Raw genomic sequence first — 51,394 nt, 5'->3', positions numbered from 1 at the left:
CGGTTCGTCACCCGGGCGGCCGCCCGAAGAAGGGAGACAAGCCGCCCGCGCACTGGCGCAAGACACCTGCCCGGTATCTGTCGCTCGCCCAGTCGGCTGAGCTGCTCGGGCTGGCGCCGATCAGCGCCCGGATCGCCAGGTCGCAGGGACGCTACTGTACGCCGGACATCGAGCTGGGGGAGGGCAAGGGGGGAACCGAGCCGGGGTTCCTGCCCTCCACGATCCGCACCTGGGGGCGGCAGACCGGCAGGCTGCTTCCCTCGGGGGAGAGGCCCGGCCGCTCATGAGCGGCGCCAAGGACGCCACGACGCGTCTGCCCGAGATCGTGATCGGCGAGCCCCGGGTGCTGGACGCGCAGGCTCAGGCAGAGTTGCGCGCCCCGTTCCCGGCCGAGCTGGTCGGCATGCGGCCGCTCTTCACGTGCGAGGTGTGCCGCAAGGCTCCCGGCCGGTGCTGCAACGAGCACCCGCGCCGCCAGTGCTCGCAATGCGGCGGCTATCTGTCGGTGGCGCACATGCACCTGGACTTCGTCGGGCACGCCCACGTCACCGACCGCCTGTTGCAGGTCGATCCGGGGTGGGAGTGGGAGCCGCTGGCCTACGACGAGCGGGGTCTGCCCGCCCTGGATCAGTTCGGCGGCATGTGGATCAGGCTGACGATCTGCGGCAAGACCCGCATCGGGTATGGGGCCGCTGACGGCAAGACCGGACCGAACGCGATCAAGGAAACGATCGGGGACGCGATCAAGGTCACCGCGATGCGGTTCGGCGTCGGTCTGGATCTGTGGCAGGGCGAACCGGCTCCGGGGCGGATGCTCGGTCAGGAGCACCCGGTCGGCGAGGAGGCGCAGAAAGCGCTCTCGACGGCGTTCGACTGCCGGGCGACCATGTCGCCGGTCGATGCTCTGGACGCGGTGCGCGACATCTGGACGGCGCACAAGGTGTTTCTGGACGACATCGCGACCCCGAACGGGCACACGCTGCGCGCGCGGTTGACGCAGCTTCTGGCCGAGCTGGACCAGGTTGTCCGGCGTCAGCAATCGATGTCTGGGCAGGGGTAGAGGGCCCGCAGGCGCGGCGTGTGCGCGGGATTATCGGCATACGGGTGGCGGTATCGGCTGCTCGGCGTGCCTTCCTTTGCGATAACCGCCCTGAGGGTGCAGACTGCGAGACGCGCGTGTCGGTGATCGCCTCCCGAGGGTGGTCATCGGGGCGAGCTGTCGATGCTTTGCGCAGCTGATCTTGAATACGCGAAAGCCCGCCATGGATTGGGTCCCCGGCGGGCTATCGCTGACTTAGTTCGCGTGCGCCAGAGTACCCGACGTCTCGGCCAGAGACAAAAGGGGACGCGGGCGCACGCACGAGAATGAGGGAGTTTCCTCGCCGTGCGATCTTCTGCTGCCGCCGCGTACGCGGCCCCGCCCCTGGCAGCACCCCCGGGCGCGCCTGCCAGATCAGGGCCCGAGCGCCGCCCGAGAGCCGGGGTCTCCTTCATGCTCACCGGATCGGTGCCCATCCCGATCACTCTCCTGCAATCCGAGCTGCCCGACCTGGCCGTGCGGGTGTACGCCGTGGTGGCGTCCTACAGCCGCAACCCGGCCGGGTGCTTCGCCACGGCCGAGTACATCGGCGACGTGCTGTCGGTGGAGCGCGAGAGCGCCCAGCGCATGCTGTCAGCCCTCACCCGGCGCGGGTTCATCATCGAGGAGACCCGGCGCGGCAAACTCGTCGGCCGTCGCGCCCGGGAGCTGGGGCCGCGCGAGCACATGGTGATGGTCGCCCGGCGGGCGATCCGCGAGGTGCTGTCGTCTCGCGAGTTCCGGCTGCTGGCCTACCTGACCTACTGCGGCAACGTCGGCCGGTATGTCACCGACGCCGACCAGACGCGCGTGCTGCGCAAGGGGGACGGCACGTGCGTCTCGGTCGACACCGTGCAGCGCGCCCGCGCGTCCCTGCGTAAGGCGGGGTGGATCACGGTGGGGGAGCGCACCGCGCGGGGGACGGCCTACCGGGGGACGGGCACGCCCCGGCCCGAGCCCGTCGCCGCGATGCAGGCACTCGCCTCGATCATCACCACACCCGATCCCGCGCCCGAGGTTGTGGACGAAGCTGTGGACGAGCGGCCCGAACACGTCGCGAACCCGCAACCAGATCACACATCCCCCCGCAACTCGGTCACATCGCCCCCCCGCAACCAGATCACTCCAGATAGAGCAACTCTTGATCATGTAAATGTTGATCAGGTAAGGGACTATCCCGCCGTAGGCGATCTGCGGCAACGTAGGGGGCTGGTGCCCGAGGCGCGCCCTTCGGGCACGGGTCAGCAAGATCGGCGAGATATCCGGTCCGGCGTGCGGATGAGCAGTCTGCAGGCCAAGCACCTTGACCGGATGTGGAAGTGGCTGGAGAGCTTGATGCGGATCTGCCGAGACGACATCGCCTTGCACGCCCAAGCCCGCATCGCCAAGCGGTTTCTCTTCCAGCTGGAACACCGCACCCCCGAGGAGCTGCGCCAGCGCATCAAGCGCCGCTGGCTGGCCATCTACAGCTTGCAGGAGATCGATGGCCCGGTCGGCGTGATCATGGCGTTGATCGCGGGCACGGACTGCTCGGACGTGCGGTGCGAGGATGGGACGCTGTTGCTGCCCGACGGCGGCTCCAAGCGGTGCCCGCGCTGTGACGAGCGAGGCGGCGATTTCCTGCGCTCTCGGGGAGACGGCCACGACCCGAGCCCGGTAACGCGGCCAGGACGCGCTGAGCCTCGCCGGGACGTCGAGCTGCGCGCCCCGTCGCCGCCCCCTGCTCGTCAGCGTCTGGCCGAGATGTTTCCTGCCCCGACTTGTCCCGACACGTTCGCCCGTGGGCTCGCTGCCGTGCGCGCCGCGCTACCCTCTGGCTCAACCAGACTCGGCGTACACGCTCGGAGATCACATCGTGGAGATGATCAAGCGCAAGCAAGGGCCCGCACAGCGGGCTGAGCGCGTCCGGCTGCTGCAGCTCCTCGAAGCGGCCGAGCTGATCACCTACGAGCACATGACGCCAGGCCGAGACCCCGCCTATGTCATCACCGTGGCCGGAGTGCGCCGCACGCTGTCCTCCCGCGAGGTCGAGCCGTACGCGTACGGCATGGCCGACGCCTACCACAAGCTGGAGGGCAAACCGCTGGCCGGGCTGGAAGAGCCCGAGCAGTGAGCACGCCACACCGCCTCGCCGTACGGCTACCGCGCCCAACCGCCGGCGGCGCCGCCCGAACCGGGGTCGTCTCGTGATCGCCCTGTCTGGCGATCTGGTGCAGGTGCTGGAGCTGGCCGCCACAGGTCACCTCTACACCAACGGTTGTCCTGACCCGGATCTGAACGTGCTGCTGTGCGCGTTCCTGCTGCGCCGCGAGCGGCCCACCGGCAAGCATGGCCATCAGCGCCTGGTGCTCACGCGTGCGGGCCGGGAAGCGCTCGCCAGCGCCCGTGCCCCTGTGTAACCGCTCGTCGGCGCTCCGACCTGGCATAACGCGCGAAAAACTACACTGTTACGGTTTGCGAGTTCGCGTAGATTCCGATAGTGTGAAACACGTCAGAACAACGCAAACGCACCAGACGAACACCAAGGGGACACCAAATGGCACACGGCATCACCTCCACCGACAGCATGTTCACCGTCCGCGAGCCCGCCTGGCACGGACTGGCCAAGGTCCTCGACACCGCGCCCGGCAGCTGGGACGAAGCACGCCGCGAAGCCGGGCTCGACTGGGACCCGATTCAGCAGCCCGTCTACGCCAAGCGCGTGCAGATCAACGCCGACACCAACGAGCCCGAAGAGGTGTTCGTGCCCGCCGCCGGATGGAACGAGATCGTCCGCTCCGACAACTATGACCGCCTGGCGATCAGCATGGACAGCCTGGCCCTGATCACCAACACCGACATGGGCGTCATCGCCGATTCGATCCTCGTCGACGACAAATACACGATCTCCACCATGGGATCGCTAGCCGGGGGGCAGCGCGTGTGGGCGCTGTTCGAGCTCGGCGACCCCATCGAGCTCAAGGGCGACCCGTCGCTGACGCGCCGCTACATGGCGCTGATGAACTCCCACGACGGGCACGGCTCCTGCCGGGCGATCGCCACCAACGTGCGCATCGTCTGCCAGAACACCTGGCACGCCTCCGAGGTGCGCGCCGACGCCGACGAGGCCGTCTACACCTTCCGCCACACCAAGAACTGGAAGTCCCGCGTCGAGCAGATCGCCGCCGAAGCCCGCCAGGCCATCGCCGGAGCCCAGAAGCAGATCGAGCTGTACCGCGAGACCGCCGAGCACATGATCCTGGCCAAGGTCACCAAGGCCCAGGAGGGGAAGTTCCTGACCGACTTCATTTACCCCTCGGCCAACGACCACGAGCTGAGCAAGATCGCCACGACGAACGTGCGCGTCGCCCGCGAAAAGCTGGCAGAGGTGTACAACTCCGTCACCTGCGAAGGCATCCGGGGCACCGCGTACGGGCTCATGCAGGCGGGCGGCGAGTACGCCGACCACATCCGCCCGTTCCGCAACGTCGACTCCTACGCCGGGCGCAGCCTGGAGAAGACCCAGGAACTCAAGAAGCGCGCCAAGAACATGGCCATGGCCGCCGCCGCCAAGCAGCTGTAACCGGGGGACGAGGGGGGCGCGAACGCCGCGCCCCCCTCCCAAAAACTACACTCTATAAGTTTGCGAAATACTGAGAATCTCCGATATGATACGAGTACAGAAAAACGCGAGGGGGAAATCACATGACCACCATCAAGCTCGGCGACTACGTCTCCGCCGTCGTCTCCGACCCCACCATGCCCGACGCCGTCACCACCATCGACGGCATCGTCACCCACCTGTTCGACCTCGACGACAACCCCCACGCCACCGTCACCGACACCCGCGGCAAGCCCCGCCAGTTCATCGCCGACATCCAAGACGTCGAAGTCCACCAGCGACCCCCGCACCGGCTCGCCGACCAAGACCTGCAGATCCGCACCCGAGCGGCCGCCATCGGCCACCACCTGAGCACCGACGTCGACATCCACCACTCCGCACGCGCCAACGAAACCCGCGTGCAGGGCAGCTGCACCTGCGGCTTCTGGGACACCCCCGCATGGGACGAAGACAGCGTCACCGAGGCGTTCGAGGACCACCTGTACGCGCTGGCCAACCTCGACACCGCGCCCCGCCTGCCCCGCCTGTGCACCTGCACCTGGCACCAGCCCGCAACCGGCGGCCGCCCCCTCCGGCTGACCATGAACGTCGACTGCGTTCTCCACGCGCCCATCGACGACCAGCTGCTCGCCCACATCCAACTCGGCGCCGCCTGAACCCCCGCCGTTCCCGGCCGACCGCAACCACATCACAGGAGAACCCCATGCACGACGACCTTCAGCGCGGCGACCGCATCGCCCTGGTCCGCACTACCGACCCGCACACCCGCCTCAAGCCCGGCGAGCTGGGCACCATCACCCGCATCGACGCCCACCCGTTCCCGGACATCGCCATCCGCTGGGACTCCGGCTCAACTCTCAGCATGCTGCCCGACGAGGGCGACGAGATCGAGCTGGTCCACCGCGACGAGCGCCCCGAGATCGAGCAGACCCTGTACGGCCAGTACACCCGCGCCGACCTCACCGACCGCCCGTGACCCGGCTCGGCGACGAGTTCCGCATGCACGACGGCATCGAATGGACCGTGTACGAGCCGTCCGGCCGCGCCTGGTGCATCGTCTGGCAACCCGGCCGCCCCGACTCCCACGTGCGCGCCTGGCCATGGCCCGCCGGGCGCACCGCCTACCGCGCCGACGCCACCACCGAAGAACAGGCCCGCGCCAAGGCAGAGATCATGGCCGAGCTCATCGCCACTCTTCCGCCCCGCCGCCGCTGACCGCAACCAGCTCACAGGAGACCCCTCGTGCACACCGAACCAGCAACCGAACCCGTCGCCCCGGACGTGCCGTACGCCGATCTGTCGTTCATCGGCCCGCCCCGTCGCCCGCTGTGCTCGACCTGCAACCGGCCGCTGGCCACCGCCCGCTCCCACGAGCTCGAACCCTGCGCGTGCGACTACCCGTCGGATCTGCCCGCCGACCCGGTGGAGATATCCGTGAGCGTGGTCGCCGTCGAAGAGGTCGAGTACCTGTTCACCCTCACCCGGACCGTGCCCGGCTGGGCTGCCGCCGACGTCAACGTGTTGCACCGGATGCTCGACTGGTCCGAGGACTACACCGAGGACATGCACGAGCACGGCCACCCCTCGACCCGAGACCGGTACGTGAGCTCCGTCTGGCTCATCGACGAGCAGGAGAACCCCATCAGCGACTACAGCGACGCCCCGTGATGGCCCGCCTGTCCGACACCCCGCCCCAGCCCGACAGCTACGCCCCCGGCGACACAGTGTGGGCCGTCCCCCGCGAGTCGCCGACCACCGACCAGTCCGCCTACCTCGCCCGCGTCCTCGCCCAGCTCACCGGCGACGCCTACGTCGGCTACGTCGTCGAGTTCGACGACGAGCAGATGCCCGCCCACTGGCGGCGCCGCCGTACCTACGCATACGAAGAGTTGGAACTCCTCCCCGAGTAGCCGCAACCACCGCACACGTCGCCCGAAATGCGCCGCGCGCCGCCCGCCCGCCGCCGCATCCAGCGCACACCAGCAGGCCGCAACCACCGCACACATGCGCGCGCGCTCGCCCATTATTACCGCGGTAATAATGGGGCAGCCCGCACCTGTGACCCAGCTGCGGCCCCCGCCCATGACCGTGATCATGACGATTATTACCGCGGTAATAATCACCGCTCGCTCCTGTGATCCAGATGCGGCCCCTCACACGCCGCTCTGACCTGCACAAACACGATTCACGTGGAACACGGCGCCAGCCTCTGGCAGACTCAGCGCCGCTCCCCCTCGTTAGTACCGGGGCCCCACCAGGGCACTCGCGAACCCACGAAAGAAGGCCCACCCGTGTCTCAGCTCCTCCAAGCCGCCGCCACGCCTGCCGGGGTGTTCCAGGTCGAACGCCCGCGCGTGATCGCGTTCGTCAATCGCAAGGGCGGTGTCGGCAAGTCGACGACCACCATCAACGTGGCCGCCACTCTCGGGCACAACCTCACCAAGCACCTGACGCCCGAGCAGCGCGCCGAATATCAGTGCGAAGTCGTCGTGGTCTCCGTCGACCCGCAGGGCTCCTCCCTCGGCTGGGCCAAGCGCATCCAGAACAAGGAACTCCTGCCCTTCGACTACGTCGACGCCTCCCTCGAAGCCGGGCTCATCCAAGACCTCATCGAGGACGGGTACCGCTACATCCTCATCGACACCCCGGGCTGGACCCCGCCCGACGAGGACACCTGGGATGGCATGGACGACTCCAAGCAGGCGACCGTGCTACGCGCCGTCCTCGACATGGCCGACGAGATCATCGTCCCCATGGAGCCCGAGGCTCTGTGCTACGAGCCAACCATGTGGACCGTCGAGCGCACGATGCGCGCGCACCCCAAACCGTTCCGCATCCTGATCAACAACTGCGGCGCCTCCGAGAACGACGTCGATCTGAGAAACCTGCGCCGCTGGCTGGCCAAGCGCCCGCACTGGCCGGTCTTCCGCTCCACCATCCGTGGATACAAGCTCCACTCCCGCGCCCCCGAGCAAGGCGTGGTGTGCACCGAGTATCCCGAGAACACCATCGGCCTCAAGGCGCGCGGCGACTTCGCCGATCTCACTCTGGAGATCGCCATGGAGCCCGCCAGCCGCAGCATGGCGGCGGTGAGCAGCTGATGGGGCAGGAATATCAGCGCCGCCGAGGCCAGCGGCGAACGTTCGCCGACGACGATCCGACGCCGATCGCCCCCCACACCTACGCCCCGCCCACCGAACTGCCTCTCACCGATCTGACGGAAAACCCGCTCAATCCACGCAAGGTTTACCGGAAGATCGAAGAGCTCGCGGCGTCCATGACCGAGCGCGGCGTCTTGCAGCCACTGCTCATCACGCCGCGCTCGAAGTTCATCGAGACGCGCCTGCACCTGGACGACGTCGTGCCCCGCGTCGGCTACGTCATCATCGCCGGACATCGCCGTATCCAAGCTGCCCGGCTGGCCGGTCTGCACGAGGTCCCCGTGTACGTCCGCATGGACGCGACAGCCGCCCTTGAAGAGGCGCTGATTGAGAACATTCAGCGCGACGACCTGTCGGAGATCGACGAGGCCGAGACCCTCAAGACGCTGATGGACGCCAAGGGCTGGACTCAGAGCGATGTCGCCAAGTCCATCGGCAAGACCCAGTCGTTCGTGTCCCAGCGCATGGCGTTGCTCAAGCTCCCGGACGAGATGCAGCAGGACCTACGCGAAGGGAAGATCACCGTCCGGGAAGCGCGCAGCGTCGGCGCCAAGAAGCAGACCAAGCCGCGCTCGCCCGCGCCGGCCCCGCCGCCGGCCCCGCCGCCTGCCGTGCCCGAAGCGGCGTTCACCGACCAGCCTGGCGACGAGCAGCGCGCCGCGCCGGTCGTGACACTGGCTGACCGGCGGGCCGCCAAACCGGTGCAGGACACCCTGTTCACCGTCGGGTTGCCCGAGGAGCTGACGCGCGACCTGATCGAGCTCGCCGACCAGCTGCGCATCGAGCCGGAAGACGCGCTCGCCCAAGCAGCGCAGGCATGGGTGTCGACGCGCAAGAACACCTGATAGACCGCTAGAAAGGGGTAGGGACCGGCGACGCCCCGCCGGTCTCACCTCCGGCCGAGAGGACCCGCCTGTGGTCGCCACAAGGGCAGGCAGCTGGACCTATCGCATCACCTTCGCCTGGGACGGCCCCATGGACGCCGCGCGACGAGACATGCTCGACGAGGCGGGCACCCTCGTCGATGTCGAGCCCGGCGTGTACGCCTGGACGATGACCGTGACCGGCGATCTCGGCCCCGGCACCCTCGAAGAGCGGGCGGGCCGCGCCGAGTACGCGATCGGTGATCTGCTGTCGACGCTGCTCGCCACCCCCGACGACACGAGTCGCCCCATCGAACGCGCCATCGAGACGGTCTATCACGACCCGCCGACAGCTCTGCCGTATACCTTCGCCCACCTGTCCACGGAGCAGATCGAGGCCGTCGACCGGACATGACCCAGGACACCCCGCGACCGCTCCCCCACCGCGCCGCCCCGTGCGGCGCCTGCCCCTGGCGGGTCGACAACGAAGGGCGGCGCGTCTTCGACAACCTGGTCGACTACGCCGAGAACACCGTGCGCGACTCAGACGGGTACGGCCCGGCGTGGGGGTCGCCCATGTTCGGCTGCCACAAGTCGAGCTGTGACGAGCTGTGCGCGGGCTGGCTGGCCGTCGCAGGGCTCGACCACCCCACCGTACGGCTGGCCCTGATGTGGCAACTGCTGCCCGCCACGGTGCTCACCCCGAAACCGGGCTGGCCCGCCCTGCATCCCACCTACGCCGCGATGGAGGCCGCCAACACCGCCGCTCTCCGCCAATGCGGCCTCATCCCCGAGGAGACCTGACCCGCCGCCATGTCTGCCCCCCGAACGCACGCATCGCCCCTGGCCGTGCTGCTCGTCATCGCCTGTCTATCCGACGGTAAGCCGCGCCGCCTGGACCACCTGATCAACGACATCTACCCCGGCGAACGGGTCCGGCCGGAGATCCTGGACGAGCTGTTCTCCTACATCGATGCCGCCGTCAACGTGATGATCAAGGACCGGTTGCTCGTCGCCACCAAACCCGTTCACGGCGACACCTGGCTGACGCTCAACGATCAGCTGTCGCTGAACCACCTGCTGTCGCGCACCGACGTGGAAGGAACCCGCCCCCGTGAGCAGTAACAACTTCCCCTCCCGAGTCGTCGACGGCCAGGGCCGCGGCTGGTTCGCCACCCACCCCTACACCGACGAGGAGAAAGCACTCGGCGAACAGGTCGTCTACCGGCGGGGAGGCGCCAACGACGAGGTGATCAGCCTGGCTCAGCTCGGCGAGAAGTACGGCCCGTGGCGGCCCGTCGTGCCGATGCCGGAGGGCGACCACCATGCGATGGTCCAGGCGCTCACCAAGGCCGGGAAGAAGGCCGCCGGAACGCTCGCCGTCGCCGTGTTCAAGGTCGCCAAGCAGACCATGGTCGACAACGGGATGCGCCCCACCGAGCTGCTCATCGCCGGACGCCCCGGCTCGTGGGAAGCCGACGCGTTGCGTCACCTGGCCTGGTCGCTCGGCAGCGACATCAAGCTCACCCGTACCGACATGTGGGCCGGGCAGCTGTGCGAGGAGATCATCACCCGGTGGATCACCGACCCCGATGCCTTCGTCGAGGTCGCCGAAGGTCTCGCCTCGGTGTTCGGCGACGTGGTCGACGCCGCCGGGGGCTGGGACCAGGCGAGCGACCAGTGGCTACGCCGCGCGGACGCCTCGGAGTTCTACCGCCGGTATCTGTGCAGCCTGTCGGAGCACTACGGGCCGACCACGTTCTAACCGGCGAGGTACAAAGGAACCCTCAGACGATCAACCCTCGGGGGACGGTGGACCATGCTGGAGCACCCGGCAGGACGTAGCCTGCCCAAGGCGCGCGCGATCCGGCTCGCTCGTCTGCGTCGGATCGTGGTCGCGGCCAAGGTGTTCAGCTGCCTGCTGATGGCCTGCTCGGTCGCCCTGCTGCTGGGCTACTCCGAGACAGCAGGGGCGGCCGCGTTCGTCGCCACGTTCTTCATCATGACGGCCGTCACCGAGGTGGAGTCCGTCATCCGCCGCCTGGAATGGCGTCAGGCCCGCGACTTCTGGCGGCTGTCGGTCAACTAGATGCCGCCGTCGTCTTCGTAGTCGTCCCAGGACCGGCGGGGCCGCGGGGCGCGCGCGCCGGCCGACGCGGCGCGGTCGGCCTGCCGGTCCGACATGGCCTTGAGCACGTACACGATGATGGGCCCGATCAGCGCGATCAGCTCGGCCTTGTTCATGCTTGCCCCCCTCGTACGGTGCGGCGCGGGTCGTCCAGGATGCGCCAGGCGGCCAGCGCCTGCGCGGTCAGCGCGACAAGCACGGCGCCCAGGCCCGCCCGGAACGGGCCGGACATCGTGGTGAAGAACACCAGCCAGAACACCGTGAGGAACGCGAACAGCATCGACCCGACGAGCAGCCCCCGCTCTCGCATCCGGCCGAACGCGCGCGCCCCGAGCACGAGGAGCGCGCCGCCGAGTAGCGCGCACACCACCCATGTCATCGCCGAGCCCTGCTCGTAGCCGTCGACCTGGATGAAGCGCACGAACACTACGATGAACCCGGCCGCCGCGACCGCCAGCGTGGCGGCCACTACCCGCCCCGTATCCGCGAACATGATCGAACCCCCGCAAATCGTTGGAACGCCTGTTCTCACGATGACACGATCTGGGCGGAAAGCTGGGCAGCGCGCGTCTCGCCCCGCGATGATGGGCGGGTGAGCGACCCACGCCCGGCCCACTCTCGCCCGCCCTCGCTGAGCTTGGCGCGTGCGCGCCGCACGTTCTACGCCATGACCGGCGGGGCGCTGCTCGTCGTCATCGGCGCCGTGGTGCTCGCGGGCGGCGACGTCGTGCTCGGCCGCGTCCTGCTGGTGTTCGGTGGTCTGGGCGTGCTGCCCGTCTCCTGGACCATCATGCTGACCCGCAGCAACGACCGCGACGTCCGGATGATCGCCGCTCTGGCGTTGGTCACCGTCGCGTTCGGCGTCGCGTCGGTCATCGTCGGCACTCTGTGGGTGTTCTACGCCCTGGTGGCCTGGGTGTTCATCGCCGCGGCGATCGTGGCCTGGCGCGCCCGCTCCTGGATGCGCCCCCCGACCGACGACGATCAGCTGAGGTAGGAGCCGACGATCATGCCGAGGGTGTAGCCGATCGCCGATGCCACCAGAAGGACCGTGCGCAGCTCGCGCCGGTGCGTACGGAGCACCAGGCGCTGAAAATCGGCGTCAGCGAACCACGCGGCCCGCAGCGCCGTGTCACGCAGCTCGCTCACCCGAGCTCGCTGCCCGCCGTACGACCGCTCTTGATCAGCTCGTCGATGCGGCAGCACATGTCGATCGCCTTGGACAGATCCCACTCGCTGTCGCTCTCCAGCTCGACCCGCTCGCTCGGCCGCGCCAAGGTCGACACCTGGGACTCGACCACGATCCGGATCACTCATACTCCATGAAGTTGGCCAGATCGCCGACCATGTTCGAGGCGCGGCCCTTGTCGATGCCGTGGCTCGGCCCGATCAGGTAGCGGTAGTAGGCGGCGTCCAGATCAGCGGCGCTCACGACCTCCAGAACACCGAGCGCGTGCTCGTAGGCCTGCTTGACGTCCCACTGACCGACGCGCTTGCCGTCGATATGCACCGCGAGGAACGGCTCCAGCTCCTGGCTCACGCCGGGCTCCAGCATCAGCGGCCGCGTCGCCTTGTGATTCAGCGGCGCCCGGTCAGCGCGCAGCGCCGCCACGGCCTGGCCGCACATCTGCAGCGGGACGGTCAGCTTGCGATGCAGCTGCCGTATCACCGCAGCGTCATGCATGGCGCGGATGCGCGCCTCCAGCACCGCGCTGGCATAGCGCAACGCCTCGTTCGGGCCCAGCCCGATGGAGCGATCCTGACCGTAGCTGATCTTCACCCGGTAGGTGCTGGTCTTCTCATCCAGATCCGAGGTGATCCACACGTCGTCGGAGCCGGGCTTGTCACGATCGGGGGTGCTGTCGCTCACACCGCGCAGCCTATCGCCGCGCACCGTCACCGGGCGGCTACTCCGCCCGCGTGCCCGCGTGCCGTACGGCGACGAGCAGCCCGCGCAGCCGTACCGTCAATGGACATGACCATGGACATGTCTAACGACACGCGCCCCGCCGCGAGCCCCGGACCTGGCTCGTCGCCCGGTGAGGTGCTGCTGTGGGTGCGCCGCCTCGCGCCGGTCCAGCGACGCCGCATCAGAGACGACGCCGGGCTATCGAGAGCGACGCTCGGCCGGTGGCTCGGATGCACCGATGGAGCCGTGGTGGCCTGGGAGATCGGGCGTCGCACTCCGGCCGGGATGCTCGGCGAACGCTACGGGGCGCTGCTGCAGCGACTGCTCAGCGAAGAAGGTAGATGATGACTTCCCGCCGCAAGATCATCTACGTGGCGACGGTGTACCTGCGCGCTGTCCATGACGGGCGCGATCCGTTGTACGCGGTGTGTGAATGGTTCCGCGTCACCCGCGCCACAGCAGGGCAGTGGGTGTCCCGCAGCCGCGAGCTCGGCTACCTGCCCACTCCGCCGCTGTGCGGGCACTGGCCCCGTCTCACTCGCTGGGACGACGGCCCCATCTCCAGCGCCTGGATCGCCTGCGAGGCATGCATGAATCCCTGGCCATGCACCCAGGCTGACACCATCGCCTGGCTGGAGCGATTGCCCCGCATGCTGTAGAGCGCGCTGCACCAGGCCCGCTGGTCCGGACGCGGGGTGCTAAAACGGTCAAACGTATCTTTTACTACCCGAATACGGGTATTGTCGCTCAACCCGCTGTACGAGGAGAGAAGACACCCGATTGGACATGTCCCGCGTCTGGGAAGTCACCAAGGCCGTGGCCAAGATGATCAACTGGCAGACGCTGTTTTCTATCCGCGTGTGGCTGACCGCGCTGATTGCCGCCGGTCTGGTCGCGTTCCTGCTGTCGCTGCTGTGGGGCCCGCTCGGCTACACCTTCTGGCTGTGGCTCGCGCTCGTCATCTTCGGCGTCACGGTCAACCCGGAGTTCAAGACGCGTTGCCCGTACTGCGAAAAGCGAGTGAAGATGGGCGCCAAGGCGTGCCATCACTGCGGCCGTCTGGTCGCCTGACCAGCGCCTGGTTTCCCTCGGGGGAGTGGTAGATGTAACGGCCGCGCGCCTACAGCTCGTCGGCCGGCGGGTTGGGCTCCACGTAGGTGGCGGCCACCGCGCTGGGCTCGTACATGGCGCTGATCAGGCGGACGACGTTGTCGCGCAGCTCCTCGGCCAGCTGGGCGGGCAGATGGTTCCACTCCAGCGTCACCCGCACCCGGTGCGGGGTGGCCACCGGGCGAGCCTCGTGGAGGCGGGCGAACAAGCACGCGTCGGCGGCGCTGTCGGGGAAGAACATCTCACCGGCGGCATTGGCCATGGCGTTGGGCTGATCGTGCGCGTGCTCGCCGATGAGTTCCATGAGCGGCATCCTAAGCGCGAACCCGTCGCGCGCCGGGGAAACCTACTGGGGCTCGTGCCCGCTGGTGGCGTCCCGCTGGGCGGCCTCGTCGGCCCGCGCCTGTAGCTCTTCGAGTACGGCCTTGACGCACTCGACGGCGATGTCTTGTCGGTCGCGCAGCACGTCGAGGCGTTTGCCCGCGTTGTGGGCGTCGTCGAGCACCGGCACGACGGCGGCCGCCAGCTGCAGGAGCGCTTTCACCTGGTCGGGTACGTCGGCGTCGTCGACGGGCTGCTCGTCGCGGGGATCGCTGGGGGAGGTCATGGCAGGCAGCGTATCGAGGCTGTCCGAGCCTAGTGGCGCCGCCCGAGAAATCTACTTTGTAAAGGCGCGCGTTCCGCCCAACGAGTCCGGGTTAAGCAGCACCTGTGGTGCCGCTCTACCCGTACATACGGACACGGAACATGACAGTCCGGACATCGTTGCTTGGGGTGAGGCGCGCCCAGGGCCGGAGCCGGACCCGCTTGGGACGCCAGGTACCGAAGTGCAACGTGCGGGCAACCGCGCATGCGGGACGGTGAAGCGATGACGGGGAGGTCACGGTTATCGCCGCGCGCCCCGGAATGCGATAAGGACTCTTATAGTGGGGACAGCGAAGAAGATCAGAACCAGCGGATAATGAGCTGACCTGCACGAACGCACACCACGGCGGAACGAGGAGCCACCAACCGGGCTTCCACTCGCCGCCACCCCCAGAAGGACTACACACCGTGACCGCACAAGGCGCACTGTTCGGCCTCGACCAGGTCTCCGAGCTGCCGCCCGCCAAAGGCGACGACATCGCCCGGCGCACCGCCGCGTGGCTGGAGAAGTCCGTGCCGGAGAACACCCGGAAGGCCTACGCCCGCGGACTCGACCTGTTCGGCGAGTTCTGCGATAACCACGACCGGCCGTGCATTCCCTGCGACGCTGACACCCTGGCCGACTTCGTCACCTGGATGACCGAACGTGTAACCGAGCGTGGCACGCCCCCCGCCCCGGCCTCGATCGAACAGGCCATAGCGGCAGTAAAGAGTCAACATCGCACTCTTGGACACGACGCGCCGGACGGCTTCAAGGCCGCCGCCGTGCTGAAGGCTTATCGCAACCAGTGGGCCGCAGACGGCGGCCGCGTCCGCCAGGCCCCCGGCATCACCCGCGCCGAGCTGATGCAGGTCGTCACCCACATGAAGCCGGGCGAGACGCCGATGGATGCCCGCGACGTGGCCCTGTTCCTGCTGGAGTTCACCATGATGGGCCGCCGCGGCGAGCTGTCCGGGCTGGACCTGCACGACCTGCGCCTGGATGACGAAGGCATGATGATCTACATCGCGCAGTCCAAGACCGACCAGATGGCACGCGGCGACGTGTGCGCCATCCCCTACGCCGACGAGCCGCTGCTGTGCGCCGTCCGCGCGGTCAAGTTCTGGGTCCAGTGGCTCAACACCCAGGGCGTCACCACCGGCCCGGTGTTTCGGCCGATGTCCTCCGACGGCCGCAAGCTGGTGCGCCACGGCCGCTCCAAACAACGCGGACCCGGCCGCTTCACCGGCGCGGGCATCAACGAGATGGTCAAGCGCCGCGCTCGCGCCGCCGGGCTGAAAAAAGAGATCAGCTCGCACAGCCTGCGCCGCGGCGGCGCGTCCGCCTCCCGGGCGGCCGGGTACGACCTGGCCGCCATCTGCCGCCAGGGCCGGTGGAAGGACGGCTCCCCGATCGTGTTCAACTACCTCGAAGACGACGTCGACCGCTGGACCGGCAACGCCATGAAAGGCGTCCTCTAAGGTCGCGCCTGCAGGCGGCGGCCGCCGACCTGCTGGCATCCTGACCTGCATGAACTACCAGCTGTCGACCGAGCCGCTGTCCTACCCGCTGTGGGTGTACGACCTGGTCGGCGCGCTGGCCGACCACGAGAACGAGCACGCTGCCGTCGGGGACGGCGGTCACTGTTTCAAGAGCGAGCTCGACCAGGTGCCGGGCGAGGTCATCGTCCAGGCTACCGCCATCACCGCCTACAACCGCGCCCGCAGACTGCAGACCTACCAGGCCGACCAGGCGGCCGCGCGGGCGGGGGAGGTCTACACCGGGGCCTGCGCCGGGAGCTAAGGTGGGCGGCATGAGCGAGCAGCCCCCCAGCGTCGGCCAGCTGGCCGTCAACCCCGTCTCCTTCGGCGGCAAGCTGTGGGTGCCCGCCCACGTGCTGGGCGACTACATGCGGGCCATGGCTCTGGTGTTCGCCGAGGCGGGCCTGCACGAGATCGCGGCCGCCGTCGGCGAGCAGGCCGAACAGGTCGACATCCAGCTCATGTACAAGGCGCCGGCCGCGCCCGCCAACCCGGCCGCAACCGATCGGGTGCGGGACTGATCAGTCGGAGCGGACGTTTCCCTGCCCGCCGCATCTCCTGCAGCTCTCCCACACGGTGGTCGTGACCTGTTCGGTGGTGCCGTCCTTCTTCTTGATCGTGATCGTCTTGGAGACGTTCTTCCCGCACGAACCGTTGCACTTGGGGCAGATCATGGTCGGCACGAGGGGCTCCTTGTTCAGGCGTTGAGCAGGGTTCCTTGCCCGGTGCACCGGCGGCACTTCTGCCATACGCCGTCGACGTATTCGCCGCATCGCAGCTGGCACTTGGTGCACGCGTAGTGGGTCAGCCGGTCGAGCTCGGACTTAGCCGCGTCGTCGGTGCGCGCTCGGTGCGCCATGTGCACGGCGATCTCGATGTGCCCCAGCATCGTCTGTACCTCGCCGGGCAGCTCCTCGGCGGTGACGCCGTCCAGGAACAGTCCGTCGGCGGTCGCGGACACGGTCGACCCCTCGGGGGAGGGCATGACGATCGTCTGCCCGGATGCCAGGCGGTAGGCCAGGATCTGGGCGAGGGCGGTGGATTGAGCGACGTAGGCCATGACCGGCATCCTAGATCTGGGGTGTACGGCTGTCGCGGGCTCTGGTGGAACCTCGGCGGGGGCTCGGTCAACCCACCTGGCGGGGCAAGTCGACCGGCCTGGGTGGCACCGGTGGCTGGCCCCCGCCGAGGGCCTTGGGGTGGAGGTGGTGCGGGCCCCCTGCGCCCGTCGCTGCGCGGGGGGCCCGCTCGGATGCGAGCACGGGCACCAGGGGTTGGGACGAGCGCATTACGGGTGGTCATGGCTGCGCTCTTGCCCGGCTCGCCAAGCATCAGGGGAGCAGCCCTCGCAGGGCCCGGTGCAACCGGCCGTCGGTCTCGGACGGCTGCGACGGGATCACCGGCGGATCGGGGGCCTTCCCGACCGGCTCGGGGATGATCTTCTCGGCGGCTTCCCCCAGCTGCCGAACGATCGTTTCGGCGAGCTCGGTGCGCCGCCGTCCTTCCGCGGCCGCCGGCGAGGGCGGGTGACAGATCCGGCACTGGAAGCTGCCGCACGAGCGGAAGCAGTACTCCTGTCCGCAAAAGTGCGGCCCGGGGCAGGCGTGACGGAACACGGTCATGAGTTCTCACCCTTTGCGGGATCAGGCAAGCAGGCCACGTCCTCGGCGGTCGCCGACAGCATTAGCTGCCCGTCCTCGAACACCTCGTAGCGCGGCGGTGAGTACCGGATCTCTGTCACGTTCGGATAGCCCCGCGCCCGGACGCGCATGTGCCGAACCTCGATGACGCGCGCCTGGTTCATGTCGAACCCGCACAGCTTCAATAGCCGTTGTCGCGCGTCCTCGAAAGGATCATCCCCGAGCTCGTGTAGGTCCTGGTGAGGGGCTGACATGATTCCCACGGTAAAGATCCCCGGCGCCGGTGGGGAGTCCCAGCAGGGGGTATCACGTCAGGAAGTCAGGGGAAGAACGTACACATTGGCGAAGTGTGTGGAGATATGGGCCTCGTGTAGGTGCCCGGCCACGCCCTGATCGCCTTCGATTCCCATCGTGGCGTGGATGTGCACGACCCCGTTGGCGATGTCGCCGCACCCGTGCATTTCGGCCGGGTAGGCGTAGGTGGAGATGTTGTCCTTGGTGGCGTCGTCCTTCGGCATGGTGGAGATGGTGAACCGGTCGGCGCCGCCGATGAGGCTGACGATCGCGCCGTCGGTGATGTTGCGCGCGGCCAGTTCTGTGGTCAGGGTGGCCATCAGCTCGCCGTGCTTGATGTGGATCAGCTCCACTGGGGGTCTCCATTCAGGCTGAGCGCGATACTCCTGATGATCTCGCGCGAGGGCTCCGATCGTAGGGCTGCGATCAGTGCCTGCCGGGAGCTTTCCGAGTGATGCTGCGATAACAGGATGGCCGAGCACCAGCGCGCCCCGGCATCGCGCGGGTTGGACAGCTCCCGCACCAGGTCGGCCAGGCCGGTCCCGACGCGGGCCGAGACGGCGCGTAGGTACAGCTCGCGCGAGTCCCGGTCGCGGACGAGGGCCTGCACCACCAGGTCGGCGTGCTCTGGGTCGCGGGTCTTGGCCAAAATCCCGGCGGCGTTGACCCGGATGACCGCGGAGTTCGCGTCGTCCATCCACCGCATCAGTCGGGGCGAGGTGAACCGGTCGCCTGCCACCTGGTGCGCGATGTTGAGGTCGGTGACGTGGCTGGTCTGGACGGTGGCCAGCGGGCTTGAGTCGCCCCCCGCTATCGAGGTGAACAGCTCGGTGGCTACGTCGCGTATCTGAGCGGGCAGCATCGGGGTGAGACCGAATGCGGCGATATCCATCAGGAATGTACGGCGGTGCAATCTGGCGTCCTCCAGTACCTGCCATGGCACTTGCAACGCCATCGCCAGATGGGGAAGCCAATCGATCGGGGTTGTGCCGCCGCTTTCCCACCGGGATATGTGGTTTCGGGTGACAGTGTCCCGCCCTGAAAGCCTTTTGAGCTCTTTGGCTAGATCCGGCTGGGATAGGCGCATTGTCAACCGTAGTTCCCGCAGCAGCTGGCCGAGCTCCATGTCCGCATGTTAAGACGGCAATGCCGTCTCATTCGACACTTCGCGAACAACCGGGAACCCCTGTGCGCGCGGGGATTCGCTGAAAACGTCGCCCCGGCTGGATACGGTGTGCTCGTGACCACCCCCGACGCCTTCGACGCGCCCGGCGACACCCCGCTGGATCAGATCCGGTACAACATCACGACCAGCCTGCATGACGCTCTGTACGCGATGCAGGAGACCTACACCGGCCGGGTGAGCAAGCCCAACGAGTGGAACAAGCTGATCGCCGAGCTGACCGCGATCTCCTCCAACTTCGCGATCTTCTGCCAGCAGGTGGCCGACATGATGGCCACCGTGCACGCCAACCCGTCCACGATCGCGGACGCCGCCGCGGCGGCCGCCGACCCGATCGTGATGCTGGTCCCCGACCGGGTGCATCAGGACCTGGCCGACGACGACAGCGAGGACTACGCCGAGGAGATCCTGTCCACGATCGACGCCCCGCAGGGCAGCAACGTACTGGTGGAAGACCTCGACGGCGGCGCCCGCGTGATCATCACCTACCACGAGGACCCGGCCCGGCCCGAGCTGATCGCGTACGGCGGAGCCGACAACGAGATGGTTGAAGCCGACCTGACCCGCCGGGGATTGAAGCCGCGCGCCCCGATGTGGACGCCGTCGCCGGAGCTGGGCAGCAAGTTCTACAGCATCGGCGACTGGCTGTTCGACGGGTACGGCCGTCTCGTCCGGGAGCACCCGCCGACTCATCTCATCGACACCGAGAGCCTGAACTGACCATGGGACGCATCTCCGTCAACATGCTGAACTGCAGCAGCGGCTCCAAACATCTGGTGATGCAGATCCACGTCAAGCCGGACGACCCCGACGACCAGTGCGCGGCGATGACGCAGCTGGCGATGGGCGTGGATGAGTGGGAGGAGCTGGCCGAGGTGATCCAGCTGAAAGTCAAGATCGCCCGCGCGGTGACCGCCGTGGACGCCTTCGCACAGGCGACGGCGGGGGAGCAGCCTGACGATGGGCACGATCAGCGGTCATGAACGGCGACTGCCACTGCTTCTGCCAGGTCGCACACCCCTACGCTGAAGGGGTGTGCGACGGCGACGCCGTCGGCGAGCGGCCGGTGAACTCCGCGCTGCTCGGCGTCGTGCAGGTGCCGATGTGCGGGCCGTGCCGGGCGGCGTTGCCGATCCGCGGCGAGGTCCTGGCCGACGAGCAGGTCGAGCGGGTGGGGGAGCGGGGGGAGTTGCCGGGGTGAATGAGCTGATGGAGTTCTGCAAGTCGACGATCTTCCAGTGCAGCCCGGCCAGCGTGGTGCTGCTCGGGGAGATCGCCGCGACCATGTGCCAGGGCGCGATGCTGGAGCAGATGGCCGAAGACGGGTACGAGCCCGCCGGGCAGGCGCGCGCGGTGACCACGTACTACCGGGTCAAGCTCGACGGCGAGGTCGTGCCGTGCCTGTCGGGTGAGGCCCAGGCCGGGGAGGTCGTCGTCTACGGGCTGGGGCGACGCCTGTCAGATGTCGAACCCCCAGCAGATGACCTTCCAGGTGAGCATCGTCTCCATGATGAGCACGCTGGACACGAAGCCCCAGGCGAGCACTTTGACCGCTCGTAGAATGGAACGTTCCACCGCCTTTTCCCCCACATTTTCGGGGTTCACGGGTGTGGAGCGTTCCATTTCCGCGCACGCGGGCGAGGCGGGTCGGGCGGGGCACCCGTCGGTGAGCACGTTGCCGAGCTGCGCGGCGGTGGGCAGGTTGACCGGGCGGCGGTCAGGAGCGTTCATCACAGCAGTCCCTCAAGGTAGGTCAGTCGTTCGGATGTTCCCAGGCGGCGGCGAAGGTGTCGCGGCCGACGCGCCCGTCAGCGGCGATCCCGATCTTGCGCTGCAGGTCCATCGCCGCGTCTCTGGCTGAGCGGCCGAACACCGGCGAGTCGGTCAGGTCCGAATAGCCGCGCTCGATCATCTGCAGCTTCCACGCCTTGACGTCCGGCCCGCTCATGCGCGGCTTGGTCAGCGTCAGGATGCGGCCCGGCCACTTCGGGGCCGCCTTGGGCTTGGAGTGCTTACCGCGGCCTTTGCGGGCGGGCCGGTCCAGCACCTGGCCGGGCCAGGCCGGGTAGCCGAACCCGTTGATGCGCGGGTTGGAGCCCTGGATGCGTTTGGTGTAGCAGCCGTCGCCGTTGGGGTTGATGCGGCCGTGGGAGTCCTGGCCGGAGGTGTTGCCGCCGATGGTCTGGAAGTCCCCGTTCGGATACACGCGGGTGACGATCTCCACGTGCACGATCTTGGGGCGGCCGAAGAACACCAGCGCCCCCACCCGGGGGGTGGAGCCCCAGGCGCCGCGCTGTTTGAACCAGTCGGCGGCCGCGATGGTGGACGCGGTGCGCGGGATGAGCTTCTTGCTGCCGGAGATGTCGCCGACGACCCAGCAGAACGCCATGCACCAGGGGTAGCCGTACCCGTCGTAGGGGTAGCCGGGGATGGGCCCGTACCGGCGGGTGATCTGCGTCAGGTTCGACCCGACGGGCACCTCCTTGGTGCCTAGCCAGGACAGGGCCTCCTTGAGGTAGGCGACCAGCTCGGGGGAGGCCCCCGTGGTGTCGAGCACCGTATCCGGGTCGGTCTTGCGGCGCTTCCCGGCCTGGCGGGGGGCGGGGACCTTGGCGGCGCGCGTCAGGAGCTTGGGCACCCGGTCACCGGCCTACAGGCTGCGCGGTCACCGTCACCGTGACGGTCGGGCGGGGTGATGCCAGGAACGCCTTGAGCTTCTGGCGGCATTTGGAGCACCCCTTGACGTGCGGCGGCGGCGAGCTGCTCGGCGTCGGGGTTGGCGCCGGCGCGGTCGGCGCCGCCGGGGCGGGGTCGTCGTCGGCCAGGTCGTTGACGTGGGCGTTGACCTGGTCGACCTGCTTGTCGACGGCGTCGATCTGGTCGTCGACCTTGTCCAGGGAGGTGTCGACGTCGGCGACGTGCTTGTCCACGGCGCTCACCTGGTCTTGGACGTCGGCCACGTTGGCGGTGGTGATGCCGAAGCCGCCCGCGAGCACCAGCGACAGGACGCCGCCGACGATGCCGATCAGGGTGTTGGACGAGGCCGGGGCGGGCCGGGCTGCCCGGCGTGCGGGTGGCGGGCCGTCGTCGTCGTCATCGTCGTACGGGATGTCAGCGTCGTAGCGAGTCATGGCCCCCATCGTTGTTCCCAGCATCTCCCAGGGTTGGGAGCAACACGCCCGCCAGTGCGCATACGTGTTCGACCTGACCGTTAATCTCCGAACTCATGGGGGAGCACAACATCTTGCCCGAGCTTGTCGACCTGGCGGTCGACGTCGCCGAGCTGACCAACCACCCGGGTAACTACCGGCGCGGCAACATCGACGTCATCGCCGAGTCGCTGCGCGTCAACGGCCAGTACCGGCCGCTGGTGGTGCAGAAATCGACCGGTCACATCGTGGCGGGCAACCACACCTACCGGGCGGCGCTGCGACTGGGCTGGCCGGTGGTGGCCGCCACGCTGCTGGATCTGGAAGAGGAGGACGCGCTGCGCATTCTGGCCGTCGACAACGCCTCTTCCGACCAGGCGGAGAACGACGAGGCGGAGCTGGCGCAGCTGCTGTCACGCATCGCCGAGGAGCAGGGCAGCTTGCAGGGGACCGGGTGGACGGACGAGGGGCTGGCCGACCTGCTCGACAAGATGAGCGAGAAGCTCGACGTCGAGGAGGGCGACGCCCCGGTGGACGTACACGAGGTGGTGTGGGGGGTGGTGATCACATGCCGGGACGAGGACCAGCAGCTGGAGCTGCTGCGCCGTCTGGACGACGAGGGCCTAGCGGTGCGGGCGCTGATGTGAAGCAGGGTGTGAAGCAGAAGGTGAAGCAGGACGAGCACCGGGTGCGGGTCGCCGTCGAAACGCCGGTGATCAGCTCGCCCCGGCTGATGCAGGTCGCCGCCATGTTCGACGTGCCCATTGCCGAGAAGTCGCGCCTGGAGTGGGATCTGCGGCTCCCGCTCACCGAGCAGGACTGGAACGTCGGCCTGATCGTGGGCCCGTCCGGGTCGGGCAAGACCAGCATCGCCCGCCACCTGTGGCCTGAGCAGGTGGCCGCCGCCCCGGCCTGGTCGGCCGGGGCGGCCATCGTGGATGACTTCCCCGCCCAGGCGTCGGTGCGGGAGGTGACCGGGCTGCTGTGCGCGGTCGGCCTGTCCTCCCCCCCGGCGTGGCTACGCCCGCACCACACGCTGTCCAACGGGGAGCAGTTCCGCGCCGACATGGCCCGGCTGCTGGCCGACACCGACGCCGAGCAGATCACCGTGGTGGACGAGTTCACCAGCGTGGTGGACCGGCAGGTCGCCCAGGTGGCCTCGCACGCCCTGCAGAAGACCATCCGGCGGGGCGGACGCCAGTTCGTGGCGGTCAGCTGCCACTACGACATCGCCGAGTGGCTGCAACCGGACTGGGTGCTCGACATGGCCTCCGGCGTGTTCACCTGGAGGACGGTTCAACCCCACCCTAGGCTCGAACTCTGCATCGCCCCGGTGGACCGATCCGCCTGGCACATGTTTGGCCGCCATCACTATCTGAGCGGCGACATCCACCCCGGCGCCGCCTGTTTTGGGGGGTGGATCAACGGGCGTCTGGTGGCGTTCGCCGCCTACCTGCACTTCCCGCACCCGAAAACCAAAACGATCAAGATGGGGCACCGGCTGGTGGTGCTGCCCGACTTTCAAGGGCTCGGCATCGGCGGACGCATCGACGACTGGCTGGGCCAGCATCTGTACGAGCGGGGTTACCGCTATCGCAACGTCGTCTCCCACCCGGCGATGATCGCCTACTACTCCGGTTCGCCCCGCTGGCGATCCACCACACCGCCCGCGCGACGGCTGGCCACCACGTCCAAACGGACCGGCCTGCGCGAGGCGCACCTGAACCCTCGCAGGTTGTCGACCAGGTCATTTGAGTACGCGCCGCCCATATCGAAGCAGGGGGAAGAAGCATGAGCAGTCCGGAGTTCGTCGACCTCGAACCGGCGGGGGAGCCGCTGTCGTGCTGGGTCGGCGCGAAAATCCACGGCATCACCGTCACCGACGCCTCGGTGGAGTACCACGGGTCCATCACCGTCGCCCACCGGCTGCTCAAAGCCGCGGGCATCCGCCCCTACGAGCGCGTGCACGTGGTGAACCTGTCGACCGGGGCGCGGTGGGACACCTACGTGCTGCCCGGCGAGGAGGGCGTGTTCACCCTGAACGGGGGAGGGGCGCGCCTGGGCGTCAAGGGCGACAAATGCGTGATCATGACGTGGCGGTGGGCCACCGAGATGCAGCCCGCCGGGGTGGTGTTCTGCACCCCAGACAACCGGGTCGACGCCGTGGGCGGGTACGCGTCGTGAACGTGCTGGAGATCGGCACCTACGTGGTGCCCGCCTACGCCGGGATGCTTTTGGCCGAGCAGGGCCACCACGTCGTCAAATGGTGCTCCCCGTCCCGGCCCGACCCCATCCAGGCCCTGTATCGCGGTCAGGAGCTGTGGGCGTGGATCAACGAGGGCAAGTCCCTGCGGTTCAAGCACGCCGCCGAGCTGGGCGACGATGACGGGCTGGAGGTGTGCGACTTCGACGTGGTGATCGACAACGTGCGCCCGGCCACGTGGAACCGGTGGAACATCAGCCCCGCCCAGCTGGCCGACCGGCACCGGCTCACCTGGGTGTCGATGCGCGACGACTTCGACGGCCGCTCCTTCGACGCGATCGCCCAGGCGCGGGCGTGGGGCGATCATGTCGGGTACGTGCCCGCCTACGTGGGCGACACCACCGGCGGGCTGTGGATGGCGTTCAAGGCGCTGTCGCTGCTGGAGCACAACGAGCGCGGCCACCATGTGCTGCGGCAGGCGGCGTGCCTGGCCAAGCTCGTCGAAGGCGAACTCGTCGTCAAGCCGCCGTCCGGGAAACGCGGCGGGGGGGCGCCGCCGTGGGATGTGCCCGGCAGCTACGGCAAAGACCCCGACGGCAAAGACGGGGTGGCGGTGCTGTACCGGGACGGGTGGGTGCGCGAGCCGTACCGTGACGACGAGTGGCGGCGCGAGAACCTGCGCCACGTCGGCGGCCGATACGTCATCTAGACCCGGGTCTAGAACAAGGGCAGCGTCTCCTCGCTGGCGGCGCCAGCGACCTCGAGATCCAGCAGTCGAGGGTCGCAGGAGAACAGTCCGGGCATGCCGCGCAGGTCGATCGGGCGGGCCAGACGCACGGGGTTGGCTGTCACCCAGTGGTAGGCGTACGGCTCCGCCCACCGAGACGGGGAGTCGCGCACGACGTCGACCAGATCGACGTAGCCCAAGACCACCCCGTAGTGCATGGGCAGGTCGAGCAGCTCATACGACAGGTGGGCGTCCTCGTCGTGGGTCTTGGCCGCGTGGATGTACAACCGGCCCCGGTGGCTGGTCGACCAGCCCCGGTTCTCGATGTCTTTACGGTTCGCGTCGTCGGCGAGCAGAGCCGAGGCCCAGGGCTGGCGGACAGACAAAATGGCTGGTGAGGGCACGTTTGATCATATCGAGGGGATGTCTCGGGACTATGACGACACCGAATCAGATCCTGTTGGGCACCGACCGGGAGCTGTGGGAGCGCCAGTCGGGGGAGTCCGAGCGGCAGTACTCCCGGTTCGCCATGTATCGGGACCTGGGTCGGGCGCGCACTGTGAAACAGTGTGCGGAACTCGTGAACCTGGCGCACGGTACGGCGCACAACGCCGCCCACCGGTTCCGCTGGCGTGAGCGGGCCGAGGCGTGGGACCGCCAGCAAGACAAGATCTTCTTGGCGCAGCTGGCGGCCAAACGGCGTGAGCTCATGGACACCGAAGCGAAGATCGCCAACGGGGTTTTGCGGCACGTGATCGGCCGCCTGTCCAGGCTCACCTCGCAGGACGTGGACGAGATGGACCTGTGGCAGGTCGCCCGCTCCGGCGACACCGCCCTGAAGTGGCTGAGAGACGCCTACGGGGTGGCCGGGGGCACCACTCTGGCCGCCGCCGTGGTGGACGACGTGGCCGCCGCTCAACCCAACACCGACGCCTCCGTGGGCGAGGTGGACGAGATGCTGGAGCTGGCCCGCCTGCACGAGGAGAACGCCGCGTTCCTGCGCCGCCTGGCTGTGCCTGAGGCGTGATGGAGGCCTCCATCGTCTCCGCGCAGCTGGCCGCCGCCCGGCAGGTCAACGCTCGGTTGCGCGCGCGCCTGGACGCGGCGGCGCTGAATGACCCGGCGCTGCTCGGCCGCCATCTGGACCACACGTTCGTGCTGCGCGAGCACGTGGAGATGATCGGGCGCACGATCGCCGAGGCTGACCGAGAAGGCGGCATCAAACGCCTGATCTTCACGGTGCCGCCGCAGTCGGGCAAGTCCACCACGGCGGCCACCTGGGCGCCGTTCTGGTGGCTGATCAAACACCCCCGCCACCGGGTGGCCGTCGCCTCGTATGCGGGGGAGCTGGCCGAAGGGCGCGGCAAAGACGTGCTCGCCCTGGTCGAAGCGCACGGACACCGCTACGGGCTGCAGCTGCACCCGCGCCGGCGCGCCTCGCACAACTGGCGGCTCACCTCCGGCGGCGGCATGCGATGCGTCGGCGTCGACGGCGGGTTGACCGGCGTCGACGTCGACCTGATGGTGATCGACGACCCGCACGCGGGCATCAAGGACGCCAACAGCGTCGCGAAACGCAAGCACGTGCGCGAGTTCTACACCGGCACGGTCATCCCGCGCATGCAACCCGGCGGGGTGATCATCATCATCCAGACCCGGTGGCACCCCTTCGACCTGACCGGGTGGCTGCTGAAGGAACAGGGCCTGGTCGAAGACGGCGGCATCTGGAAGCTGGTGCACATGCCCGCCATCGCGGTGCCGCCGAACCCGGCCCGGTGGGTGCCCGTCGACGCGCTCGGCCGCGCCCCGGGCGAGCCGCTGCCGCACCCGAAGATCGCGCACGGGGATCGGGCTGCGCTGCTCGCGCACTGGAACGGCAAACGCGTCGAAGGTGGGGCGCGCGAGTTCAACGCTCTGTATCAGGGCGACCCGCAACCGGCCGAGGGGGCGCTGCTGAGCTGGGACACCATCGCCGCCCGCCGCGATCACCTGTCGCAGGTCCCGGCCATGCGCAAGGCGGTGGCCGTCGACCCGTCCGGCGGCGGCCGCGACACCGCGGGGATCATCGCCGCTCATCTGGGCGAGGACCGCAAGCTGTACTACACCCACGACTGGTCGGGCGAGATGAGCTCGGATGAGTGGGGGCGCAAGGCGTGCCAGCTGGCGCACGAGATCGAGGCCGGCACGATCATCGTGGAGACCAACTACGGCGGCGACATGGCCACGCGCACGATCCGCACCTCGTGGGACGCGCTGCAGCGCGAGGGCTCCATCCCTCGGGGGGTGTTGCCGCCGTACATCAAGGTGGTGCGCGCCAAGCTCGGCAAGCTGCTGCGGGCCGAGCCGATCGCCCAGCAGTGGATCGAAGACAACATCCGCACCGGAGCGCCGTTGCCGGATCTGGAGTCGGAATGGGCCACCTGGCAGCCGGACGACTCCATGTCGCCGGGGCGGATCGACGCGTCGGTGTACCTGGCGTTCCACCTGCTGCCCATCCCGGGCGCGAGTACGGCGATCTCCACGGCGGCCGACGCGTCCAAGACGCAGGTAGTGCCGCCGACGACCGGGCTGGCCGGGCGCACGATCAGCCCGCCCAAGCGCGGCGGGGGTACGGCTGATCTGGGAATTGAGTGACCCGACAAACTCGTAATAACAGAGTATGATTGATGTATGAAGCGATTGGCTGTAAGTGTTCCCGACGAGATCGACAGCGAACTGCGCAAGCGGCACGGTGACAACGTCTCCCGATACGTCACCCGCGCCGTGCGCGCGGCGCTCGCCCGCGAAGAGCTGCGCCGCATCGACGCGCACCGCACCCCCGACCACGACATCGAGGAGTCCGAGTACATGGACTACCTCATGAAGGCTCAGGACGCCCTTGACGAGCAGGACAACGCCGCGTGAGCGAGCCGAACATCCCCCTGCGTCAGTGGCAGATCCGTCGCATCCCCGCCCGCAAGAACGACCTGATCGCGATCATCGTCGACGCTGACTGGATCATCGAACGCCGTCATCTCATCTACTGCGTGCTCGTGCGCAACCCCGATGAGCTGCCCTCCGACCTGACACTGCTGACCGTGCCCATCACCGAGCCGATCAAGGGCGTTGCCGCCGTGACCGACCTACGCGCGTACGGCAAGGACTACTTCGCCGAGTGGCTCGGTGACGTCGATGACGACGTCGCCGAGCAGATCCGGGCCACCATCCGAGCACGATTCGACCTCTGACGCTCGCACATCACGACCCGCAGGCACGCGCCTGCGGGTCGTTCGTGTGTTCGGCTGGATACCGTACGTGCATGGAGATCACCACCGAGGAGCACGCCGAGCAGCTGGACCGGCCTGCCAAGAGCGGCCTATGCCCGTGCGCTTCCGATCCCACCGCCAACTGCGAGCCGCGCGACATCGCCCTCGAAGAGAGCGCCGAGCCGGTGCTGCCGGTGGAGAACCGGCCAGGGCCGGAAACCGGGCCGCCGCCGCTGAGCGCGGACGACCCGAACTGGTACTGCTGGTCGCTCACCACCCGTGACGAGCTGGAGCCCGTCGCCGTGGTGCAGTGGGGCAGCATGCGCGAGCAGTACGCGCCGCTGCAGCTGGAGCAGCTCGGCTTGCAGCTGCTGCGCGTCGCCGAGCAGGCCCGCCACACCGCGGCGATTCACCGGCTGCTCGCCGTCACCGGGGCTTCGCCGGGCGATGCTGACGAGTTCTCCAACGCCGTGGCCGAGCTGCGCCACGAGCTGATGATCGACCACGCCCAAGCGGTCACCGCGATGACGACCGGCCCGGCCGGTCCGCCCGACGTGGCCATCGACCCGAGCGCGTAAGTGCTCCACAACCCAAGGGAGAAGACATGGTGAGCACGGAACCGCTTGAAGGCGTCCTGGAGCGGCAGGCCCGCAGGCAGAAGCGTGCCGACAAGCGCGACGAGCTGCTCGCGCGCGCGGTGGTGGTGCGCTCGGGCGACACGCTGCTGCTGACGATGCCGTTCGTGCCGCAGGAGGAGGCCGACCTGGAGGAGATGCGGCGCTGGGTGGAGGGCGAGCTTGACGGGGTGCGGGTGCGGTTCATCGCCGGTGTGTCCTCGGCGGTCGTGCAACACGCTGACGACGCCGAGGTGTATCCAGGTGACGTGTTGCCGGTGGGGGAGCCGACGGTGATCGAGACCGGCGGCGGGAAGCACGCCGGGTGCGGGGCGTCCGGTTGCTCGGACGGGCAGAGCTGAGGCGGTATCGTCGCAGGTGAAGGCCCGTGGGTCCTTTGCCAGTCCCCTGGCGGTTTCACCCTTGGTGGTGCATCACACAAGCGCAGCCCGGTCTCATCTCTTGCTCTGTGAGGCCGGGCTGATGTGTGTCCGCCCACAGCTCCCCGACCCCGCGTGACGGTGGCGTTACCATCGGTAACATGCAGGGGATTTTCGCGTTTGTGCTGGTCACGCTCGCATCAGCGCGCCTGACCCGGCTGCTCGTCGCCGACACCGTCACCGAGCCCCTGCGCCGCGCGGTGTGGCGGCTGGTCGGCGGCGAAGTGCCCCCGGCGCTCCTGGAGCCCATCACGCATTTCGTCGCGCGCACCGCCTACACCTCCGTCTCCGCACGTCGGTGGCTGTGGAAGCTGATGAACTGCCCCTGGTGTTCCGGCTTCTGGATCAGCTTGGCCGTCTGGGCGCTCGTCTACGCCATCACCGGCGGCACCGTCACCAGCACGTCTGTCCCCTCCGGCCAGTGGCCACTCTGGCTGATCACCAGCACGCTCGCCACCAGCTACCTGGTCGGCGTGCTGGCCAACCGCGAGGAATGATCACGGCACCCGGGGGGCCGCTCTATGACCAAGCCGACGACGCACTTCGTCCCAGCGGGATGGCGCCGCCACAAGAATCGGGCCAGCCAGCCCGCGCTCATCGCCTCGGCCGCCGTGCTGTCGATCAGCCAGCTGAAGAAGGTCGCCCGCACCGCTGGCTGGCAAGAAGAAGCCTGGGTGCGCTACGACCAGGTGACCGAGCTGCGCTACGGCGCGGGCTGGCTGTCCAACGCCTGCTCCCGCACCCGCCTGTACGTCGGCCGGATCGACCCCAACGGCTCATCCGAGCCCATCCCGACCGACGACGGCGACGGCGCCCAGGTGCCGCTCGATGAGCTGTTCGACGGCCAGACCGGGCAGGGGGAGATGCTGCGCCGCCTGGCGATCCACATGAACATCCCCGGCGAGTCCTACCTGTGCGGGTTCGACTACACCGACCCGAACAACCGGCTGCAGGGCTCACGCCGCCGGTGGGTGTGCGCCAGCGCGGACGAGATCGACCACCGGCGCGGGGTGCCCGAGCTGCGCATGCCCGACAGCGACGAAAAGGTGAAGCTCGACCCGGAAAAGTCGACCATCATCCGGCTGTGGCGGCCGCACCCCCGCATCGGGTGGGAGGCCGACTCGCCGGTGCGAGGTCTGCGCGGCCCGCTCAAGCAGCTGCTCGACCTCGACGCCCACGTGAGCGCCACCGCCCAGTCCAGGCTGGCCGGGGCGGGCATCCTGTTCATCCCCGACAACGTCTCGCTCGCCGTGCCGACCGAGTCCGACAGCCCCAACCCGGTCGAGACCGACCCGTTCATGGCCGGGCTCATCGAAGCGATGATCACCCCGTTGAACAACCGCGACTCCGCCGCGGCGATCGTCCCGATGGTCGCCCGAGTCCCGGCCGATGCCATCGACTCCATCAAGCACGTCACCTTCAGCACCCCGTTCGACGAGCGGGTCGAGACGCTGCGCGAGGCGGCCATCCGGCGCATCGCCAACGGGCTGGACATCCCGCCCGAAGTGCTGCTCGGCATGGGCGATGTCAACCACTGGTCGGCGTGGGCGATCGAGGAGTCAGCGGTTAAGCTCCACGTCGAACCCCTGCTGGCGCTCATCGTCGACGCTCTGACGGTCCGATATCTGCGCCCCGCGTTGGAGGCGCTGAAGCACCCCGACCCGGGCGGGTACGCCATCTGGTTCGACACCTCCGACGTCGTCATGAAGGCCAACAAGGGGCCTGACTCGCTCACTCTGTACGGGCAGGGGCTCATCGGGGCCGACGCAGCCCGTCGGGAGAACGGGTTCTCCGACGAGGACGCCCCTGATGAGCAAGAAGCGCAGACCATGCTCGCCACGAGGATCGCGCTCGGCAACGCCCAGCTCGCCCCGTACCTGCTGCCCATGCTCGGCATCGACATCCCCGGCGGGTTCCAGGCTCCCACCACGATGACCCCGGACATCGGGCCGCACTCGCCCGCACCCGCCCAGGCCACCGGGCAGGGCCCGCAACCGGGCATCCCGCAGTCGGGCCCGAACGCCCAAGGGCAGCTCGCCGCGGCCGCCGTGCCGGCCGCGCCGGCGGCGGACCCGTGGCTGGTCGCGGTGTCGGAGATGGCCACGCTGCGCGCCCTGGAGCGGTCCGGCAAATGGCTGCTGCGCCGCAACCGCGCTTACCGGGGTAAGTACGCCCACATCGACTCCGATGAGCTGCATCTGCACATCAGCCCCCAATCGGGTGATCTGGACGACATGCTGTCGGGCGCGTACACCGAGTTCCACTCGGCGGTTCCCGGCCATGACCGGCTGCACCAGGTGGTCGACGACTACGTGCGGTTCCTGCTTTTGGCCGGGCGCGCGCACACCCGCCACGACCTGGTGCGGGTTTTGGCCGCGTCCGGCGTGCACGACACCCAGGTGGGTATCGGTGCCGCCTGACCGGCGGCGCCTGTCGGCCGCCATGTCCGCAGCCGTCGACCGGCTGCGCATGCGCTACGGGCTGCAGGACGCCGCCAACGAGCGGCGCCTGTACGCCGTGGTGGTCAAAGCGCTGCGCGCGTTCCTGGCCCGGGTGCGCCGGTCGGTGGTGTCGCTGTCGCCTGCGGGGGAGGCGCCGGACCTGGGCCAGTTCCCGCGCCCGCAGGTGTGGGACGCCCATCTGGACACGGTGGTGCTGCCCGAGCTCGGGCAGGTGTTCGACCAGGGCTGGGCGAGGGTGCCGACCGTCGACGAGGGGCGCGACAACCCGGAGCCGTACCGGGACGCCTACCTGCGCTCGATCCGCAACCGGCTGACCAACTACCCCGACCAGGTGTATGAGGAGCTGCGCGAGCAGCTCGCCCAGGGCCTGGCCGCCGGGGAGGACGTGCGCCAGCTGCGCGATCGGGTCAAGGCCACGCTCGTCGTCGAGGAGGCGGCCACCGACTGGGAAGCAACCCGCATCGCCCGCACCGAGGTGCACGCCGCCGTCAACGCCGGAACCTACGCCGCCGCCAAGGCGCACAACGAGCGCACCGAGGAGAGACAGCGCAAGCTGTGGATCTCCACGGCTGATGAGCGCACCCGGCCCACCCACCGGCGGGCCGACCGGCAGCAGGTCGACCTGATCGAGCCGTTCCACGTCGGCGGGGCGCTCCTGCAGTTCCCGGGCGACCCGCAGGGCCCGGCCGGGGAGGTCATCAACTGCCGCTGCTCGATGGTCACCTTCGGGCAGCTGGCCGCCGACATTCTGAACCAGCGCGCGGAGCGCGTGCTCTACCCGAAGGGGGCGTAACCCATGAGTGCACCTGTGGAAGAGCTCGACGAGCAGCTCGACGACGACGAGCAGGACGAGGCTCAGGAGCGGCCGTTGCCGGACCGGTGGCGCGGCGTCATCGCCCCGCTCAACACCGCCTCCGCTGACGGGCGGGTCATCGCCGCGCCCGCCTCGGGCAAGGTCCGCGTCCGGCCTCTGCCGATGCCGCTGCTGTACCAGCTCATGTCCGATGACGGGCACAAGCGGTCGGTCATCGTGGGCGACGTCGACCGGGTGTGGCGAGACGGCGACTACCTCATGGGCGCGGGCCGATTCGACCTGGGCGGCGAGCACGGCCGCGAAGCCGCCCGGCAGCTGCGCGACGGGTTCCACCGCTGGGTGTCGGTCCTCATCGATGACGAGACCCGCGAAATGGCATGCATCGACGCCGACGGCGGGTTCGCCATGGGGTGCGGCGAGGAGTGCGAACACACCGAGTACGCCTCCCTGGCCACCGACTGGCGCACCACCAGCGTCACGATGGTCGCCGAGCAGGCCTTCCCGGAGGCCACCATCAAGCCGGTGTGGCACGACGGCGACGAACCCCTCGGCGAGGTCCCCGTCGAGGAGCTCGTCGCGGCCGGGATCTCCGCCGAGCAGCGCAAGAAGGCCACCCAAGACGGCGACGCCATGCCGGGCGGCCGGTACCCGATCCGCAACGAGACCGACCTGGACAACGCCATCCGCGCGGTGGGACGCGCCGGAGGCCCGGAGGGCACCGCAGAGGACCGCGACGCGGTGCGCCGCCACATCATCAAGCGGGCCCGCGCGCTGGGCCTGTCCGACAAGATCCCCGACAGCTGGAACTCCGACGGCACCCTGAAGAGCGAACACGCGCTCGGCGGCCCCCTCGGCGACGGCGTCGAGGTCGACGACTGCCGCCCGTGCATGCCGCACGCGATCCTGGCGGCCGGAGCTCCTGGCGCGGCGCCGGCCGCCTGGTTCAACGACCCGGGCCTGTCTGGTCCGACCCCGCTGCAGGTCAGCGCGGACGGCCGCGTGTACGGGCACCTGGCGGTGTGGGACACCTGCCACACCTCCTACTCGGGCCGGTGCGTGACTGCGCCGCGCTCGTCGACCGGGTACGCCTACTTCCACACCGCGTCCGTTCAGGTCGACGACGGCGACGGCCAGCCGCGCCCGCTCGGGGTGGGGCTGCTCACCGTCGGCACCGGGCACGCCGACATCGGCGACGGCTACGCCAACGCGGTGGCCCACTACGACAACACCGGCACGCAGGCCGCCGCCGTACGAGCGGGAGAGGACGAGTTCGGCATCTGGGTGGCCGGAGCCGTACTGCCCGGGGTGGCCGACGAGGTGCGCGACGTGCTCGCCCGTTCGCCGCTGTCGGGCGACTGGCGGGCCATCGGCGGCGGCCAGGAGCTGGTGGCCGCCCTGTCGGTGAACGTGCCCGGCTTCCCCATCCCGCGCTACCGCTCCGACGCCGAAGGCTCCCCGTACGCGCTCGTCGCGGCCGGGGTGATCCGCCCGGCCGCGACCCCCACCATCGGGGAGCGAGGCGGCCCGTACGCCAGGGTCAGCTTCGACACCGCGAGTCTGGCCAAGATGGTGGTCGACGAGCTGGAGCGTCGCGAAGCCGAGCAGGAGCAGCGGGCCAGCGCCGCGGCCTTCTACGCCGCGCGGATGTCCGATCACACCGGGCGACGTCGCGCCCAGCAGGCGGCGGCGTTCAAGACAGCGATGATCGAGCACGAGGAGTTCACGCTGTCGGCCGCGTTCAACTGGGTGGAGGACCGAGGCGGGCTCCCGGCCTACATCAAGCGCATCGCCAAGCATGTGCCCGGCGATGAGTCCCAGAAGATCGCCACCGCGATCAACGCGGCGAAGAAGATGTGCTCGACCGGCGATCTGAACTGGCCCGGGTTGCAGCACGTCAACGCGGGCAGCCAGGCCGAAGCATGCGCGGCCGTGGCCCAGTGGGAAGCCATGAAGGGGAGCAAGTAGATGTGCGGATGCAACAAGGGCAAGGGAAGCCAGGTCGGCGCCGGGACGTCGGCGGGCTGGGGCGGCTCCTACGTCGGCACGCCGCCGCCGCAGCGCGAGCCCGTCGTGTGGCGGCACACCCGGCTCGACGGCACGTTCGTCGACTATCTGTCCGACACCGAAGCGTACGGGGCGCGTAGCGCCAACGGGGGCACCGTCGACAAGGTCCCGGCGGCGAAATGAGGGCGTCATGACGATGTCGTACACGCCGCTGTTCAAGCTGCCCTACCCCGACAGCGCCGAGGACAGCCAGACGTGGAAGTACTGGCAGCAGCTCGCCCAGGCGATCGAGCAGGCGTGGACTCCGCAGCTGATCAGCGCCCCGGTCGCGTCCTGGTCGACCGGGTGGGGGGCCAACGCCGACAACCCGTGTTACGCCTACACATGCGGGCCGTGGGCGTTCATCAGCCTGTACGCCACCAGGACGGGGGCCGACATCACCGCCGCGGCGTCGGGGTCGATCGCTGACTCGCCGATGTGCACGCTGATCGCGTCGCTGTTCCCCAAGAAGATCATCACGGTGCCGATGCGGACCTCCTACGTGCACGGGTCGGCGTACGTGGATGTGAACGGGACCGCGTCGCTGGCGTCGCTGGCCGGTACGGCGGTGCTGGCCACCGGCCAGAACGTGATGATCAACACGATGTGGCCGCTGATCGGCATGATCCCCGCCACGTAAGGAGGACCCCGGTCATGGCGAAGGTGACGCCGAACTTCAAGCTGCCCTACCCGGAAAGCTCGGATGAGTCCAAGACCTGGCAGTACTGGCAGTCGCTCGCCGAACGCCTGGACACGGTGCTGGCCGCCTATATGGGGCCGCGCGTGCAGCTGTCGTCCACGGCCAGCCAGTCGATTCCAACGAGCGGCGCTCAACTGCTGTTCGGCACGACCGACTACGAGCAGCCCGCGAGCGGGTGGCAGATCACCCCGGAGGCTCCCGGCACGGTCATGCATGCCCCGGTGGCCGGGATCTATCTGGCGTTCCTGATGGTGCAGTTCGCGTCCGTTACCACGCCGAGCGGGAACCGGGCGATCAGCGTCGACATGTGGGACAGCTCGCAGTCCGCCTACGTGGGCGGTATCTCCCAGTACAAGTCGCCCATCACGGCGGCGATGCGGGTGTCGGTGTGCGGCACGCTGCCCCTGACGGCCGGGCAGAAGGTGCGCCCCTACGCCTACTCGTCGCAGAGTACGGCGGTCAACGTCGCCTCGGGGACGTGGTCGATGACGTTGCTGTCAGCGTCGGTGGCTGCGGTGTTGTCGTCGGAGCTGGCGTCGGTGCAGTACGGCAGCGAGCAGCGCGACTGGTGATGGGGGGAGGGGTTGTGAGGGGTTTCGGGGTGACGTGGACGCGCGTACGCAACTAGCGCGCTAAGGGCGTCGCCGCTGGTCAAGGGGTTACGCTGGGCGCAGCGAATGACGGTGGCCGCTGGCGGTAGGGCCGGGCACCGGAATGGCTCTGCTGGCGGTAGCGGCCGGGAGCACACCAATCCGTTTTGTGACGTGTGCACCTGGGAGGGCCACGTGAACGACACCATTTCCAAGCTGCTTGCCGCCTGGACTGCCGAGCACGCCGACGAGGCCGCTCGTGACGCCGCTGTGCAGGCCGTCATCGCCGAGCACGCCAATCTCGAAGAGCTGCGCGACGCGGTTGTGGCGCACTTCGATGCGGTGCACGGCAAGGACGCCTACGCCGATGAGGACATGGCGGCGATGGCCGCCCTGGTCAAGGCCGCCGACCTGGTCGAGGACTCGCTGACCCGGGCTGCTGAGCGTGAGGCGCAGATCGGCGGGTTCGCCGACAAGATCGCCGGGCTGAAGGAGCGCACCGCCCAGGAGGCGGCTGAAGCGACCGAAACGGCCGAGGACATCCCCGCAGCCCCGGAGAGGGAGCAGGGCGCTCAGGAGAGCGTCGAGGACGTCGCAGCAGACAAGGAGCCCGAGCCCGTGGCCGCATCCGGCAAGCCCGCCCCCAAGGTCCCGCTCGGCGGCCGCCACGACAAGCCCGCCAGCTCCGCGCTGACTCGCGCCACGTTCTCCACCACGGCGGCCTCCGACGTGCCCGAGTACGGGGCCGGTCAGGTGCTGGCCGGTATCGGCGATCTGGCCACGGCTGCGACCAACCGGCTGCAGGCGCTGGCCCGGGGCGGCGTGCACGGCTCCTCGCGCGTCGGGATCGCGACGATTCACCGCGAGAGCCCCAACACGCTGGACACCTTCGACGGGTCCGACGTCAACACCATGGTGGAGAAGGTCACCAAGGAGTCCGGGCTGCCCGGCGGGAACCTGATCGCCGCCGGTGGCTGGTGCGCCCCCTCGGAGACCCTGTACGACATGTGCCCGGTCGCCGACGGCGACGCGGGCATGTGGGACGTGCCGGAGATCGTGGCCAAGCGGGGCGGCATCCGCTTCCCCAACGTGCCCGACTTCTCCGACATCTACTCCGCGGTCGGGTTCCATCTGACCGAGACGCAGGTCGCGGCCGGGACCAAGAAGTCGTGTTACGAGATCCCGTGCACCGACTACTCCGAGTGCCGCATGGACGTCGACGGCCTGTGCATCAAGTCGCCGATCCTCACCGAGCGGGCCTGGCCGGAGCTCATCACCTACTTCACCCAGCAGGCGCTGGCCGCGCACAAGCACAAGCTCAACGCCTACAAGCTGGCCACCGCCGCCGCGGCCGCCACCGCCGTGGTGGTGACCGCCGGCGCCAGCCCGGACAAGAACACCTACGGTCCGGGCGCGACGGCCGGTGTGCTCGGCCTGGTCGAGCTGCAGGTCGAGTACTACCGCTACAAGTACCGGATGGCGCAGAACGCGTCCCTGGAGGCGGTCTTCCCGCACTGGGTGCTCGGCATCCTGCGCAGCGACCTGGCCAAGCGCAACGGCGTCGACATGATCAACGTCTCCAACGCGCAGCTCATCTCCTACCTGTCGGCGCGCGGCGTGCGCCCGCAGTTCGTCTACGACTGGCAGGACGCGCTGGCCACCGGCACCGACACCGACTTCGGCGGCGCCACCAACCCGAAGGCGTGGCCCGCCACCGTGGATGTGCTGCTGTACCCGGCCGGAACGTACTTCCAGCTGACCGCCCCGGTGATCACCATCGATGGCCTGTATGACTCCACGCTGCTGGAGACCAACATGCACCTTGCTCTGTTCACCGAGGAAGGCGTCGCGGTCTGCAAGCGCTGCTACCAGGCCACCAAGCTCACCATCCCGCTGTGCCCCGACGGCACGACCGGCGCGCAGACGCAGATCACCTGCCCTGCCGCCTGACGAGCACAGCCCCGCAGACGGGGTGCGGGCCGGGCTGATCTCACGCTGATGGCACATCTTCCCCGATTCGATTCAGCGCCCCAGCCCGGCCCGCACCTCCACCAACGGGGGACAGGAAGGTGAGCACGTATGAGCACTCCGATTCTGGCGGCCAAGCAGCCGTTGGAGACGGTCACCCAACCCGGCGCGGGGGTGCGCCCCTACCGGGGCGGGCTGTTCGACGCGGCCACGATCGTCGAGGGCGACGGCCGATGGGCGATGGGCATCCAGTACATGTCTGCGCGCTGCGCGGACGCCGACTGGGTGCAGGGCTGGTGCCCCTCCGGGACCGGCGACCCGACCGATAAAACGTCGCACGTCAAGGGGGCCGACGACACCGGCGACGGGTGGGTGACGCAGCCGGACGCGTTCACGGTGTACGAGCTGTGGCAGTGCAACGAAGTCGGCTGGACGCTGCCCGAACGCATCGCGTTCAACGAGGACCGGCTGCGCGGCCAGGAGCAGCTGGAGGCCGAGCGGGCGTTCTGCACGATCAACCTGCAGCGCGGCAAGGCAGTCGGTAAGCCGTCGGGTGATACCGCGGTGAGTCTGCTGCACGCGATCGGCTCGCTGGAGGCCTACGCCTGTCAGGAGTATTCCAACCAGGCGGTCATTCACCTGCCCAGGTGGGTGTATCCGTACATGGAGGACAAGTACCTCGTGCACGGCGACTACATGCACAACGGGCAGCCCGAGGGCGGGACGGCGGGCGGCCTGCACACCCGGCTCGGCACCCGGCTGGCGTTCGGCGGCGGCTACTTCGGCAACGCCCCCGACGGGACGCCCGTCAGCGGCGATATCGAGTTCTGGGCGTATGTGACCGGCGAAGTCGTCATCCGGCGCGGCGCTATTCACAGCGCCAATGCGTTCGCTTATGAGACCAATATCCGGACCGTCCTTTCTGAGCGGACGTATCTGGCCACCACAGATTGCCTGCTCGGAGCCGTCGCGGTCGATCTGGACGCGTGACCACAAATAAGCGAGTTCTTCGGGGGGAGAACAACAATGGCTGGAATTGCGTGCCCCACATTCCTGCGGGGCCGTCGCATGCGCGTCACGCGGCTGGACAACGCCGGGCGACCCATCTCGTCGGCGTGCGCGTTCGTCGTCACGAGCGGCTTCGTCAGCGTCGAGCTCGGCGCGGAGGTCGAAGACGGCGAGGAGACCACCGTCACCAACGCGGCCGGGGAGATCTGCGTCTCGGAGAAGGCGTGCGACCAGTTGAAGTGGCGCAACGTCACGATCACGTTCTGTCAGGTCGACCCGGATCTGGTGCAGATCATCAACCCGACCTACAAGAAGGTCGTCGACGCGGCCGGGAACACCGTCGGCTGGCGCGGCAGCTCGTCGCTGTCGTGTGACACCGGGTACGCGCTGGAAATCTGGATGGACACCACCAACGTCGACAACACGGTCATTCCGTCGTATGCCGACGGCGTGTGGGGTTACCTGCTGCTGCCCTGGGTTGTCGGCGGCGCACCGGGCGATCTGACCATCGAGAACGGCGCGCTGTCGTTCGTGTTCAACGGGCGTACCAAGTCCGGTGGCGGGTGGGGTGTCGGACCGTACGACATCACCAAGATCGGTACGGCGAAGCCGGCGCCGCTGGCGACGCCGATCGCCGCCGATGAGGACATGGACCTGGAGCTGGTCTACCTCACCCCGCCTGCCGCGCAGTGTGGTTGCCAGACGCTGCTGGGTGCGCCGATCATTCAGGACCTGTCCAAGGACTCCACCGACAACACCAACATGACGGCCAGCCTGACGCCGAAGAACTCGGTCGACGGCACCGGCAAGCGATTGTCGATCAACTGGGGTGACGGCACCCCGACCGTGGCGGCGGTCGACAGCGTGGCCCAGACGCACCAGTACGCCGCGGCGGGCACCTACACCGTCATCCTGATGCAGGAAGACAGCCCGTCGACCAGCCAGAGCGCCACCGTCCCTTTCTCGTAGGGCTCGACCCTGAGGTCTCGGTACGCAATGACGCCCTGACGGCCTACGCGACCGCGACCGGCGGGGTTGAGCCGTACCGAGTGGACTGGGGAGACGGACAGACAACGTCCGGGGTTGGCGAAGGTGTGGAGGTCGCCCACACCTACGCCGCGCCGGGCACCTACACGGTCACCGTGACCGGCGCGGACAGCGGCGTCACCGAGGTCAAGGTGACGGTGACGTTGCCCGCGCCGACGAACCTTCGCCTGCGCGGCGCTGTCGCCCCGCAGCGGGTCGACCTGCTGTGGGACTACCCCGATCTCGCGTTCGACTACAAGCAGGCCACCACGGCGGGCGTCGTGGCCGACCCGAGAGCGTGGACGCAGACGATCACCCCGGTGCTGATCTCGACCGATCGCACCGTGGTGCTCGTCGGGGACGCCTCGACCAAGTTCACGATCCTGGCCGGGACGGCGACCCTGACCGGGCAGGAGTGGGCCAACACCCCGGCCGGGGATCAGCTGCCGTTCCCGCTGTGGGCGCGCTTCTACATGCGGATGGACGCGCGCCCGTCGACGGCGTGCCAGCTGGCGTGGCTCAAGCAGGCCACCACCGACGGCACCGGCGAGCAGTCCTTCCAGCTCGGGCTTTCCACGGCCGGGGCGTTCACCGTCGCCACCGGCGGCGCGGACGCGGTGGCGACCGACATCGTGCCGCAGCTCGGCCAGTGGATACGCGTCGAGATTGGGCTGGCCACCACCGGCGACAACACGATCGAGGTCCGGGTCTGCGACGGCGACGACCCGCACGCCGCACCGAACAAGGTGTGGCTCGGCCAGACGGCCACGAGCTTGGCTCACCAGTGGAACGAGTTCACCTTCGGTCTGGCCGCCAACGGCCCGGCCGCCGACGCTGTGGTGTGGCAAGACCTGTGGGAGGTGTCCACGCTCGGCTGGATCGGCCCGTACGCCACCACCCGGCGGGCCCGCACCGTGCGGGCGGTGGCCGGAACGCTCGGGTTTCGCATCTACCGGGCCGGGCCCGACGACGTCACCGCGTTCGAGGTCATCGACACCGTGTCCGACCCGTGGGTGCGCACCTACACCGACACCTCGCTCGCCCCGGGCGGGCCGTACGCCTACAAGGTGAGCGCGGTGCAGGACCTGGACGAGTCGCCCTACTCCAACACCGTGACGGTGGCCACCACTCTGGCTGCGCCGGAGCTGCGGCAGTGGCGGGCCTCGCAGAACGCCACTGCGTATCTGGCGTGGGAGACCCCGGCCTTCGAGTGGCGCTGGTACAACAACGCGGCCAAGAGCTTGCCGGGGCGGCGGCCGTGGGACCAGACCGATCAGGTAGACGGCGGCAGCGTCGCCGACGACGCCGCGGTGTCGCTGGTCGGCGGCGTGTCGACCCGGTACGTGCTCCCGGCGGCCGCGCCCAGCTCGGCGCAGGCCCGCACCTGGTGGCAGGTCAAGACGGCGCTGTTGCCTCGGCCGCCGTTCTGTTTCCGCTTCTACGGCTACGCCGACGCCCTGCCTGCGGTCGAGCCGCAGATCGTGTTCGGGCTGGAGGGCCCAACTCTGGGTGCGGCCCAGGTGCAGGTGCAGATCGACAACGCCGGTTTGCTGTGGGCGCGCGCGACCGGCGGTTCGTGGACCGCGTCGACATTGAGTGTCGCGGCTGGTTCGTGGTGGCGGCTCGAGATCGGCGTCGGCGAGGACGGGCCGCGCCGGGTGACGCTGCGCATCACGCAGGGCTCCGACCCGCACGCGGCGACGTTCACCGAATCGGTGCTCGACGTCGGCGTCGACCTGACGCAGCTGACTCTCACCCAGGCGTGGTTCGGGATCGTGCCCAAGGCGGCCGGGGCGTGGGCTGTGAACCAGGACCTGTGGGCGGGCTCGACGGCCGGGTGGGTGGGCGCCTACCCGCAGATCGAGAACGCCGGGAGCAGCGGCACGGTCCCGTCGGGGTACGTGCTGCAGCGCAAGGTGGACCCGGCCGTGTTCGCCGACCTGGCGACGATCACCGACCCGTGGGCCTCCACGTACGCCGACAACCCCGTCGTGGACGGCACCACCTACGTGTATCGGGTGGCGGCCAAGTACGGGGCGTATCAGTCGGTGTGGTCGAACGAGGTGTCGATCGTCGGCGCTGGTTCTGCGCCGCAGATCAGCTCGGTGACGCCGAACATCGGTGTGATGGACGGCGGCACCCAGGTCACGATCAAGGGGCTGTCGTTCACCGGGGCGACCGGCGTCATGTTCGGGCCGAACGCCGGGACGGCGCTCACGGTGGTCGACGACGAGACGATCGTGGTCACCTCCCCGGCAGGGTCGGGCCCGATCGCGGTGGACGTGGTCGTGACCACGCCGGGCGGCAGCGCGACCAAGACGGGCGGGTACGCCTACCGGGTCAAGGACCTGGCGCAGCTGGCCACGCTCGGCGACACCTTGAACGACCTGGCCGGGGTGGCTGCCACCTTGGAGGGCTTGCACGAAGGAACACCCCAGGCATGAACCGTAAGGAGCGCTGATCATGGGCAAGGCAAAGAACACCACGGTGGTGGCGGACGCTGTCGACGCCGAGGGGGTGCTGTCGGACCCGTCGGGCAGCGTGCGCGTGTTCGCCGACCCGGGCGGCTGGGATGGCATGGCGCTGTGGGAGCGCATCGGGGCGTGGATCTCCTGCTGGATGATCGCCAACCCGTGGTTTCCGTGGCAGCACGGCAAGGACGGCCGCGTGCTGGTGCAGTCCAAGACGGACGGCACCCTGTACTACCTGGTCGACTGCGAGCTGATCACCGAGCACGGCGACGCCCCGCTGAGAGTAGGCACCGTGGATGTGTGCGCGGCGGCCACGGCCGGGCTGCTCGTGCTCAAGCCGGGCGATGTGCCGGACAAGGACCCCAACGACGAATCCTGTCTGCCGGTGGTTCCGGCTCCGAAGCCGACCGCGATCGACCCGGACGCGGGCCCTGCGGCCGGGGGGACGGCGGTCACAATCACCGGCGAGCACTTCACCGGGGCGACCGGCGCGAACCTGGGCGGCAAGGCGCTGACCGACTTCGTCGTGGTCTCCGACACGCAGATCACCGGCAAGACCCCCGCCGGGGCAGTCGGCGCGGTCGTCGAGCTGGAGGTGCTCGGCGACGGCGGTTCGGGCAAGCTGCGCAACGCCTACACCTACGCCTACCCCAACATCGTGATCACGCCGCCGCTCGTCCCGGCCACCGGCCCGGCAGCGGGCGGGACCGCGGTGACGATCAACGGGTCGGGGTTCACCGGCGCGACCAAGGCCACGTTCGGGTCAACCGAGGGCACCTCGTTCACCGTGGTCTCCGACACGAAGATCACCGTCACGAGTCCGGCGCAGGGCAGCGAAGACGCCACCGTCGACGTCACCGTGTTCAACCCCGACGGCTCATCCAAGGCGGGCGGCGCCTGGACCTGGAGCGCGTGATGGGTTCCCCGCTTCCGGACCCGCCCCGGGCGATGGCCTGCACGCCGTGGCCGGTCGACATGTCGGCGTGCAAGGGCTGGGCGGCCGACCCCGGCGACTGGACCCCGGCCCAGAACCAGGCCGTGGCGTGGGCGTCGGAGATCTTGTGGCGGCTCACCGCGGGCCGGTACGGCACCTGCCTGGTCAAGGTGCGCCCGTGCATGAAGCGGTGCACCGACATGTACGGCGGCGGCGAGATCTACGCCTCCGGCCCCGGCTGGGGCGACTCGGCCGGGTGGGGAACGGCCGGGGTGTCGTATGGGTGGTTCGCGCCGCTGCTCTACAACGGCGACATGTACAACATCTCCTGCGGCTGCCCGGGGGATTGCGAGTGCGTGTCGGTGTGCAAGGTCGAGCTGCCCGGCCCGGCCTGGCTGATCGAGGAGGTCAAGCAGGACGGCGCGGTGCTCGACCCGTCGGACTACCGGCTGGCCGCCGACTACAAGACGCTGTGGCGCGTCGACGGGGATTGCTGGCCGCTGTGTCAGAACATGTCCGCCCTCGACACCGAGCAGGGCACGTTCTCAGTCACCTACCAGCGGGGGCGTCCGGTCCCGGCCGGGTCGATGGGGTCGGCGGCCGCCTCGACGCTGGCGTGCGAGCTGGCCAGGCTCGGCTCGGCGGAGTGTCAGATCCCCGAGCGAGTCACCCAGGTGCAGCGCGACGGCATGACCTACACCCTGGTCGACCCGATGGAGTTCCTGAAGGAGGGCCGTACCGGGGTGGCCAGGGTCGACATGTGGCTGGCCATGGTGAACCCCGACGGGCTGCGCTCCCGGCCGCAGGTGTGGTCACCGGACCTGCCGCAGACGCGCGCCGAGTGGCTGTCATGAGGGGGCGCTGATGGGCATCGTCGCGGACAAGAAGCTGCCGCTGCTGGTGGCCACCATGTACAAATGCCTGTGCGACACCTTCGCGGCCAGCTCGCGGCCGGTGTGCCGGTGCTTCGTCTACCACGGGGCGGCGCGCCCGCCGGTGGAGAACTGCACCCCGTGCGGTACGGCTGATCCCGCCCATGACCCGCCGCAGGATGCGCCGAACGGGCAGGCCTGGGTGCGGGTGACGCGGGTGATCCCGGTGATAGACCCGGTCGCCGCGAACTGCTGCGTCAACCGGTACCAGGCGGTGCTGGAGATCGGCGTGCAGCGCTGCCTGCGCGCGGTCTCCCAGCAGGGAGAGGCGCCGTCGATTGAGGACCTGACGGCGGACGCGTTCGACGCGTACGCCGATTGGGAGCTGCTGCGCAGCTCCGTGCAGGACTGCTTTGTCGGAGACTCGTGCGAGGCACCCCTGAACTGGGTGTCGTTCGGCGAGCCAGTCGGCCCGGCCGGGGGATACTCCGGGTGGGCGTTCCAGTTCCAGGTGGAGTTGAGCACATGAGCAAGATCCGTAACGACGACAGCACCGAGACCGCCGAGCCCACCGAGAGCCACTCGTCGGCCGAGGCGGCGGCCGGGCCGGCGCCCGCCCCGGAGGTGGTGCAGGTGTGCATCCGGATCGACTACCCGATCTCTAATTTTCCGCATCTGCCGGTCGGCCGCCCGGTCCGGGTGGCGCGCACCGACCTGGTGGAGATGCTGATCTCCAAGAAGCACGCCACGGTGTTGTCCGACGAGACGTGCGGGTGAATGTCTGGTGTCGTGGCGTGTGGAGATCCGTCTGGCCTCTGGTTCCCGCGCGGCCGCCGGGCGGGTGCTGCGCTCCTTCGATGACGCCCGGTGTTTCCCGACGCTCACGCTCGGGGACTCGGTGTTTCACGAAGGGCAGCGCTACCGGCTGGTGGCGCGCGAGACGCATCTAGAACGAGACGGGACGACGATCATGTACGCGGTCGCCCCGCTGGTCAGGCGAGGCGTCACCGTAGGGCCGTAGACGAGCCGGGGGGAGGGGTCATCGTGGGGTGCACGATCACGATGCACGACAGCGAGATCGACGCGCTGCTCGGCTGCGGCGGCCCCATCGCCCGGCAGGTGCGCGCGGTGGCCCAGGCGTGCGAGGCGCTGTCGAAGGCCACCAGCAAGGTGGACACCGGCCGGTTGCGGGCCTCGATCAGCTTGGACATGGGGTGCGGGGGCGGGTTCATCCGGGCGGAGATCTTCGCCCCGGTGAACTACGCGATCTACGTCCACCAGGGGCACGGGATGATCTTCCCGAAGTCGGGCAAGTTCCTCGTCTTCCCCGGCAAGGGCGGCGGGCTGGTGTTCGCCAAGTCCGTGCGGCCGGTCGCCCCCTACCCGTGGCTGGTGCGCGCTCTGGAGGCCACTTCGCCGTGGCCGGTGGTCGTGCACAGCTGACAGCGCGCGTCTACTCGGGCAGGCGGCGCAAGATCTCGGCCATCATCTCGCTCTGCTGAGCCATGAGCGCGCCGTGCTGGGTCAGAACGCCCTTCACCTCGTTGAGGCCCTTGACGAGCTCGGCCAGTGCTTCGCTGTGCTCGACCTGGACTTCGACCATGTCGGTGAGCGTCGACTCGATCCCGGTGAACCGGGCGTCCACCCCGGCCCGCAGCTCGACGATGCGCGTCTTGATGTCGGGCAAGTCCAGGCCAGTACGGAATGCCTCAGCTTCCAGATCGGTCAACCGGCCCTCGGTGCTCTTGATGCGGCTCATGCGTTGCGGGGTTCCTCTCGCGGGGGGCGATATGTGCTCAACAATATCGGGGGCCGTGTCGTCGGGGCTCGACGCGCCGGGCGGCATGTAGCTTCGCTCATATCGCCCCAAAGGCGCGCCGTCAACGGGACGGAACGTGCGCTCACTCTGTGGGGCGCTATCCATGTTTCGGGGGAACCATGGCAGAGACAACGCCGGTATTCGAGCTCGACGTGGACGACGTCGCCATCGCTGCGCCGCCGCCGAAGACGGCCACGATCCGGATGGGCGGACGCGTGTACACCGCGACGTGCCCCAAGGACGCGGTCTGGGCCGAGCTGATCGCCGCCGGTCGTCAGGGGTCCAACGTCGGCACGCGTCTGCATGGGCTGCTGAGGTTCTTGGACGTGGTGTTCGGCTCGGACCAGTCCGATGAGCTGGAGCAGCGCTACCGCGACCCGAAGGACGTGCTGAACTACTCGCACCTAGTGCTGGCTCGTACCCGGCTGGAAGAGCTGTGGAAGGAATGGGTCGAAGAGCGGTTCGCCGCGATCGGGCTGCTGATGGCCGATGAGGACCTGGACGAGCAGCTGGCTGACCCCACCACGGTGCAGGTGACCGAGGCCAGTGCGACGGCGACGGCCAAGAAGAAGACCACCAAGGACCCGCGCAGGAAGGCCGCGTAGGCCGGTGATCGGCCCGCCTGGGCTGCCCGCCAGGTTCCGCATGTCCAAGAGCGGCCGGACGCTGCACGTGCCGGAGATACCGGCCCGGGATCTGATGCGGCTGTTCGCCGACAACGCCTGGCTGGTGCTCATCCCGCACGGCATGAACGACTCCGATAAGGAGTACCTGTTCGGCCGGTTGATGGACCCGGCCGATCCGCTCGACATGGTGCGTCTGTATCGGGCGGCAACCCGAGTGCTGGGCGGGTGCGTCGGCTGGGACTGGCACGTCGGCCAGCGCCTGGCGGTCAAGGCGCGCGCCCAGTGGTCCAGCTTCGATGCCTGGTCGGTGCGGCAGGGGTTCGACCCGTACGCGTGCGCGGCTCCGCGCCTGTTCAACGCGGTGTTCTCCTGGCTCGGGTCGCAGTGCGTCAAGGATTCGGACGCGGCCAAGCTGGAAGCGGAGCTGTTCGCGCCGCCGTCTTTGCCGCCCTCGATCCTGGAAGAGGCGCCGCTGTGGTCGGCCGCCGAGGAGGGGTCGGGGTTCATGTCGGCGTTCGCCGCGCAGAACAAGAGCAGCTAGAAGGGGGTGAGGTTACCGAATCCCACTCGGAACGGCGGTTACCCTGAGCTAAGGCTTGGTGACCGAACGTTCGGGGGGACGTGTGAGTCTGGCCACGGCTTCCGTCGACATCATCGCCGACACCAGCCGATTCAAGGAGGACCTGCGCCGCAAGCTCGAACAAGACTGCTCCAGCGACGCACTGGAGAAGTGCCTGTCGAAGGTCCGCGGCGACAAAGCCGGTCAGAAGATCGGCCGAGACTTCTCGGCCAACTTCGACAAGGCGATGGCCAACTGCAACGCCTCCAAGGCGGTCGACGACTGCCTGAACAAGGCGGGAGCGTCCTCCGGCAAGGCCGGAGCCAAGGTCGGCCGCGACTTCAAGTCCTCCTTCGCCAAGGCCCTTGCCAGCAGCGACTCGGGCAGCATCGCCCGGTCCATGAGCAAGGACCTCATGCAGGCCACCTCCGGCGCGGTCTCCCTGCGCGGCGCCCTGGTCGCCCTGGGCACCACCGCCCCGGCGGTCATCGCCCCCTTGGTGGCCGGGGCCGGCGCGGTCGCAGGCGGGTTCACCGCCGCCGCCGCGGGGGTCGGGGCGTGGGCCGGGGTCATCGGCCCGGCGGTGTCGAACGTGCTCGACGTCCGGCAGAAGATGGCCGACCTGGACGAGCGCATCGCCAAGGCCGACACCACCAAGGAGAAGAACCAGCTTCTCCGGGAGCAAAAGCGCCTGTATGACGGCCTGTCCAGTCCGCAGCAGAAGTTCCTCGGCGAGGTCAACAAGACCGCCAACGCCTACCGCAACCTGCAGAAGGCGACCGAGGCCAAGGGGCTCGGCGCGCTGGCCCCGTGGTTGAAGACCGGCCGTGAGCTGATGGGGCAGGGCGCTCCGATCGTTGACGCGTTCTCCGACAGCATCAAGACGCTGGGCCAGGAGGCCAACACCGCGTCGAAGTCGGCTTTCTGGCAAGGCGTCCAGAAGTGGATCAAGGATGCGGGCCCGGACCGGTTCGAGTCGATCGGCCGGGCGGCCGGGAACATGGCCAAAGGGGTCGTCGGCGCCATCAAGGCGCTGGATGACCAGTTCGGCGACGACGTGTTCGGCGGCCTGGAGAACATGGCCAAGGACTTCGCCACGTGGGGCGAGAATCTGGGCAACAGCCCGGGTTTTCAGAAGTTCGTCGGCTTCGTGCGCGAGAACTGGCCCAAGGTGCAGACCGCGATCGGCGGTATCACCGACCTGGCGGGCAACATCGCCACTGCGCTCGCCCCGCTGGCGGGACCTGCCTTGGACGGGCTCAACACGGTGCTCAAGGGCATCAACGATTTCGCCACGGAGAACCCCGGCGCGTTCAAGACCGCCGCTGTCGGGGTGCTCGCCCTGGCGGGCGGCATCAAGGCCACCAAGCTGGCCGTGGCCGGGTTCAAGGGCGTCAAGGGCGTGCTCAGCTTCATCAAGGGATTGAAGGGGCTGAAGAAGGGCGGCGACATCGTCACCGGCTTGAAGGACACCGCCGGGACGCTGGAGAACATCTCCGACACCGTGGACAACCTGTCGAAGTGGGCCGGGCTGCCCAAGGACTTCCTCGGCGGCATCCTGCGCGGCATCGGCGACGGCATCGGCGGCGCCATCTCCGACTGGTTCAAGGGCGGCGAAGACGTCGAAGTCCACCCCGTGATCGTGTGCGGTGACTGCGCCGACCAGTTCAAGGCGTGCCTGGAGGACGTCGAGGTCACCCCGAAGATCAACTGTTCGGGGTTGGGTGCCGCGCTGAACGCGTGCTTCACCGGCGACGACGGCGTCACGATCGTTCCGCAGATCGACTGCTCCGGCTTCGGCTCGGTGATCGCCGACTGCATCGGCGACATCCAGATCAGCCCGTCCATCAACTGCCCGACCGGGTGCGACGTCACCACCACCTACTCCAGCTCGGGCGCACCCGGCTGCCCCTCAGGCGACAACTGCGAGATCAGAGTCCGTTACGTCGCCGGGGACGCCCCCGCGTGCCCGACCAAGCAGTGCCAGATCGACGTCTCCTACAACCTCGTCGGCAGCTCTCCCGCATGCCCGGACAACGGCTGCCAAATCGACGTCTCATGGAACATCCCCGCCTTCGACTGCCCGACCATCGGGTGCGGCGTCGACGCGGTGTGGGGCATCCCCGCGTTCGACTGCCCGACGATCGAGTGCAACGCCACGGTGAACCTCACCACCGAGGGCAGCAGCGGCGGAGGCGTGAGCGGCTTCATCAAGAACGTGTCCGATCAGCTGTATGCCGACACCGACACCCTGGGTAGCGCGATCAACAAGGTGTTCTCCGGCGACTTCTCCGGCGCGGCCGAGTCGTTCGCCTCCAACTACGTCTCCGGCATCCAGCGGTTCTTCTCCGGGTCCGGCGGCGCCGGGAACATCCCGCTGACGGCGACGTTCACCAACGTGGTGTGCCCGCCGATCAACTGCGCCGGGACCGCCCTGTTCACCGCTGCGGTGTGCCCGCCGTTGAACTGCGCGGGCACGGCGTTGTTCACCGCTGCTGTGTGTCCGCCGCTCAACTGCGGCGGCACCGCGATCTTCACCGCTGCCGTCTGCCCGCCGCTGAACTGCAGTGGGACGGCGATCTTCACTCGGGCGGTGTGCCCGCCGCTCAACTGCTCGGGGACGGCGATCTTCTCGCGGGCGGTGTGCCCGCCGCTGAACTGCAACGGCACGATGCGCGTCACCTCGGCGGTGATGGCCACGAAGGTGCCGGACCAGTCCGCGCGCGTGAACTACACGCTCGGCACCCAGGCGCCGCCTCAGCCGAAGTCGACGCAGGTCAACTACACGCTCGGGTCGCAAGCCAACCCTCAGCCCAGGTCGACCACGGTCAACTACACCCTCGGGTCGCAGGCCGCCCCGCAGGCGATGTCGGCTACGGTGAACTACACGCGCGGCAGCCAGGAGGCCCCGGCGGCGGCCGCGAACGGCGACTACGTCACCTCCGCGCAGTACCGGCTGGTCGGCGAGGCCGGACCCGAGGTGATCATCCCGCTGACTCGTCCGGCGCGGGCGCGTGAGCTGGCCCAGCAGTCGGGGCTCATGTCGCTGCTGACCGGGTTGCGCAGCTCGGGCAGCGCCGTGGCGTCGTCGGTCGCGGAGAAGGTGCAGACCATCATCAATGCGCCCATCACGGTGCAGACACCGGCCAAGGACCCCGAAACGGTCGCCTACAAGGTCGTTTCCCGGTTGACGTCGGTGGCGGCGTCGACCAGTGCTGTCGGACTCGGGACGGTGTGAGGCAATGGCGTGGGAAGGGTGGATGTCCTTCAACGGGACCGAGATCATCAACAACCAGCGGGCGCAGGTCTACGCCGGGAACGGCGGCATCTCCATGAAGTGCACCGGCGGGTGCAACCTGCCGGTGGCGTTGGATGATCCGCCCTACACCTACCCGGCCGACGTGCCCCCTGCAGGGGCGGACTGGTACGACCCGGCGGTGCCCGAGAGCGCCCGGTTCTACGGGATCGCCGGGCTTGAGGTCATCGGCTTGTCGAAGAGCCCCGGCAAGCGCGACCCGGTCGGTCTGGTACGCGGCGGCGCGGCGATCGGCCCGTACATCCTCGAAGAGCGGGAGATGACGTGGAAGGTGCTGCTGCTCGGCGCCGATGACTGCGCCTTGTCCTACGGGCTGGCCTGGCTGACCTCCGCGCTAAAGGGCAGCGCGTGCCTGCCGAGCATGTGTCAGGGCGGGGAGCTGTGCGTGCTGACGTGCTGCCCGCACTGCACCGACGAAGCGTGCGGGGAGCGGCACGTGCGGCGGGTGTTCGACGTCGGTCTGATGGACGGACCGTCGGTGACCAAGCAGACCCGGTTCGGCGGCGGCGTCATGTGGGAGGCCGAGTTCGTCATGGTCGCCGGGAAGCCGTGGATCTACCGCCCGGCGTTGGCCTCGACGAGCACGGCGTCGGTGACTCGGGTGCAGGAGAACATGCGTCTGCTCACCGCCGCCTCGACCGGGCAGGCCGAGGTGCTCGCCACGCTCGCGGCCGC

At 68.8% G+C, this 51,394-nt stretch carries 77 protein-coding genes (1 of these 77 cut by a window edge); 60 read left to right on the top strand and 17 right to left on the bottom strand.

What is annotated here, in order from left to right:
- The 18 genes from ACIBG8_RS54585 to ACIBG8_RS54500 all read left to right on the top strand — a co-directional run.
- A protein-coding gene (locus ACIBG8_RS54585) for a hypothetical protein (RefSeq protein WP_397351374.1) crosses the window boundary here: on the top strand, positions 1-287 show its 3' portion. Its footprint begins 211 nt before the window's first position; 287 of the gene's 498 nt are visible here — the last part of the coding sequence; its start codon lies off the left edge, out of view; the stop codon is at positions 285-287.
- Complete coding sequence (locus ACIBG8_RS54580) at positions 284-1,060, top strand: hypothetical protein (protein WP_397351373.1); 777 nt, start codon at positions 284-286, stop codon at positions 1,058-1,060. The genes ACIBG8_RS54585 and ACIBG8_RS54580 overlap by 4 nt, the downstream gene beginning before the upstream one ends.
- 432 nt (positions 1,061-1,492) lie before the next feature.
- Positions 1,493-2,977 carry a hypothetical protein gene (locus ACIBG8_RS54575; RefSeq protein ID WP_397351372.1) on the top strand — a complete coding sequence of 495 codons (1,485 nt, stop codon included), beginning with the start codon at positions 1,493-1,495 and terminating at the stop codon, positions 2,975-2,977.
- Complete coding sequence (locus ACIBG8_RS54570) at positions 2,940-3,191, top strand: hypothetical protein (protein ID WP_397351371.1); 252 nt, start codon at positions 2,940-2,942, stop codon at positions 3,189-3,191. The genes ACIBG8_RS54575 and ACIBG8_RS54570 overlap by 38 nt, the downstream gene beginning before the upstream one ends.
- A 73-nt stretch (positions 3,192-3,264) precedes the next feature.
- Positions 3,265-3,477: a hypothetical protein gene (locus tag ACIBG8_RS54565; protein ID WP_397351370.1), complete on the top strand. Its 213-nt coding sequence runs from the start codon at positions 3,265-3,267 to the stop codon at positions 3,475-3,477.
- Positions 3,478-3,614: 137 nt separating this feature from the next.
- Positions 3,615-4,640 (top strand): DUF932 domain-containing protein, encoded by a 1,026-nt coding sequence (locus ACIBG8_RS54560; RefSeq protein WP_397351369.1) that lies wholly within the window; start codon positions 3,615-3,617, stop codon positions 4,638-4,640.
- 122 nt (positions 4,641-4,762) lie between these two features.
- Positions 4,763-5,335 carry a hypothetical protein gene (locus ACIBG8_RS54555; RefSeq protein WP_397351368.1) on the top strand — a complete coding sequence of 191 codons (573 nt, stop codon included), beginning with the start codon at positions 4,763-4,765 and terminating at the stop codon, positions 5,333-5,335.
- Between the two features lie 47 nt (positions 5,336-5,382).
- Positions 5,383-5,655 (top strand): DUF4314 domain-containing protein, encoded by a 273-nt coding sequence (locus ACIBG8_RS54550; protein ID WP_397351367.1) that lies wholly within the window; start codon positions 5,383-5,385, stop codon positions 5,653-5,655.
- Positions 5,652-5,894, top strand: coding sequence for a hypothetical protein (locus tag ACIBG8_RS54545; RefSeq protein ID WP_397351365.1), 243 nt, complete (start codon positions 5,652-5,654; stop codon positions 5,892-5,894). Before ACIBG8_RS54550 ends, ACIBG8_RS54545 begins: the two co-directional genes overlap by 4 nt.
- A 27-nt stretch (positions 5,895-5,921) precedes the next feature.
- On the top strand, positions 5,922-6,347 hold the full coding sequence (locus ACIBG8_RS54540; protein ID WP_397351364.1) for a hypothetical protein: 426 nt from the start codon (positions 5,922-5,924) through the stop codon (positions 6,345-6,347).
- Positions 6,344-6,589, top strand: a complete 246-nt coding sequence (locus tag ACIBG8_RS54535; RefSeq protein WP_397351363.1) for a hypothetical protein — start codon at positions 6,344-6,346, stop codon at positions 6,587-6,589. Before ACIBG8_RS54540 ends, ACIBG8_RS54535 begins: the two co-directional genes overlap by 4 nt.
- Positions 6,590-6,970: 381 nt before the next feature.
- A complete protein-coding gene (locus ACIBG8_RS54530; protein WP_397351362.1) occupies positions 6,971-7,780 on the top strand; it encodes a ParA family protein in 810 nt (269 codons plus the stop codon).
- On the top strand, positions 7,780-8,685 hold the full coding sequence (locus ACIBG8_RS54525) for a ParB/RepB/Spo0J family partition protein (protein ID WP_397351361.1): 906 nt from the start codon (positions 7,780-7,782) through the stop codon (positions 8,683-8,685). The genes ACIBG8_RS54530 and ACIBG8_RS54525 overlap by 1 nt, the downstream gene beginning before the upstream one ends.
- 70 nt (positions 8,686-8,755) lie before the next feature.
- A complete protein-coding gene (locus ACIBG8_RS54520; protein WP_397351360.1) occupies positions 8,756-9,118 on the top strand; it encodes a hypothetical protein in 363 nt (120 codons plus the stop codon).
- On the top strand, positions 9,115-9,507 hold the full coding sequence (locus tag ACIBG8_RS54515) for a DUF6283 family protein (protein WP_397351359.1): 393 nt from the start codon (positions 9,115-9,117) through the stop codon (positions 9,505-9,507). The genes ACIBG8_RS54520 and ACIBG8_RS54515 overlap by 4 nt, the downstream gene beginning before the upstream one ends.
- A 9-nt stretch (positions 9,508-9,516) precedes the next feature.
- Positions 9,517-9,828, top strand: a complete 312-nt coding sequence (locus ACIBG8_RS54510; protein WP_397351358.1) for a hypothetical protein — start codon at positions 9,517-9,519, stop codon at positions 9,826-9,828.
- Positions 9,818-10,468, top strand: a complete 651-nt coding sequence (locus ACIBG8_RS54505; protein WP_397351357.1) for a hypothetical protein — start codon at positions 9,818-9,820, stop codon at positions 10,466-10,468. The genes ACIBG8_RS54510 and ACIBG8_RS54505 overlap by 11 nt, the downstream gene beginning before the upstream one ends.
- Positions 10,469-10,522: 54 nt before the next feature.
- Positions 10,523-10,792, top strand: coding sequence for a hypothetical protein (locus tag ACIBG8_RS54500; RefSeq protein ID WP_397351356.1), 270 nt, complete (start codon positions 10,523-10,525; stop codon positions 10,790-10,792).
- On the opposite strand, the gene ACIBG8_RS54495 is transcribed toward ACIBG8_RS54500, so the two are convergent.
- Together ACIBG8_RS54495 and ACIBG8_RS54490 are read right to left on the bottom strand one after the other, a co-directional pair.
- Complete coding sequence (locus tag ACIBG8_RS54495) at positions 10,789-10,947, bottom strand: hypothetical protein (protein WP_397351355.1); 159 nt, start codon at positions 10,945-10,947, stop codon at positions 10,789-10,791. The genes ACIBG8_RS54500 and ACIBG8_RS54495 overlap by 4 nt on opposite strands.
- On the bottom strand, positions 10,944-11,324 hold the full coding sequence (locus ACIBG8_RS54490) for a hypothetical protein (protein WP_397351354.1): 381 nt from the start codon (positions 11,322-11,324) through the stop codon (positions 10,944-10,946). Before ACIBG8_RS54490 ends, ACIBG8_RS54495 begins: the two co-directional genes overlap by 4 nt.
- Positions 11,325-11,423: 99 nt before the next feature.
- Between ACIBG8_RS54490 and ACIBG8_RS54485 the strand changes: the two genes are divergently transcribed.
- A complete protein-coding gene (locus tag ACIBG8_RS54485) occupies positions 11,424-11,828 on the top strand; it encodes a hypothetical protein (protein ID WP_397351353.1) in 405 nt (134 codons plus the stop codon).
- Here ACIBG8_RS54485 and ACIBG8_RS54480 read toward each other — a convergent pair.
- The 3 genes from ACIBG8_RS54480 to ACIBG8_RS54470 are packed head-to-tail and all read right to left on the bottom strand — an operon-like array spanning position 11,816 to position 12,701.
- Positions 11,816-11,980, bottom strand: coding sequence for a hypothetical protein (locus tag ACIBG8_RS54480; protein WP_397351352.1), 165 nt, complete (start codon positions 11,978-11,980; stop codon positions 11,816-11,818). The two genes, ACIBG8_RS54485 and ACIBG8_RS54480, sit on opposite strands and share 13 nt — an antisense overlap.
- The gene (locus tag ACIBG8_RS54475) at positions 11,977-12,144 is read right to left on the bottom strand and encodes a hypothetical protein (protein WP_397351351.1); all 168 of its coding nucleotides are present in this window, start codon (positions 12,142-12,144) and stop codon (positions 11,977-11,979) included. The genes ACIBG8_RS54480 and ACIBG8_RS54475 overlap by 4 nt, the downstream gene beginning before the upstream one ends.
- On the bottom strand, positions 12,141-12,701 hold the full coding sequence (locus ACIBG8_RS54470) for a hypothetical protein (protein ID WP_397351350.1): 561 nt from the start codon (positions 12,699-12,701) through the stop codon (positions 12,141-12,143). Before ACIBG8_RS54470 ends, ACIBG8_RS54475 begins: the two co-directional genes overlap by 4 nt.
- 117 nt (positions 12,702-12,818) lie before the next feature.
- Here ACIBG8_RS54470 and ACIBG8_RS54465 point away from each other — a divergent pair, with 117 nt between their 5' ends.
- From ACIBG8_RS54465 to ACIBG8_RS54455, 3 genes are all read left to right on the top strand, one after another.
- The gene (locus tag ACIBG8_RS54465; protein WP_397351349.1) at positions 12,819-13,085 is read left to right on the top strand and encodes a helix-turn-helix domain-containing protein; all 267 of its coding nucleotides are present in this window, start codon (positions 12,819-12,821) and stop codon (positions 13,083-13,085) included.
- Positions 13,082-13,399 carry a hypothetical protein gene (locus tag ACIBG8_RS54460; RefSeq protein ID WP_397351348.1) on the top strand — a complete coding sequence of 106 codons (318 nt, stop codon included), beginning with the start codon at positions 13,082-13,084 and terminating at the stop codon, positions 13,397-13,399. The genes ACIBG8_RS54465 and ACIBG8_RS54460 overlap by 4 nt, the downstream gene beginning before the upstream one ends.
- Before the next feature lie 127 nt (positions 13,400-13,526).
- Positions 13,527-13,811, top strand: coding sequence for a hypothetical protein (locus tag ACIBG8_RS54455; protein WP_397351347.1), 285 nt, complete (start codon positions 13,527-13,529; stop codon positions 13,809-13,811).
- Between the two features lie 49 nt (positions 13,812-13,860).
- Here ACIBG8_RS54455 and ACIBG8_RS54450 read toward each other — a convergent pair whose 3' ends face one another.
- Together ACIBG8_RS54450 and ACIBG8_RS54445 are read right to left on the bottom strand one after the other, a co-directional pair.
- Positions 13,861-14,154: a hypothetical protein gene (locus ACIBG8_RS54450; RefSeq protein ID WP_397351346.1), complete on the bottom strand. Its 294-nt coding sequence runs from the start codon at positions 14,152-14,154 to the stop codon at positions 13,861-13,863.
- A 42-nt stretch (positions 14,155-14,196) separates the two neighbouring features.
- Positions 14,197-14,457: a hypothetical protein gene (locus tag ACIBG8_RS54445; RefSeq protein WP_397351345.1), complete on the bottom strand. Its 261-nt coding sequence runs from the start codon at positions 14,455-14,457 to the stop codon at positions 14,197-14,199.
- Between the two features lie 446 nt (positions 14,458-14,903).
- On the opposite strand from ACIBG8_RS54445, the gene ACIBG8_RS54440 reads away from it, so the two are divergent.
- The 3 genes from ACIBG8_RS54440 to ACIBG8_RS54430 are packed head-to-tail and all read left to right on the top strand — an operon-like array spanning position 14,904 to position 16,537.
- On the top strand, positions 14,904-15,956 hold the full coding sequence (locus tag ACIBG8_RS54440; RefSeq protein WP_397351344.1) for a hypothetical protein: 1,053 nt from the start codon (positions 14,904-14,906) through the stop codon (positions 15,954-15,956).
- Positions 15,957-16,005: 49 nt separating this feature from the next.
- Positions 16,006-16,278, top strand: coding sequence for a hypothetical protein (locus tag ACIBG8_RS54435; RefSeq protein WP_397351343.1), 273 nt, complete (start codon positions 16,006-16,008; stop codon positions 16,276-16,278).
- 10 nt (positions 16,279-16,288) lie between these two features.
- Positions 16,289-16,537 carry a hypothetical protein gene (locus ACIBG8_RS54430; protein WP_397351342.1) on the top strand — a complete coding sequence of 83 codons (249 nt, stop codon included), beginning with the start codon at positions 16,289-16,291 and terminating at the stop codon, positions 16,535-16,537.
- On the opposite strand, the gene ACIBG8_RS54425 is transcribed toward ACIBG8_RS54430, so the two are convergent.
- The 6 genes from ACIBG8_RS54425 to ACIBG8_RS54400 form a co-directional block, all read right to left on the bottom strand.
- Positions 16,538-16,699, bottom strand: coding sequence for a hypothetical protein (locus ACIBG8_RS54425; RefSeq protein ID WP_397351341.1), 162 nt, complete (start codon positions 16,697-16,699; stop codon positions 16,538-16,540).
- Between the two features lie 14 nt (positions 16,700-16,713).
- A complete protein-coding gene (locus ACIBG8_RS54420) occupies positions 16,714-17,076 on the bottom strand; it encodes a hypothetical protein (protein ID WP_397351340.1) in 363 nt (120 codons plus the stop codon).
- Positions 17,077-17,347: 271 nt separating this feature from the next.
- Complete coding sequence (locus ACIBG8_RS54415; RefSeq protein WP_397351339.1) at positions 17,348-17,638, bottom strand: hypothetical protein; 291 nt, start codon at positions 17,636-17,638, stop codon at positions 17,348-17,350.
- Entirely contained in the window at positions 17,635-17,910 is a 276-nt protein-coding gene (locus ACIBG8_RS54410; RefSeq protein ID WP_397351338.1) for a hypothetical protein, read from the bottom strand. The genes ACIBG8_RS54415 and ACIBG8_RS54410 overlap by 4 nt, the downstream gene beginning before the upstream one ends.
- 57 nt (positions 17,911-17,967) lie before the next feature.
- The gene (locus ACIBG8_RS54405) at positions 17,968-18,303 is read right to left on the bottom strand and encodes a PCC domain-containing protein (protein WP_397351337.1); all 336 of its coding nucleotides are present in this window, start codon (positions 18,301-18,303) and stop codon (positions 17,968-17,970) included.
- On the bottom strand, positions 18,294-19,076 hold the full coding sequence (locus ACIBG8_RS54400) for a helix-turn-helix domain-containing protein (RefSeq protein WP_397351336.1): 783 nt from the start codon (positions 19,074-19,076) through the stop codon (positions 18,294-18,296). The genes ACIBG8_RS54405 and ACIBG8_RS54400 overlap by 10 nt, the downstream gene beginning before the upstream one ends.
- A gap of 114 nt (positions 19,077-19,190) precedes the next feature.
- Between ACIBG8_RS54400 and ACIBG8_RS54395 the strand changes: the two genes are divergently transcribed.
- From ACIBG8_RS54395 to ACIBG8_RS54380, 4 genes are read left to right on the top strand one after another with little or no spacing between them, the layout of a single operon-like run.
- A complete protein-coding gene (locus tag ACIBG8_RS54395; RefSeq protein ID WP_397351335.1) occupies positions 19,191-19,853 on the top strand; it encodes a hypothetical protein in 663 nt (220 codons plus the stop codon).
- Between the two features lie 2 nt (positions 19,854-19,855).
- A complete protein-coding gene (locus ACIBG8_RS54390) occupies positions 19,856-20,116 on the top strand; it encodes a hypothetical protein (RefSeq protein WP_397351334.1) in 261 nt (86 codons plus the stop codon).
- Positions 20,113-20,334: a hypothetical protein gene (locus ACIBG8_RS54385; RefSeq protein ID WP_397351333.1), complete on the top strand. Its 222-nt coding sequence runs from the start codon at positions 20,113-20,115 to the stop codon at positions 20,332-20,334. The genes ACIBG8_RS54390 and ACIBG8_RS54385 overlap by 4 nt, the downstream gene beginning before the upstream one ends.
- Positions 20,331-20,693: a hypothetical protein gene (locus ACIBG8_RS54380; RefSeq protein WP_397351332.1), complete on the top strand. Its 363-nt coding sequence runs from the start codon at positions 20,331-20,333 to the stop codon at positions 20,691-20,693. The genes ACIBG8_RS54385 and ACIBG8_RS54380 overlap by 4 nt, the downstream gene beginning before the upstream one ends.
- A 193-nt stretch (positions 20,694-20,886) precedes the next feature.
- Here ACIBG8_RS54380 and ACIBG8_RS54375 read toward each other — a convergent pair whose 3' ends face one another.
- Both ACIBG8_RS54375 and ACIBG8_RS54370 read right to left on the bottom strand, forming a co-directional pair.
- A complete protein-coding gene (locus ACIBG8_RS54375) occupies positions 20,887-21,771 on the bottom strand; it encodes a CHAP domain-containing protein (RefSeq protein ID WP_397351331.1) in 885 nt (294 codons plus the stop codon).
- Between the two features lie 4 nt (positions 21,772-21,775).
- Complete coding sequence (locus ACIBG8_RS54370) at positions 21,776-22,264, bottom strand: hypothetical protein (RefSeq protein WP_397351330.1); 489 nt, start codon at positions 22,262-22,264, stop codon at positions 21,776-21,778.
- Positions 22,265-22,359: 95 nt separating this feature from the next.
- Between ACIBG8_RS54370 and ACIBG8_RS54365 the strand changes: the two genes are divergently transcribed.
- From ACIBG8_RS54365 to ACIBG8_RS54350, 4 genes are read left to right on the top strand one after another with little or no spacing between them, the layout of a single operon-like run.
- The gene (locus ACIBG8_RS54365; protein ID WP_397351329.1) at positions 22,360-22,929 is read left to right on the top strand and encodes a ParB N-terminal domain-containing protein; all 570 of its coding nucleotides are present in this window, start codon (positions 22,360-22,362) and stop codon (positions 22,927-22,929) included.
- Between the two features lie 8 nt (positions 22,930-22,937).
- Positions 22,938-24,077 (top strand): GNAT family N-acetyltransferase, encoded by a 1,140-nt coding sequence (locus ACIBG8_RS54360; RefSeq protein ID WP_397351328.1) that lies wholly within the window; start codon positions 22,938-22,940, stop codon positions 24,075-24,077.
- Complete coding sequence (locus tag ACIBG8_RS54355; RefSeq protein WP_397351327.1) at positions 24,074-24,466, top strand: aspartate 1-decarboxylase; 393 nt, start codon at positions 24,074-24,076, stop codon at positions 24,464-24,466. The genes ACIBG8_RS54360 and ACIBG8_RS54355 overlap by 4 nt, the downstream gene beginning before the upstream one ends.
- Entirely contained in the window at positions 24,463-25,194 is a 732-nt protein-coding gene (locus tag ACIBG8_RS54350) for a CoA transferase (RefSeq protein ID WP_397351325.1), read from the top strand. The genes ACIBG8_RS54355 and ACIBG8_RS54350 overlap by 4 nt, the downstream gene beginning before the upstream one ends.
- Before the next feature lie 8 nt (positions 25,195-25,202).
- Here ACIBG8_RS54350 and ACIBG8_RS54345 read toward each other — a convergent pair whose 3' ends face one another.
- Positions 25,203-25,598 carry an ASCH domain-containing protein gene (locus ACIBG8_RS54345; protein WP_397351324.1) on the bottom strand — a complete coding sequence of 132 codons (396 nt, stop codon included), beginning with the start codon at positions 25,596-25,598 and terminating at the stop codon, positions 25,203-25,205.
- A gap of 50 nt (positions 25,599-25,648) precedes the next feature.
- Here ACIBG8_RS54345 and ACIBG8_RS54340 point away from each other — a divergent pair, with 50 nt between their 5' ends.
- From ACIBG8_RS54340 to ACIBG8_RS54230, 23 genes are all read left to right on the top strand, one after another.
- A complete protein-coding gene (locus ACIBG8_RS54340; protein ID WP_397351323.1) occupies positions 25,649-26,239 on the top strand; it encodes a hypothetical protein in 591 nt (196 codons plus the stop codon).
- Positions 26,239-27,846, top strand: a complete 1,608-nt coding sequence (locus ACIBG8_RS54335; RefSeq protein ID WP_397351322.1) for a hypothetical protein — start codon at positions 26,239-26,241, stop codon at positions 27,844-27,846. The genes ACIBG8_RS54340 and ACIBG8_RS54335 overlap by 1 nt, the downstream gene beginning before the upstream one ends.
- Positions 27,847-27,882: 36 nt before the next feature.
- On the top strand, positions 27,883-28,116 hold the full coding sequence (locus tag ACIBG8_RS54330) for a hypothetical protein (protein WP_397351321.1): 234 nt from the start codon (positions 27,883-27,885) through the stop codon (positions 28,114-28,116).
- Positions 28,113-28,439 (top strand): hypothetical protein, encoded by a 327-nt coding sequence (locus ACIBG8_RS54325; RefSeq protein WP_397351320.1) that lies wholly within the window; start codon positions 28,113-28,115, stop codon positions 28,437-28,439. Before ACIBG8_RS54330 ends, ACIBG8_RS54325 begins: the two co-directional genes overlap by 4 nt.
- Before the next feature lie 71 nt (positions 28,440-28,510).
- On the top strand, positions 28,511-29,035 hold the full coding sequence (locus tag ACIBG8_RS54320) for a hypothetical protein (protein ID WP_397351319.1): 525 nt from the start codon (positions 28,511-28,513) through the stop codon (positions 29,033-29,035).
- Between the two features lie 26 nt (positions 29,036-29,061).
- On the top strand, positions 29,062-29,433 hold the full coding sequence (locus ACIBG8_RS54315; protein ID WP_397351318.1) for a hypothetical protein: 372 nt from the start codon (positions 29,062-29,064) through the stop codon (positions 29,431-29,433).
- 179 nt (positions 29,434-29,612) lie between these two features.
- The gene (locus tag ACIBG8_RS54310; RefSeq protein WP_397351317.1) at positions 29,613-30,008 is read left to right on the top strand and encodes a DUF1360 domain-containing protein; all 396 of its coding nucleotides are present in this window, start codon (positions 29,613-29,615) and stop codon (positions 30,006-30,008) included.
- 24 nt (positions 30,009-30,032) lie between these two features.
- Positions 30,033-31,931, top strand: a complete 1,899-nt coding sequence (locus ACIBG8_RS54305; protein ID WP_397351316.1) for a hypothetical protein — start codon at positions 30,033-30,035, stop codon at positions 31,929-31,931.
- The gene (locus ACIBG8_RS54300; RefSeq protein WP_397351315.1) at positions 31,921-32,766 is read left to right on the top strand and encodes a phage minor head protein; all 846 of its coding nucleotides are present in this window, start codon (positions 31,921-31,923) and stop codon (positions 32,764-32,766) included. The genes ACIBG8_RS54305 and ACIBG8_RS54300 overlap by 11 nt, the downstream gene beginning before the upstream one ends.
- Before the next feature lie 3 nt (positions 32,767-32,769).
- Positions 32,770-34,752, top strand: coding sequence for a hypothetical protein (locus tag ACIBG8_RS54295; protein ID WP_397351314.1), 1,983 nt, complete (start codon positions 32,770-32,772; stop codon positions 34,750-34,752).
- Complete coding sequence (locus ACIBG8_RS54290) at positions 34,753-34,974, top strand: hypothetical protein (RefSeq protein WP_397351313.1); 222 nt, start codon at positions 34,753-34,755, stop codon at positions 34,972-34,974. It abuts the gene before it with no gap.
- A gap of 7 nt (positions 34,975-34,981) precedes the next feature.
- On the top strand, positions 34,982-35,470 hold the full coding sequence (locus ACIBG8_RS54285; RefSeq protein WP_397351312.1) for a hypothetical protein: 489 nt from the start codon (positions 34,982-34,984) through the stop codon (positions 35,468-35,470).
- 14 nt (positions 35,471-35,484) lie between these two features.
- Positions 35,485-36,102 carry a hypothetical protein gene (locus ACIBG8_RS54280; RefSeq protein WP_397351311.1) on the top strand — a complete coding sequence of 206 codons (618 nt, stop codon included), beginning with the start codon at positions 35,485-35,487 and terminating at the stop codon, positions 36,100-36,102.
- Between the two features lie 213 nt (positions 36,103-36,315).
- On the top strand, positions 36,316-38,070 hold the full coding sequence (locus tag ACIBG8_RS54275; RefSeq protein ID WP_397351310.1) for a major capsid protein: 1,755 nt from the start codon (positions 36,316-36,318) through the stop codon (positions 38,068-38,070).
- A gap of 129 nt (positions 38,071-38,199) precedes the next feature.
- Positions 38,200-39,078: a hypothetical protein gene (locus ACIBG8_RS54270; RefSeq protein ID WP_397351309.1), complete on the top strand. Its 879-nt coding sequence runs from the start codon at positions 38,200-38,202 to the stop codon at positions 39,076-39,078.
- A 78-nt stretch (positions 39,079-39,156) separates the two neighbouring features.
- Positions 39,157-40,065 carry a PKD domain-containing protein gene (locus ACIBG8_RS54265; RefSeq protein ID WP_397351308.1) on the top strand — a complete coding sequence of 303 codons (909 nt, stop codon included), beginning with the start codon at positions 39,157-39,159 and terminating at the stop codon, positions 40,063-40,065.
- Positions 40,066-40,100: 35 nt separating this feature from the next.
- Positions 40,101-42,566, top strand: a complete 2,466-nt coding sequence (locus ACIBG8_RS54260; RefSeq protein ID WP_397351389.1) for an IPT/TIG domain-containing protein — start codon at positions 40,101-40,103, stop codon at positions 42,564-42,566.
- Between the two features lie 19 nt (positions 42,567-42,585).
- The gene (locus ACIBG8_RS54255) at positions 42,586-43,509 is read left to right on the top strand and encodes an IPT/TIG domain-containing protein (RefSeq protein WP_397351307.1); all 924 of its coding nucleotides are present in this window, start codon (positions 42,586-42,588) and stop codon (positions 43,507-43,509) included.
- Positions 43,509-44,381 carry a hypothetical protein gene (locus ACIBG8_RS54250; protein WP_397351306.1) on the top strand — a complete coding sequence of 291 codons (873 nt, stop codon included), beginning with the start codon at positions 43,509-43,511 and terminating at the stop codon, positions 44,379-44,381. The genes ACIBG8_RS54255 and ACIBG8_RS54250 overlap by 1 nt, the downstream gene beginning before the upstream one ends.
- Positions 44,382-44,391: 10 nt before the next feature.
- Positions 44,392-44,928 (top strand): hypothetical protein, encoded by a 537-nt coding sequence (locus ACIBG8_RS54245; protein WP_397351305.1) that lies wholly within the window; start codon positions 44,392-44,394, stop codon positions 44,926-44,928.
- A complete protein-coding gene (locus ACIBG8_RS54240) occupies positions 44,925-45,176 on the top strand; it encodes a hypothetical protein (RefSeq protein WP_397351304.1) in 252 nt (83 codons plus the stop codon). Before ACIBG8_RS54245 ends, ACIBG8_RS54240 begins: the two co-directional genes overlap by 4 nt.
- A 19-nt stretch (positions 45,177-45,195) precedes the next feature.
- Positions 45,196-45,420, top strand: coding sequence for a hypothetical protein (locus ACIBG8_RS54235; protein WP_397351303.1), 225 nt, complete (start codon positions 45,196-45,198; stop codon positions 45,418-45,420).
- Between the two features lie 23 nt (positions 45,421-45,443).
- Positions 45,444-45,842: an HK97 gp10 family phage protein gene (locus tag ACIBG8_RS54230; RefSeq protein ID WP_397351302.1), complete on the top strand. Its 399-nt coding sequence runs from the start codon at positions 45,444-45,446 to the stop codon at positions 45,840-45,842.
- 10 nt (positions 45,843-45,852) lie between these two features.
- Here ACIBG8_RS54230 and ACIBG8_RS54225 read toward each other — a convergent pair whose 3' ends face one another.
- Entirely contained in the window at positions 45,853-46,158 is a 306-nt protein-coding gene (locus tag ACIBG8_RS54225) for a hypothetical protein (protein ID WP_397351301.1), read from the bottom strand.
- 179 nt (positions 46,159-46,337) lie between these two features.
- Between ACIBG8_RS54225 and ACIBG8_RS54220 the strand changes: the two genes are divergently transcribed.
- The 4 genes from ACIBG8_RS54220 to ACIBG8_RS54205 form a co-directional block, all read left to right on the top strand.
- Positions 46,338-46,823, top strand: coding sequence for a hypothetical protein (locus ACIBG8_RS54220; RefSeq protein ID WP_397351300.1), 486 nt, complete (start codon positions 46,338-46,340; stop codon positions 46,821-46,823).
- 4 nt (positions 46,824-46,827) lie between these two features.
- On the top strand, positions 46,828-47,385 hold the full coding sequence (locus ACIBG8_RS54215; protein WP_397351299.1) for a hypothetical protein: 558 nt from the start codon (positions 46,828-46,830) through the stop codon (positions 47,383-47,385).
- 82 nt (positions 47,386-47,467) lie between these two features.
- Positions 47,468-50,641: a hypothetical protein gene (locus ACIBG8_RS54210; protein WP_397351298.1), complete on the top strand. Its 3,174-nt coding sequence runs from the start codon at positions 47,468-47,470 to the stop codon at positions 50,639-50,641.
- 22 nt (positions 50,642-50,663) lie between these two features.
- Positions 50,664-51,394, top strand: a 731-nt coding sequence (locus tag ACIBG8_RS54205; protein ID WP_397351297.1) for a hypothetical protein, incomplete at its 3' end; no start/stop codon positions are given.

The sequence above is a fragment of the Nonomuraea sp. NPDC050556 genome (assembly GCF_044457355.1).
Taxonomy (GTDB): domain Bacteria; phylum Actinomycetota; class Actinomycetes; order Streptosporangiales; family Streptosporangiaceae; genus Nonomuraea.
Note: the sequence above shows the minus strand (reverse complement) of the source record. Positions and strands in the feature narration are given on the sequence as shown.

Excerpts from the sequence above, each read along its gene's own strand:
- ACIBG8_RS54580 (WP_397351373.1), top strand. The coding sequence starts at position 284 with ATGAGCGGCGCCAAGGACGCCACGACGCGTCTGCCCGAGATCGTGATC.
- ACIBG8_RS54575 (WP_397351372.1), top strand. The coding sequence starts at position 1,493 with ATGCTCACCGGATCGGTGCCCATCCCGATCACTCTCCTGCAATCCGAG.
- ACIBG8_RS54570 (WP_397351371.1), top strand. The coding sequence starts at position 2,940 with ATGATCAAGCGCAAGCAAGGGCCCGCACAGCGGGCTGAGCGCGTCCGG.
- ACIBG8_RS54560 (WP_397351369.1), top strand. The coding sequence starts at position 3,615 with ATGGCACACGGCATCACCTCCACCGACAGCATGTTCACCGTCCGCGAG.
- ACIBG8_RS54555 (WP_397351368.1), top strand. The coding sequence starts at position 4,763 with ATGACCACCATCAAGCTCGGCGACTACGTCTCCGCCGTCGTCTCCGAC.
- ACIBG8_RS54550 (WP_397351367.1), top strand. The coding sequence starts at position 5,383 with ATGCACGACGACCTTCAGCGCGGCGACCGCATCGCCCTGGTCCGCACT.
- ACIBG8_RS54525 (WP_397351361.1), top strand. The coding sequence starts at position 7,780 with ATGGGGCAGGAATATCAGCGCCGCCGAGGCCAGCGGCGAACGTTCGCC.
- ACIBG8_RS54515 (WP_397351359.1), top strand. The coding sequence starts at position 9,115 with ATGACCCAGGACACCCCGCGACCGCTCCCCCACCGCGCCGCCCCGTGC.
- ACIBG8_RS54510 (WP_397351358.1), top strand. The coding sequence starts at position 9,517 with ATGTCTGCCCCCCGAACGCACGCATCGCCCCTGGCCGTGCTGCTCGTC.
- ACIBG8_RS54500 (WP_397351356.1), top strand. The coding sequence starts at position 10,523 with ATGCTGGAGCACCCGGCAGGACGTAGCCTGCCCAAGGCGCGCGCGATC.
- ACIBG8_RS54495 (WP_397351355.1), bottom strand. The coding sequence starts at position 10,947 with ATGAACAAGGCCGAGCTGATCGCGCTGATCGGGCCCATCATCGTGTAC.
- ACIBG8_RS54490 (WP_397351354.1), bottom strand. The coding sequence starts at position 11,324 with ATGTTCGCGGATACGGGGCGGGTAGTGGCCGCCACGCTGGCGGTCGCG.
- ACIBG8_RS54465 (WP_397351349.1), top strand. The coding sequence starts at position 12,819 with ATGTCTAACGACACGCGCCCCGCCGCGAGCCCCGGACCTGGCTCGTCG.
- ACIBG8_RS54460 (WP_397351348.1), top strand. The coding sequence starts at position 13,082 with ATGATGACTTCCCGCCGCAAGATCATCTACGTGGCGACGGTGTACCTG.
- ACIBG8_RS54455 (WP_397351347.1), top strand. The coding sequence starts at position 13,527 with ATGTCCCGCGTCTGGGAAGTCACCAAGGCCGTGGCCAAGATGATCAAC.
- ACIBG8_RS54450 (WP_397351346.1), bottom strand. The coding sequence starts at position 14,154 with ATGGAACTCATCGGCGAGCACGCGCACGATCAGCCCAACGCCATGGCC.
- ACIBG8_RS54445 (WP_397351345.1), bottom strand. The coding sequence starts at position 14,457 with ATGACCTCCCCCAGCGATCCCCGCGACGAGCAGCCCGTCGACGACGCC.
- ACIBG8_RS54435 (WP_397351343.1), top strand. The coding sequence starts at position 16,006 with ATGAACTACCAGCTGTCGACCGAGCCGCTGTCCTACCCGCTGTGGGTG.
- ACIBG8_RS54430 (WP_397351342.1), top strand. The coding sequence starts at position 16,289 with ATGAGCGAGCAGCCCCCCAGCGTCGGCCAGCTGGCCGTCAACCCCGTC.
- ACIBG8_RS54420 (WP_397351340.1), bottom strand. The coding sequence starts at position 17,076 with ATGGCCTACGTCGCTCAATCCACCGCCCTCGCCCAGATCCTGGCCTAC.
- ACIBG8_RS54415 (WP_397351339.1), bottom strand. The coding sequence starts at position 17,638 with ATGACCGTGTTCCGTCACGCCTGCCCCGGGCCGCACTTTTGCGGACAG.
- ACIBG8_RS54410 (WP_397351338.1), bottom strand. The coding sequence starts at position 17,910 with ATGTCAGCCCCTCACCAGGACCTACACGAGCTCGGGGATGATCCTTTC.
- ACIBG8_RS54400 (WP_397351336.1), bottom strand. The coding sequence starts at position 19,076 with ATGGAGCTCGGCCAGCTGCTGCGGGAACTACGGTTGACAATGCGCCTA.
- ACIBG8_RS54390 (WP_397351334.1), top strand. The coding sequence starts at position 19,856 with ATGGGACGCATCTCCGTCAACATGCTGAACTGCAGCAGCGGCTCCAAA.
- ACIBG8_RS54385 (WP_397351333.1), top strand. The coding sequence starts at position 20,113 with ATGAACGGCGACTGCCACTGCTTCTGCCAGGTCGCACACCCCTACGCT.
- ACIBG8_RS54370 (WP_397351330.1), bottom strand. The coding sequence starts at position 22,264 with ATGACTCGCTACGACGCTGACATCCCGTACGACGATGACGACGACGAC.
- ACIBG8_RS54365 (WP_397351329.1), top strand. The coding sequence starts at position 22,360 with ATGGGGGAGCACAACATCTTGCCCGAGCTTGTCGACCTGGCGGTCGAC.
- ACIBG8_RS54355 (WP_397351327.1), top strand. The coding sequence starts at position 24,074 with ATGAGCAGTCCGGAGTTCGTCGACCTCGAACCGGCGGGGGAGCCGCTG.
- ACIBG8_RS54340 (WP_397351323.1), top strand. The coding sequence starts at position 25,649 with ATGACGACACCGAATCAGATCCTGTTGGGCACCGACCGGGAGCTGTGG.
- ACIBG8_RS54335 (WP_397351322.1), top strand. The coding sequence starts at position 26,239 with ATGGAGGCCTCCATCGTCTCCGCGCAGCTGGCCGCCGCCCGGCAGGTC.
- ACIBG8_RS54330 (WP_397351321.1), top strand. The coding sequence starts at position 27,883 with ATGAAGCGATTGGCTGTAAGTGTTCCCGACGAGATCGACAGCGAACTG.
- ACIBG8_RS54320 (WP_397351319.1), top strand. The coding sequence starts at position 28,511 with ATGGAGATCACCACCGAGGAGCACGCCGAGCAGCTGGACCGGCCTGCC.
- ACIBG8_RS54315 (WP_397351318.1), top strand. The coding sequence starts at position 29,062 with ATGGTGAGCACGGAACCGCTTGAAGGCGTCCTGGAGCGGCAGGCCCGC.
- ACIBG8_RS54310 (WP_397351317.1), top strand. The coding sequence starts at position 29,613 with ATGCAGGGGATTTTCGCGTTTGTGCTGGTCACGCTCGCATCAGCGCGC.
- ACIBG8_RS54305 (WP_397351316.1), top strand. The coding sequence starts at position 30,033 with ATGACCAAGCCGACGACGCACTTCGTCCCAGCGGGATGGCGCCGCCAC.
- ACIBG8_RS54295 (WP_397351314.1), top strand. The coding sequence starts at position 32,770 with ATGAGTGCACCTGTGGAAGAGCTCGACGAGCAGCTCGACGACGACGAG.
- ACIBG8_RS54290 (WP_397351313.1), top strand. The coding sequence starts at position 34,753 with ATGTGCGGATGCAACAAGGGCAAGGGAAGCCAGGTCGGCGCCGGGACG.
- ACIBG8_RS54285 (WP_397351312.1), top strand. The coding sequence starts at position 34,982 with ATGACGATGTCGTACACGCCGCTGTTCAAGCTGCCCTACCCCGACAGC.
- ACIBG8_RS54280 (WP_397351311.1), top strand. The coding sequence starts at position 35,485 with ATGGCGAAGGTGACGCCGAACTTCAAGCTGCCCTACCCGGAAAGCTCG.
- ACIBG8_RS54270 (WP_397351309.1), top strand. The coding sequence starts at position 38,200 with ATGAGCACTCCGATTCTGGCGGCCAAGCAGCCGTTGGAGACGGTCACC.
- ACIBG8_RS54265 (WP_397351308.1), top strand. The coding sequence starts at position 39,157 with ATGCGCGTCACGCGGCTGGACAACGCCGGGCGACCCATCTCGTCGGCG.
- ACIBG8_RS54255 (WP_397351307.1), top strand. The coding sequence starts at position 42,586 with ATGGGCAAGGCAAAGAACACCACGGTGGTGGCGGACGCTGTCGACGCC.
- ACIBG8_RS54250 (WP_397351306.1), top strand. The coding sequence starts at position 43,509 with ATGGGTTCCCCGCTTCCGGACCCGCCCCGGGCGATGGCCTGCACGCCG.
- ACIBG8_RS54245 (WP_397351305.1), top strand. The coding sequence starts at position 44,392 with ATGGGCATCGTCGCGGACAAGAAGCTGCCGCTGCTGGTGGCCACCATG.
- ACIBG8_RS54240 (WP_397351304.1), top strand. The coding sequence starts at position 44,925 with ATGAGCAAGATCCGTAACGACGACAGCACCGAGACCGCCGAGCCCACC.
- ACIBG8_RS54225 (WP_397351301.1), bottom strand. The coding sequence starts at position 46,158 with ATGAGCCGCATCAAGAGCACCGAGGGCCGGTTGACCGATCTGGAAGCT.
- ACIBG8_RS54220 (WP_397351300.1), top strand. The coding sequence starts at position 46,338 with ATGGCAGAGACAACGCCGGTATTCGAGCTCGACGTGGACGACGTCGCC.